This window comes from Terriglobales bacterium (genome assembly GCA_035573675.1).
Classification (GTDB): domain Bacteria; phylum Acidobacteriota; class Terriglobia; order Terriglobales; family Acidobacteriaceae; genus DATMAB01.
Genome location: DATMAB010000018.1, coordinates 172,287 through 229,957, shown reverse-complemented (window position 1 = coordinate 229,957; position 57,671 = coordinate 172,287). Strand labels below are relative to the sequence as shown.

47 protein-coding genes and 1 tRNA gene (1 of these 48 only partly in view) are annotated in these 57,671 nt (G+C 64.9%); 19 read left to right on the top strand and 29 right to left on the bottom strand.

The features are described from left to right. Positions 1 to 48: 48 nt before the first annotated feature. Positions 49 to 465: a cobalamin B12-binding domain-containing protein gene (locus VNK82_08985; GenBank protein ID HXE91082.1), complete on the bottom strand. Its 417-nt coding sequence runs from the start codon at positions 463 to 465 to the stop codon at positions 49 to 51. A gap of 272 nt (positions 466 to 737) precedes the next feature. On the opposite strand from VNK82_08985, the gene VNK82_08980 reads away from it, so the two are divergent. Then, on the top strand, positions 738 to 1,235 hold the full coding sequence (locus VNK82_08980; protein HXE91081.1) for a VOC family protein: 498 nt from the start codon (positions 738 to 740) through the stop codon (positions 1,233 to 1,235). A 403-nt stretch (positions 1,236 to 1,638) separates the two neighbouring features. On the opposite strand, the gene VNK82_08975 is transcribed toward VNK82_08980, so the two are convergent. The 11 genes from VNK82_08975 to VNK82_08925 form a co-directional block, all read right to left on the bottom strand. Then, positions 1,639 to 2,583 carry an SDR family oxidoreductase gene (locus VNK82_08975; GenBank protein ID HXE91080.1) on the bottom strand — a complete coding sequence of 315 codons (945 nt, stop codon included), beginning with the start codon at positions 2,581 to 2,583 and terminating at the stop codon, positions 1,639 to 1,641. Positions 2,584 to 2,784: 201 nt separating this feature from the next. Beyond that, positions 2,785 to 3,201, bottom strand: a complete 417-nt coding sequence (locus VNK82_08970; protein ID HXE91079.1) for a MaoC family dehydratase — start codon at positions 3,199 to 3,201, stop codon at positions 2,785 to 2,787. Between the two features lie 226 nt (positions 3,202 to 3,427). Continuing rightward, positions 3,428 to 4,132, bottom strand: coding sequence for a phosphate signaling complex protein PhoU (gene phoU, locus VNK82_08965; GenBank protein ID HXE91078.1), 705 nt, complete (start codon positions 4,130 to 4,132; stop codon positions 3,428 to 3,430). After that, complete coding sequence (gene pstB / locus VNK82_08960) at positions 4,132 to 4,974, bottom strand: phosphate ABC transporter ATP-binding protein PstB (protein ID HXE91077.1); 843 nt, start codon at positions 4,972 to 4,974, stop codon at positions 4,132 to 4,134. Before pstB ends, phoU begins: the two co-directional genes overlap by 1 nt. A 5-nt stretch (positions 4,975 to 4,979) precedes the next feature. Then, complete coding sequence (gene pstA, locus VNK82_08955) at positions 4,980 to 5,900, bottom strand: phosphate ABC transporter permease PstA (GenBank protein ID HXE91076.1); 921 nt, start codon at positions 5,898 to 5,900, stop codon at positions 4,980 to 4,982. Continuing rightward, positions 5,897 to 6,820: a phosphate ABC transporter permease subunit PstC gene (gene pstC / locus VNK82_08950; protein HXE91075.1), complete on the bottom strand. Its 924-nt coding sequence runs from the start codon at positions 6,818 to 6,820 to the stop codon at positions 5,897 to 5,899. The genes pstA and pstC overlap by 4 nt, the downstream gene beginning before the upstream one ends. 2 nt (positions 6,821 to 6,822) lie before the next feature. Beyond that, positions 6,823 to 7,815, bottom strand: a complete 993-nt coding sequence (locus VNK82_08945) for a PstS family phosphate ABC transporter substrate-binding protein (protein ID HXE91074.1) — start codon at positions 7,813 to 7,815, stop codon at positions 6,823 to 6,825. A 43-nt stretch (positions 7,816 to 7,858) separates the two neighbouring features. Next, positions 7,859 to 9,433 (bottom strand): putative porin, encoded by a 1,575-nt coding sequence (locus tag VNK82_08940; GenBank protein HXE91073.1) that lies wholly within the window; start codon positions 9,431 to 9,433, stop codon positions 7,859 to 7,861. Between the two features lie 275 nt (positions 9,434 to 9,708). Next, positions 9,709 to 10,224 (bottom strand): group I intron-associated PD-(D/E)XK endonuclease, encoded by a 516-nt coding sequence (locus VNK82_08935; protein ID HXE91072.1) that lies wholly within the window; start codon positions 10,222 to 10,224, stop codon positions 9,709 to 9,711. A gap of 849 nt (positions 10,225 to 11,073) precedes the next feature. Further along, positions 11,074 to 12,819, bottom strand: a complete 1,746-nt coding sequence (locus VNK82_08930) for an ATP-binding protein (GenBank protein HXE91071.1) — start codon at positions 12,817 to 12,819, stop codon at positions 11,074 to 11,076. Beyond that, positions 12,816 to 13,508: a response regulator transcription factor gene (locus VNK82_08925; GenBank protein ID HXE91070.1), complete on the bottom strand. Its 693-nt coding sequence runs from the start codon at positions 13,506 to 13,508 to the stop codon at positions 12,816 to 12,818. The genes VNK82_08930 and VNK82_08925 overlap by 4 nt, the downstream gene beginning before the upstream one ends. A gap of 229 nt (positions 13,509 to 13,737) precedes the next feature. Here VNK82_08925 and VNK82_08920 point away from each other — a divergent pair. The 6 genes from VNK82_08920 to VNK82_08895 all read left to right on the top strand — a co-directional run bounded on the left by VNK82_08920 (position 13,738) and on the right by VNK82_08895 (position 19,137). After that, positions 13,738 to 13,813, top strand: a tRNA-Phe gene (locus VNK82_08920). 311 nt (positions 13,814 to 14,124) lie between these two features. Further along, positions 14,125 to 14,382 (top strand): hypothetical protein, encoded by a 258-nt coding sequence (locus VNK82_08915; protein ID HXE91069.1) that lies wholly within the window; start codon positions 14,125 to 14,127, stop codon positions 14,380 to 14,382. Positions 14,383 to 14,416: 34 nt separating this feature from the next. Next, positions 14,417 to 14,950 (top strand): NAD(P)H-dependent oxidoreductase subunit E, encoded by a 534-nt coding sequence (locus VNK82_08910; GenBank protein ID HXE91068.1) that lies wholly within the window; start codon positions 14,417 to 14,419, stop codon positions 14,948 to 14,950. Continuing rightward, on the top strand, positions 14,928 to 16,802 hold the full coding sequence (nuoF, locus tag VNK82_08905) for an NADH-quinone oxidoreductase subunit NuoF (protein HXE91067.1): 1,875 nt from the start codon (positions 14,928 to 14,930) through the stop codon (positions 16,800 to 16,802). Before VNK82_08910 ends, nuoF begins: the two co-directional genes overlap by 23 nt. Continuing rightward, positions 16,799 to 17,521, top strand: a complete 723-nt coding sequence (locus tag VNK82_08900) for a 2Fe-2S iron-sulfur cluster-binding protein (GenBank protein ID HXE91066.1) — start codon at positions 16,799 to 16,801, stop codon at positions 17,519 to 17,521. Before nuoF ends, VNK82_08900 begins: the two co-directional genes overlap by 4 nt. Next, entirely contained in the window at positions 17,518 to 19,137 is a 1,620-nt protein-coding gene (locus VNK82_08895) for an FMN-binding glutamate synthase family protein (protein ID HXE91065.1), read from the top strand. The genes VNK82_08900 and VNK82_08895 overlap by 4 nt, the downstream gene beginning before the upstream one ends. 101 nt (positions 19,138 to 19,238) lie before the next feature. On the opposite strand, the gene ftsH is transcribed toward VNK82_08895, so the two are convergent. Then, a complete protein-coding gene (ftsH, locus tag VNK82_08890; protein ID HXE91064.1) occupies positions 19,239 to 21,113 on the bottom strand; it encodes an ATP-dependent zinc metalloprotease FtsH in 1,875 nt (624 codons plus the stop codon). Positions 21,114 to 21,279: 166 nt separating this feature from the next. On the opposite strand from ftsH, the gene VNK82_08885 reads away from it, so the two are divergent. Further along, a complete protein-coding gene (locus VNK82_08885) occupies positions 21,280 to 21,528 on the top strand; it encodes a hypothetical protein (protein HXE91063.1) in 249 nt (82 codons plus the stop codon). Positions 21,529 to 22,011: 483 nt separating this feature from the next. Here the strand turns inward: VNK82_08885 and lhgO are convergent, their stop codons facing one another. The 7 genes from lhgO to VNK82_08850 form a co-directional block, all read right to left on the bottom strand. Next, entirely contained in the window at positions 22,012 to 23,205 is a 1,194-nt protein-coding gene (gene lhgO, locus VNK82_08880; GenBank protein ID HXE91062.1) for an L-2-hydroxyglutarate oxidase, read from the bottom strand. A 241-nt stretch (positions 23,206 to 23,446) separates the two neighbouring features. Then, positions 23,447 to 24,127: a glycine cleavage system protein H gene (locus VNK82_08875; GenBank protein ID HXE91061.1), complete on the bottom strand. Its 681-nt coding sequence runs from the start codon at positions 24,125 to 24,127 to the stop codon at positions 23,447 to 23,449. 293 nt (positions 24,128 to 24,420) lie between these two features. Further along, positions 24,421 to 24,978: an archaemetzincin family Zn-dependent metalloprotease gene (locus VNK82_08870; GenBank protein HXE91060.1), complete on the bottom strand. Its 558-nt coding sequence runs from the start codon at positions 24,976 to 24,978 to the stop codon at positions 24,421 to 24,423. Continuing rightward, a complete protein-coding gene (locus tag VNK82_08865) occupies positions 24,975 to 26,327 on the bottom strand; it encodes a sigma-54 dependent transcriptional regulator (GenBank protein HXE91059.1) in 1,353 nt (450 codons plus the stop codon). Before VNK82_08865 ends, VNK82_08870 begins: the two co-directional genes overlap by 4 nt. Before the next feature lie 4 nt (positions 26,328 to 26,331). Next, the gene (locus VNK82_08860) at positions 26,332 to 27,996 is read right to left on the bottom strand and encodes an ATP-binding protein (protein ID HXE91058.1); all 1,665 of its coding nucleotides are present in this window, start codon (positions 27,994 to 27,996) and stop codon (positions 26,332 to 26,334) included. Next, positions 27,980 to 29,146: a Ni/Fe-hydrogenase cytochrome b subunit gene (gene hybB / locus VNK82_08855; protein HXE91057.1), complete on the bottom strand. Its 1,167-nt coding sequence runs from the start codon at positions 29,144 to 29,146 to the stop codon at positions 27,980 to 27,982. Before hybB ends, VNK82_08860 begins: the two co-directional genes overlap by 17 nt. Next, entirely contained in the window at positions 29,143 to 29,919 is a 777-nt protein-coding gene (locus VNK82_08850) for a 4Fe-4S dicluster domain-containing protein (GenBank protein HXE91056.1), read from the bottom strand. The genes hybB and VNK82_08850 overlap by 4 nt, the downstream gene beginning before the upstream one ends. Positions 29,920 to 30,195: 276 nt before the next feature. Here VNK82_08850 and VNK82_08845 point away from each other — a divergent pair, with 276 nt between their 5' ends. From VNK82_08845 to VNK82_08820, 6 genes are all read left to right on the top strand, one after another. Next, positions 30,196 to 31,305, top strand: coding sequence for an efflux RND transporter periplasmic adaptor subunit (locus VNK82_08845; protein HXE91055.1), 1,110 nt, complete (start codon positions 30,196 to 30,198; stop codon positions 31,303 to 31,305). Positions 31,306 to 32,276: 971 nt separating this feature from the next. Next, positions 32,277 to 35,405 carry a multidrug efflux RND transporter permease subunit gene (locus VNK82_08840; protein HXE91054.1) on the top strand — a complete coding sequence of 1,043 codons (3,129 nt, stop codon included), beginning with the start codon at positions 32,277 to 32,279 and terminating at the stop codon, positions 35,403 to 35,405. A gap of 14 nt (positions 35,406 to 35,419) precedes the next feature. Further along, entirely contained in the window at positions 35,420 to 35,827 is a 408-nt protein-coding gene (locus VNK82_08835; GenBank protein HXE91053.1) for an archease, read from the top strand. A 44-nt stretch (positions 35,828 to 35,871) separates the two neighbouring features. Further along, on the top strand, positions 35,872 to 37,323 hold the full coding sequence (locus VNK82_08830) for an RtcB family protein (GenBank protein ID HXE91052.1): 1,452 nt from the start codon (positions 35,872 to 35,874) through the stop codon (positions 37,321 to 37,323). A gap of 138 nt (positions 37,324 to 37,461) precedes the next feature. Next, positions 37,462 to 40,275 (top strand): tetratricopeptide repeat protein, encoded by a 2,814-nt coding sequence (locus tag VNK82_08825; GenBank protein ID HXE91051.1) that lies wholly within the window; start codon positions 37,462 to 37,464, stop codon positions 40,273 to 40,275. After that, complete coding sequence (locus tag VNK82_08820) at positions 40,275 to 41,987, top strand: CRTAC1 family protein (protein ID HXE91050.1); 1,713 nt, start codon at positions 40,275 to 40,277, stop codon at positions 41,985 to 41,987. Before VNK82_08825 ends, VNK82_08820 begins: the two co-directional genes overlap by 1 nt. On the opposite strand, the gene VNK82_08815 is transcribed toward VNK82_08820, so the two are convergent. From VNK82_08815 to VNK82_08805, 3 genes are all read right to left on the bottom strand, one after another. Then, positions 41,974 to 42,588, bottom strand: coding sequence for an isochorismatase family cysteine hydrolase (locus VNK82_08815; protein HXE91049.1), 615 nt, complete (start codon positions 42,586 to 42,588; stop codon positions 41,974 to 41,976). The two genes, VNK82_08820 and VNK82_08815, sit on opposite strands and share 14 nt — an antisense overlap. Then, positions 42,585 to 43,955, bottom strand: a complete 1,371-nt coding sequence (locus VNK82_08810; GenBank protein ID HXE91048.1) for a nicotinate phosphoribosyltransferase — start codon at positions 43,953 to 43,955, stop codon at positions 42,585 to 42,587. Before VNK82_08810 ends, VNK82_08815 begins: the two co-directional genes overlap by 4 nt. A gap of 69 nt (positions 43,956 to 44,024) precedes the next feature. Next, positions 44,025 to 44,423: a DUF2064 domain-containing protein gene (locus VNK82_08805; protein HXE91047.1), complete on the bottom strand. Its 399-nt coding sequence runs from the start codon at positions 44,421 to 44,423 to the stop codon at positions 44,025 to 44,027. Between VNK82_08805 and VNK82_08800 the strand changes: the two genes are divergently transcribed. The 3 genes from VNK82_08800 to VNK82_08790 all read left to right on the top strand — a co-directional run bounded on the left by VNK82_08800 (position 44,319) and on the right by VNK82_08790 (position 47,941). Next, positions 44,319 to 44,669 carry a hypothetical protein gene (locus VNK82_08800; GenBank protein ID HXE91046.1) on the top strand — a complete coding sequence of 117 codons (351 nt, stop codon included), beginning with the start codon at positions 44,319 to 44,321 and terminating at the stop codon, positions 44,667 to 44,669. The genes VNK82_08805 and VNK82_08800 overlap by 105 nt on opposite strands. A 168-nt stretch (positions 44,670 to 44,837) precedes the next feature. Continuing rightward, complete coding sequence (locus VNK82_08795; GenBank protein HXE91045.1) at positions 44,838 to 46,727, top strand: DUF2339 domain-containing protein; 1,890 nt, start codon at positions 44,838 to 44,840, stop codon at positions 46,725 to 46,727. Then, complete coding sequence (locus VNK82_08790; GenBank protein ID HXE91044.1) at positions 46,724 to 47,941, top strand: DUF3999 family protein; 1,218 nt, start codon at positions 46,724 to 46,726, stop codon at positions 47,939 to 47,941. The genes VNK82_08795 and VNK82_08790 overlap by 4 nt, the downstream gene beginning before the upstream one ends. A 6-nt stretch (positions 47,942 to 47,947) precedes the next feature. Here the strand turns inward: VNK82_08790 and VNK82_08785 are convergent, their stop codons facing one another. From VNK82_08785 to VNK82_08760, 6 genes are all read right to left on the bottom strand, one after another. Continuing rightward, positions 47,948 to 50,359 carry a DNA translocase FtsK gene (locus tag VNK82_08785; protein ID HXE91043.1) on the bottom strand — a complete coding sequence of 804 codons (2,412 nt, stop codon included), beginning with the start codon at positions 50,357 to 50,359 and terminating at the stop codon, positions 47,948 to 47,950. 212 nt (positions 50,360 to 50,571) lie between these two features. Further along, a complete protein-coding gene (locus VNK82_08780) occupies positions 50,572 to 51,171 on the bottom strand; it encodes a DNA-3-methyladenine glycosylase (GenBank protein HXE91042.1) in 600 nt (199 codons plus the stop codon). 22 nt (positions 51,172 to 51,193) lie between these two features. Next, a complete protein-coding gene (locus VNK82_08775) occupies positions 51,194 to 52,996 on the bottom strand; it encodes a methylmalonyl-CoA mutase family protein (protein HXE91041.1) in 1,803 nt (600 codons plus the stop codon). Positions 52,997 to 53,116: 120 nt separating this feature from the next. Continuing rightward, positions 53,117 to 53,989: a glycosyltransferase family 2 protein gene (locus tag VNK82_08770; protein HXE91040.1), complete on the bottom strand. Its 873-nt coding sequence runs from the start codon at positions 53,987 to 53,989 to the stop codon at positions 53,117 to 53,119. 33 nt (positions 53,990 to 54,022) lie between these two features. Continuing rightward, a complete protein-coding gene (locus VNK82_08765) occupies positions 54,023 to 54,481 on the bottom strand; it encodes a Rid family hydrolase (protein ID HXE91039.1) in 459 nt (152 codons plus the stop codon). Positions 54,482 to 54,581: 100 nt separating this feature from the next. Continuing rightward, positions 54,582 to 56,498, bottom strand: a complete 1,917-nt coding sequence (locus tag VNK82_08760) for a TolC family protein (protein HXE91038.1) — start codon at positions 56,496 to 56,498, stop codon at positions 54,582 to 54,584. A 243-nt stretch (positions 56,499 to 56,741) separates the two neighbouring features. On the opposite strand from VNK82_08760, the gene truA reads away from it, so the two are divergent. Continuing rightward, on the top strand, positions 56,742 to 57,494 hold the full coding sequence (gene truA, locus VNK82_08755; GenBank protein HXE91037.1) for a tRNA pseudouridine(38-40) synthase TruA: 753 nt from the start codon (positions 56,742 to 56,744) through the stop codon (positions 57,492 to 57,494). 115 nt (positions 57,495 to 57,609) lie between these two features. Then, positions 57,610 to 57,671, top strand: partial view of an aldehyde dehydrogenase family protein gene (locus tag VNK82_08750; GenBank protein HXE91036.1) — the start only. The gene runs 1,513 nt beyond the window's last position; only the first 62 of its 1,575 coding nucleotides appear in the window; its start codon is at positions 57,610 to 57,612; its stop codon lies beyond the right edge, outside the window.

Sequence of the window (57,671 nt, the reverse complement as noted above, 5' to 3'; positions counted from 1 at the left end):
CGGAACGCCGGCGACGGAGAGCGGAAAGCGGAAGGCAGAGAGCGCATTTCATGCCGGCACGCCCCTGGGCTTCACGTTGGCGCGGATGAACTGCACGATCTCCTGCAGCGACGTTCCCGGCTGGAAGATGCCGGCCACCCCGGCCTGCTTCATGCGGTCGATGTCTTCGTCCGGGATGATGCCGCCGATCACCACCAGCACGTCGTCCATCTTGTTCTGCCGCAGCAGTTCCATCACTCGCGGCACGATGGCGTTGTGCGCCCCGGAGAGGATCGAGAGCCCGATCACGTCCACGTCTTCCTGCAGCGCGGCGCTGGCGATCATCTCCGGCGTCTGCCGCAGCCCGGTGTAGATCACCTCCATGCCCGCGTCGCGCAGCGCCCGCGCGATCACCTTGGCCCCCCGGTCGTGTCCGTCCAGGCCCGGCTTGGCCACCAGCACGCGGATCTTGCGTTCCGTCGCCATCGGCGCGGCACTATTTAACCACAGCCGCACCCAGGCCTGCCGTGATCCCCGTAGAGACGTAGCTTGCTACGTCTCCGCGGTTGCCGCACCCTTGTTCGCTCCCGATTTCGGAGCGACAGGATGGGATGCCGGCAAACGTGGGTAGTTTGTCAGGCCTGAGACACCGCGACCTGAAACCTGTGCCAGGACCAAGTACCGCAGGGACGGCACTAACCCTGAACCAAGCCCGGCTCATTTACAATTCCCGCTCATCCCTGAGCGCGAGGTCCGCCATGCCCAAAAAAGCTCGCCCGAAGAAGGCCGCCAAACCCAAGCCCAAGCCCAGGAAGCGCGCCGCACCCCGCGGCCTCGACCTCAACCACGCCATGGTGTACGTGCGCGACGTCGAGCGCGCCCTGCCCTTCTACACCAAGCTCCTGGGCATGAAGGTGGTGGACGAGTTCCGCCACGAGGGCAAGCCCGTCTACGCCCGGCTCTGCGCGCCCGTCGGCGAAGGCACCATCGCCCTGCATATGGCGGGACCGGGAGCGTCGGTGGCTGCGGAGGGCGTCCGGCTCTACTTCGAGACTCCCGACTTGGACGAGTTCTGCCGCCGCCTGCAGGAGAAAGGCGTGCACTTCATCCAGCTTCCCCGCATGATGCCCTGGGGATGGAAACACGCCTACCTGAACGACCCCGACGGCCACGAGATCAGCCTCTACTGGGCCGCCGGCGGCCGCATGAAAAAGACCGTTATGCGCGCCGCCAAAAAGGTAGCCAGGGCGAAGTAGCAGCCGCTCTGGCTTTTGCTGGCCGTCATCCCGAGCGAGGGAGGGCTCCCGCGCGCTCTCTCCGGCGCGGGAAACCTGAGCGAGGGACCCGGGGTTTCCTTCTCCTGCGTTGCCGGGCTTCGCTCTTGAGAATCCGAATCTCGGCTACTTGGCCTTTCGCTCGCGACCCGGGCCCGCCGCGGCGGGCGAAGGAGCGCGAGCCCCCGAAGGGGGCGGCCGAAAGTAGCCCAGGGCGGCGAGTACGCGGAAGCGAAGCCTCCGCGTCGAGCAAGCCCTGGGTAAGGCGGCGATTAGAGTCGCGCCCGACCGGCGGCGAGCGCATGCGAGCCGGCAACGGGAGGGCGCTGCGACGGCCGAACGGTCCGCTCGGTTGCCTCGCTAACTGGCCACGGGCCACTGACCACTAGCCACTGCCTTTCCGATACCACTCCACCGTCCGCCTCAGCCCTTCTTCCAGATCCACCGTCGGCTCATACCCCAGGTGCTTCTTGGCCAGGCTGATGTCGGCCAGCGAGTGCTTGATGTCTCCCGCGCGTTCGGCTTCATGCTCCGGCTCGCCCTGGAATCCTGTCAGCTTCTGGAGCAGCCGGAAAATCTGGTTGATGGTTACCCGCTGTCCTCCGGCGATGTTGAACACCCGCCCCGCCACGTCGGCTGCAGGGCGCGTGCAGGCCAGCAGATTGGCCGCCACGGCGTTCTCGATGTAGGTGAAGTCCCGGCTCTGCTCTCCGTCGCCATAGATCACCGGCGGCTGGCCGCTCAGCATGCGGGTGATGAAGCGCGCCATCACCGCGGAATACTGTGAATTGGCGTCCTGCCGCGGCCCGAAGATGTTGAAGTAGCGCAGCGACACCGTCTCCAGCCCGTAGCAGCGCCAGAACGACGTCATGTACAGTTCCCCCGCCAGCTTGGCCACGGCGTAGGGCGAGATCGGGTTGGGCGTCATGTCCTCCCGCTTGGGCAGGGTCGGCGTGTCTCCGTAGGCGGAAGAGGACGCCGCATACACCACGCGCTTCACCCCGGCCTTTCGTGCCGCCTCCAGCAGATGCACGGTTGCGTCCACGTTCGCCCGGTTCGAGCCCACCGGGTCGGCCACCGAGCGCGGCACCGAGGGGATGGCCGCCTGGTGCAGCACATAGTCGGCGCCCCGGCACGCGTCAGCCGCCGCGGCCGCATCCAGCAGGTCGGCCTGGCGGAACTCCAGCTGGTTGCGGATGTCGGCGATGTTCTCGAGGCGCCCGGTGGAAAGATTGTCCAGCCCGCGCACCTGTTCGCCGCGCTCCACCAGCGTGTGGGCAATCGCCGACCCAATGAACCCCGCGACTCCAGTAATGAGATAGAGAGGCATTTGGAAGCGTAATGGGTGTTCTACAGGCCGTGCGTCGCAGGGTCAAGCAAGGGCATCGCGCATTGGACTGAGAACCGAGAACTGAGAACTAAACCGGTGGGAGAGCCGGACTTTAGCCCGGCGTTCAGGCCTTCCTGTTTTCGGGCTTCAGCCCTGGGATTCAAGAAACGAGAAGCCAGAAACGAAAAGCGCTTTACACCGTCACGCAATCCGCGACTCGACCATCACTACCGCCTCTCCCTCCATCACCACTTCACCCTTCTGATTCACGCAGCGCGTGGCCAGCGTGAGGATCGGCTTGTCCTCGCGTACCTTCGTCACCTCGACGCTCGCTGTGACCGTGTCTCCCACCCGCACCGGCTTCAGAAAGCGTGCGCTCTGACCCAGGTAGATGGCTCCCGTGCCCGGCAGCTTCATCCCGATCAGGTGCGAGATCAGCCCCAGGCATATGACCCCATGCGCGATCCTCCCACCGAACCGGCTGCGCCCGGCGTAGGTGTCGTCGACGTGCAGCGGGTTGTAGTCGTCGAACAACGCCGCGAACGCGCGGACTTCTTTGTCGCCGATCGGGCGCGTGATCGAGGCCGAATCGCCAATCTTGAAGGACAGGGAAGACATGGCTGGGCTCCAGGAATCTCGCTCAGGATAACTCGCCCGGACGCCCTAACACCCTGTCACGCCGAGCGCAGCCCGCCATCAGCAGACGTAGCGCCCGCGTCCTCGCCGGCGGTCGCGCGGCCGTCCACGGCCGCGCTCCCGCGACCTGCAACATCAGCGGGCGTAGTCGAGGGGCAATGCAGTTGCTGTGGTTGTGGAATTGGAAACTCGAAACTGGAAACTTGCCTCAATGTACTTCCGGCTTCTCCGTCGCGACGACTTCCTTTGTCGGCTCTCCCCCGCCCATGTGCCGCACATCCGCCCCGCTCACCCAGAAGATCACGTCCTCGGCGATGTTGGTGGCGTGATCAGCTACCCGCTCCAGGTTGCGCGCCACCAGCAGGGCATCCAGCGCCTGCCGCGTGACCGACGGATCGGCGTGCATCTTCTCCACCATGCGCACGAAGATCTCGTCGTCCATGCGGTCCACTACGTCGTCCATCTTCAGGACCGCCTCGGCGATATCCGGTTTCCCTTCCACGAAGGACTCCAGGGCTCGCCGCACCATGCCCGCCGCAGTGGCGGCCATCCGCGGCATATCGACCGGCAGCTCGGCCGGCGGCAGCGTCGCCATGTCCATCACCCGCTGCGCGATATTGACCGCCTGGTCGCCCACCCGCTCCAGGTCGGCGTTGATCTTCATCACCGCCATGATGAAACGCAGGTCGCTGGCCATCGGCTGCTGCATGGCCAGCAGGTCGAGCGCCACTTCATCGATCTCCCTCTCCGCCATGTTGATGGCGCGCTCGCCCTCCAGCACCGCCTGGCACAGCTTCAGGTCGCGCTTGCGGTAGGCTTCCGTGGCCCGCTCCACCGCCTGCTCTGCCATCCCCCCCATGCGCAGCAGTTTGACTTTCAACTCGTCGAGTCCTTGCTGGAAACGTGTGCGCATTATCCGAACCTGCCTGTAATGTAGTCTTCGGTCCGCTTGTCCGACGGATTGGTGAAGATCTTCTCCGTGCGGTCGAACTCGATCAGCTTTCCCAGCAGGAAGAAGCCGGTGAACTCGGCCACCCGCGCCGCCTGCTGCATGTTGTGGGTCACGATCACGATGGTGTACTGCTCCTTGAGCGTGAAGATGAGCTCTTCGATCTTGCCGGTCGAGATCGGGTCCAGCGCCGAGCACGGCTCGTCCATGAGCATCACTTCCGGCTCCACCGCCAGGGCGCGCGCGATGCACAGACGCTGCTGCTGACCGCCGGAAAGGCTCGAGCCCGATTTCTTCCGCAGTTCGTCCTTCACTTCGTCCCACAGCGCCGCCATGCGCAGGGAGCGCTCCACCGCTTCATCCATCGCGCCGCGGTCGCGGAAACCGTTCAGGTGCAGCCCGGCCGCCACGTTGTCGTAGATCGTCATGGTGGGGAAGGGGTTCGGTTTCTGGAACACCATGCCGATGCGCTGGCGCACCCGCACGGGATTGACCTTGGGAGCGTAGATGTCCTGCCCGTCCAGGTACACCTCGCCCTCGACGCGCGCCCCCGGCACGACCTCGTGCATCCGGTTCAGGCAGCGCACGAACGTGGACTTTCCGCATCCCGATGGCCCGATGATCGCCGTGACGCGGCGGTCGGGCACGGAAAGCGTGATGCCCTGCAGCGCCTCCAGCCGCCCGAACCACGCGTGCAGCTCGGCGGTGCGCATCTTGATCGGCAGCCCTTCCCCAGCGGGCTTGTCCGGCGGCGCCTGGCGCAGCGCCGCGGTGTCCAGTCGCACGATGGGCCCGCTATCGTTCATCGGTTCTACCAGTAGATCCGCTTCTGCAAGCGGTTGCGCAACCAGATCGCGACCCCGTTCAGCGCCAGCATCAGGCCCAGCAGCACCACGATACCAGCCGCTGCGTTCACGTGGAAATCCGTCTGCGGACGCGACACCCAGTTGAAGATTTGGATGGGCAGCGCGGTGAACGCGCTGTAGATGGAATTGGGCGCGAAGGCCACGTACGTCAGCGCCCCGATTGTGATCAGCGGCGCCGTTTCCCCGATGGCCCGCGCCAGCGACAGGATGATGCCGGTCAGGATGCCCGGCATGCACATGGGCAGCACCACCCGCCGCAATCCCTGCCAGCGGTCCGCTCCCAGGGCATAGCTGGCCTCCCGCAGGGAATGGGGCACGGTCCGCAGCGCTTCTCGCGAAGCCATGATGACCATGGGCAGCAGCAGCAGGGCCAGCGTCGCCGCCCCCGCCAGCAGGCTGCGCCCCAGTTGCATCGCCCGCACGAACAGTTCCAGGCCCAGCAGTCCATAGATGATCGACGGCACCCCCGCCAGGTTGCTGATATTCACCTCGATCAGCGCCGTCAGGCGGCTGGGCCGCGCATACTCCTCCAGATAAATGGCCGCGCCCACCCCCAGCGGGATGGCGATCACCGCCGTCAGCACCATCAGGTAAGCGCTTCCGGCCAGCGCCGCCAGGATCCCCGCCGCCTCCGGCCGCCGCGACGGATAGCTGGTCAGAAAATCCCAGGTCAGTCGCGGCAGGGCGTCGCGAAAAGCGTCTGCGAACAGCACCAGCAGCACCAGCAGCGGCAGGCCCAGGGCCGCCAGGCACACCGCCTGGAAAGCGTGTTCTCCGGTCAGGCGCGGTCCGCCCTGGGTCAGGCTGCGGTTGCCGAAGAACGTCCGCTGGCCCGCCGCGGACGCCGTCTGCGCCGGGCTGCTCATTGCAGCCCTCCCCGCAGGATGTGCTGCCGCAAACGGTGCGACACCAGGTTCAGGCAGAAGGTCATCAGGAACAGCGTCATGCCGACGGCGAAGATCGTGCGGTACTCCAGCGTTCCTGTCGGCGTGTCGCCCAGGCTCACTTGCACGATGTAGGCCGTCATGGTCTCGATGGGCACCCGCGGATCGAGCGTCAGCCTTGGCTGTTGGCCCGCGGCGATGGCCACGATCATGGTCTCGCCGATGGCCCGTGACAGCCCCAGGATCACCGACGCCGCGATCCCGGAAAACGCCGACGGCAAGATCACCCGGAAGATGGTGGCGAGCTTGCCCGCGCCCAGCGCATACGACCCTTCTCGCAGGCTGGCGGGCACCGCGAACACCGCGTCCTCGCTCAGCGAGGCGATTACCGGCACGATCATCACGCCCATCACGATGCCCGGGCTCAGCGCGTTGAATCCCGCCAGGCCGGGAATCAACGCCTGCAGCAGCGGCGTCACGAACGTCAGCGCGAAGTAGCCGTACACCACCGTCGGCACTCCGGCCAGGATTTCCAGCACCGGCTTCAGCAGCCGCCGCACCCGGTCGGCTGCGAACTCGCTCAGGTAGATGGCCGAGAGCAACCCCAGCGGCACCGCTACCACTACCGCCGTGGCCGTGGTCAGCATGGTTCCCGCCATCAGCGGCCAGATCCCGAAGTGCTTTTCCGCGAACAGCGGCGTCCACTGCGTATCGGCCAGGAACTGTTCCAGCGACACCTCCCGAAAGAATCCCCAGGTCTCGGTCAGCAGTACGGCCACGATGCCCGCCGTCGTCACCACAGACACCAGCCCGCACAGCAGCAACACCCAGCCGATGATGCGTTCCTTGAAGGCCCGCGGCTGCTCCAGCTCGGGATGGCTCTTGGCTTTGCTTCCCGGCATCCCTATTTCCCGGCTGCCCCGCTCTCCTTCTCCAGCAGCGTCTCGATGGAGACCCCTACTTGCGATCCCTTGCCGCCGAACAGCGAGCCCGTCACGCCTGCGTCCGCGCGCTGCTGCGCCAGCGTGTAGGCCCGCGCCGGCAGAGGGATGTAACCCACTTCCCGCACCAGCTTCTCGCTATTGGCGAGGTAGAACTTCACGAAGTTCGCCACTTCTTCGCGCCCCAGCGCCTTCTTCGAGATGTAGATGAAGATGGGCCGCGAGAGCGGCTGGTACGTCCCGTTGCGCACCGTCTCCACCGAGGGCGCGATCGGCCCGTCCCCGTTCTCCTTGTTGCCGTCGTCCACCGGCAGCAACTTCAGCTTGTCCTTGTTCTCTTCGAAATAGGCGTAGCCGAAGAACCCCAGGGCGCGCTCGTCGTTGGCCACGCCCTGCACGATCACGTTGTCATCCTCGCTCGAGGTGTAATCGCCGCGGCTGGAGTGCTCTTTGTGCACAATGGCCTCGGTGAAATAGTCGTACGTGCCCGAGTCCACCCCCGCCCCGAACAGCAGCAGTTCCTTGTCCGGCCAGCCCTTGCGCACCTGGCTCCACTTGGTGATTTTTCCCTGCGCTTCCGGCGCCCACATGGTCTTCAACTCGTCGGCGGTGATGAACTCCGCCCAGGTGTTTTTGGGGTTGATCACCACCGCCAGGCCGTCATAGGCCACCGGCAGCTCGATGTACTCGACGCCGTTCTGGCGGCACAGCTCCACTTCGCTCGGCTTGATGGGCCGCGAAGCGTCGGAGATGTCCGTCTCACCCGCGCAGAACTTCTTGAAGCCTCCCCCCGTCCCCGAGATGCCCACCGTCACCTTCACGTTCGGGTTCGCCTTCTGGAACTCCTCGGCCACCGCTTCGGTGATGGGGAACACCGTGCTCGAGCCATCCACTTTCACCAGCATCGCGTGCTTCTGGCAGCCCGCCGCCAGCAGCAGCGTCAGTGAGATTGTCATCGTCGTCAGGGTTCGCATCCGCTCTCTCCTCTTTGGGTTTCCTCTAGAAGCTGTAAATAACGTCAAATTGCATGCGCTTGAGGTACGGTTCCGTGTTGAACGGGGGCGTCGTGTTGCAGGTGAAACCGTTCGCCAGCGCGGCGTTCTGCAGGCGGCAGTCCAGCGTCCGGCCGATGAAGAAGGTATAGTTCGCGGTGACGTTGTTGCGTATCTTCCACAACGCGTACAGCCGGTGCTGCAGGATGTTGGTGGAAGCCCGGTTGTCGCTTTCGTTGAACTGCGAGATCACCGCGTCCTGCTCGATGCGCGAGAACATGTAGCCGAACTGCAGGTCGTTCTTGTTCTTCGTCTGGCCGATGCTGACCTCGCTCCAGAAGGCGGAGTCCTGCTTGCCCGCGGCCAGCGGGTCCTTGTTCTCAGCGTTCAGGTTTTTCAGATATTCGCCCAGGATGCGGACCGGCCAGCGATTCCACCGCGTCTTGATGTTCGCATCCAGGATGAAGTCGCTGTACAGGAACTTGGAAACAAATTCCCGGGTCGGCGATCCGGTCGTCACACGGCAGCCCACCTCGCCTCCGGCGCCGCAGTTGCGCGTGGCGTTGGTCTGCGCGTTGGCGTTGATGATGCGTGTGCCGCCGCCCAACGGGCTCGCGGCCTGCGCGATCACGTCCGCGTTCCGCCAGTTCAGCAGCGAGTACGAAGGTGTGATGGTCAACCGGTTGCCGAACTGCAGGCGCGTGCTCACCGCTCCGCCTACGGCAAAGGCGTCGTTGTCGCCGCCTGCTTCGTTGAACATGATCTGCATGGGATTGACCGTGACGTTGCGTATCACCGAGTTCTTCACCTCGAACGAAACCTTTTCGCTGAAGCCTTCCGGATTCAAGTCGTTGTCGAAGGTGAGCGGCGTGCGGGCCCAGGTATAGGCGAATTTTCCCCCCGTGACCTGCAGCCACTTGTGCGCCGGCGGCTGGTACGTGATCCAGCCGCGATCGAAGCCCACCGTCTTGCGCTCAAAAAAGCTGGTCAGCGTTTCGTTGGTCGACACAGGATCCTGGAGAGAAGGAAATCCATTGGCTACCGCGCCCGAGGCCAGGAACAGCCCGCCGTAGAAATCCTCGCCCAGCTTGCCTTCCACGCCGAAGCGCAGCCGGATGCGCTCCCGGTGCCGGTCTTGCGTCCCGCCCTGGTAGAAATTCTCGTAGCGCACCCGCACGTCGCCCGAGAACCGGAAGCGGCCCAGCGTTCCTTCCAGGGCAGCCACCCGCTTCTGGTCTTCTTGGGTGGTCGCGGCGGAGCTGGCCATCGCGGCCTGCACGCCCTTCACATCCGACTCCAGCTTCCCGAACGACTCCTGCTGCCGGCTCGACGACGCTTCTACGGCTGCCAGGCGCGAGTCGGAGGCCTCTCGCGACGCCGCCCGCGCCTGCTGCTCGGCCCTCATGCGTCCCATCTCCTCGCGCAACTGCCGCAGTTCCTCGCTCTGCGCCTGCAGCATCTCGCGCAGCTCCCGGACCTCTTCGGCGGTTGCAGTTTCCGGCTTGGGTTTCTTCTCCGCGGCGGCTGCTTTCGGGGCCAGCAACATCGCCAGGATCACGGCGCACCCTGCCTTCTGTTTCATGCTCTCTCCTTGGGCTGGTTGGCTTTGTGTTTGAGTCAGTTGTACGCGCACTTTGTTAACGCTTTGTTACGGAGCGTTGAATATCCGTTGAAAGAAGTATCCGGTACCCAGTTCCAGCACCCGGTCCCCGGTACTCAGTGAAATCCTTCCCAGACTCTGCCGTAGAGCTGCTCTCGTGATCTCTGCTCGACTGGCAACTGGGTACTAGGTACTCGGTACTAGCTCTGTTTCTTCAGCCGGTCCAGCAACATCGCCGGCATTACTGCTCAGGCCGCTCACGGCGTTCGTCCAGGCCGCCTCGCCAGCTCGCAGGTCTCCAGCGTCAACTCTCGCTGCGGCGCGCCGAGGACGGTCCAGCGCTCGCGAAATCGCTCCAGCCTCCCGTTGCCCTCCCTGTGCGGCGCCATCCGGATCGTCTTGCGCCCTCCCAGCTTTTCACGCGGAATCAAGTACCACGCCTCCTCCGGCGCTACGTACGCTGCCAGCACATCCACTTGCCTTGGTCCATACTGCCGCTTGTTGCTCGCCCCATGGCCGGCGTTCACGTGGTAGGAATTGCCGTCCACCACGGAGGCCGACTTCACCTGCACGCGCCGCAGCTTGCCGCCGCCCTCGACTACGAAATCGTACGGGGCGGAATCGCCGTAGGGCTTGGAGACGATGAGGCCGAGTTGAGCGGCGCGATGGGCAAAGCAGAGTTCGGCCACTTCGCCGTTGCGCTTCTGATCAGTGGACTTCCGGGCAGATGTGGGGCGGGCCCGGGATCTGGAGAGGCGAGGGGAACGAGGCATGGGGGCTCCTCACATTTCGCGATTTGGTGGCTTGGTGATTGGGTGATTTCAGACGTTCCACCCACGCCCCGAAGGCATCGGGGGCCAAGCAGCAAGGAGCGGAAGGACTCCGCGCCCTTTCCTCACTATCTAATTTCAGAATAGCATATTGAATGGGACCATTGCGCAATTTTGCTCACAACTATATTTGGTTTGCTTGCAGTGAGTTAGCGGGAAAATGACAAATTATGTCTCTTGACAATGATAACCGTTGTGTTTTCAGTTAATTACATAGGTTGGCAAAAAGCTCTTCGACGAACAATCGCGCATCAGGCCCGTGTTCACCCAGAAACGGAATAAACTGCCAGTAGGGAAGGACTGTCCCCAGGATGCAAAGTTGAAGATAGAGAGTCTTTGGTTTCATCGCGGCTCCGAGTTCGGACAGTGTGCCACGAAATCCAGCTTGATAAACCAACGCAATCCATCGCCGTCATCCTGAGCGCAGAGGGCTCCCGCGCGGCTTCTCCGGGTCCCCGCAAGCTTTGCTTGCGGGGCGGAGCGCGGGAAACCGGAGCGAAGACCTTGGGTTGCCCTTCCATCCCCAGGCTCGGAGTTCAGCCGTCTTTCCCGGGACTGCGCTCCGTCTCTGTTGTTCCCCACCGATAAATCGGTGGGCTATTTTCATTCGTCCCTAGCGGGGCTCGGCAAGTTCCTGCTGCCCTCCCGAGCGCGCCCGAGCGAACTGCGTGGAACGAGGGCGCGCGAGGGAGGGCAGCCAGTCAAATCCACCACGCAAGATTCACCACTCACGTCGCGATTGTCCCCACATTCGCGCCCCGCTGTTGGGCGCGTACCTGGGAGACAACCTCGCTACCCGGCACTCGCAGCTACGGATTTTTCCGCCCCCACCAGCGTGAACACGAACGTCGACCCGTGTCCCAGTTCGCTCTCGGCGCGGATGGTGCCGCCGTGGGCCAGCACGATGTGCTTGGCGATGGCCAGGCCCAGGCCGGTGCCGCCGGACTCGCGCGAGCGCGCCTTATCCACGCGGTAGAAGCGCTCGAACAGGCGCGGCAAGTGCTCGGAGGCGACGCCCGGGCCCTGGTCGCGCACAAAGAACTCGATGCGCCCGCCGGGCTCGGCCCCATCCTGGCGCGCGCCCACCACGACCCTCCCGCCCGCGGGCGAATACTTCAGCGCGTTGTCGATCAGGTTGGCGAACACCTGGTGGATGGAATCGCGGTCGGCCAGCACGGACCGCGTGGCCCGGTTCTCGACCACCAGCTCGACGCCGCGCGCGCGTGCCGTCTCCCGGAAGCTCTGCACCGCGTCTTCCAGCAGTTCACCGGCGTCGACGGGACGCAGTTCGAAGGCGCGTTCGCCGGATTCCACCCGCGCCAGCGTCAGCAGGTCTTCGGTCAGGCGGGCCATGCGGGAGGCGTTCTTGCGGATGATCTCCAGGAACTCGCGACCGGCTTCGCCGCCGGCGCCGGACTCGATCAGGGTCTCGGCGTAGCCCTGGATGGAAGTGAGCGGCGTGCGCAGTTCGTGGGAGACATTGGCGATGAAGTCGCGCCGCGTCTGCTCGACGCGCTCGATCTCGGTCAGGTCGTGCAGCACGGCGACGGCGCCGTCCGCGGCCAGCGGTGCGGCCGTCACCTCGAACGTGCGACCCGGGACCACTCCGGAGACGCGAGCGCGGCGCACCTCGCGGCGCGCCGCCGCTTCTTCCACCGCCTTCAGCAGTTCCGGCTGGCGCACGGTCTCGACCAGGGGCGCGCCCAAACGGATGCCCTCCACCAGCTCGCGCATGCGGCCGTTGGCCCACTCCGTGCGCCCGTCGGGACCTACGGCGATCACGGCTTCCTGCATGCCGTTGAGCACGGCTTCCAGTTGGTGCCGGCTGTGGTCGAGGGCGCGGAAGCTCTGCTCGAGCTGGCGCGCGGTCGCATCCAGTGCCGCTGCCACCTGCGCAATCTCGTCCGTGGAGCGCTCGGCGACGCGCGCGCTGAGGTCGCCCGAGGCGATGCGCTGTGCGAACTCGACGATGCGCCGTAGCCGTCCCGCGATGGAGTGCGCCAGCACCGCCGCCAGCAGCGTCGCCATCAGCACCGCCAGCGCCGAGCCGCGCAGCAGGCCGCGGCGGATCTCGGCCGTCGTCTCCGCGATCTCGGTGAGCGGATAGGCCAGCCGCACCGCGCCCCCGGCAATGGGCACGGCCACGTACAGGAACTCGACCCCCACGGTCTGGCTGCGCCGGACGTCGGAGCCCGTGCCGCCGGCCAGCGCGGCACGGAACTCCGGCCGCGTGGCGTGGTTCTCCATGGTCAGCGGGTCGCCTTCGGAATCCGCCAGAACCTTCCCGGAACTCTCAACGACGGTGGCGCGCGCGCCTGCGGCCTGCGCCTCTTCTTTCACCACCGCCGCCAAGGATTCCGTCGATGTGTGGCGGACGCGCGCCGCCAGCAGGCGCGTCTTTTCGGTGAGTGAGCGCTCGATCTCGCCGCGCAGGGAGTTTTCCCACGCCCGCCGCACCACGAAGTCGAGCGTCGCCGTGGCCACCGCGATGACCAGCAGGAAGGCCAGCAGCAGCTTGGTGAAAATGCGGCTTCTCACTTCGCGGCCTCGAAGCGGTATCCCGCCCCGCGCACCGTGCGCAGATGGCGCGGGTCCTCGGGGTCCTTCTCGATCTTCTCGCGCAGGCGGCGCACGTAGACGTCCACCGAGCGCGGAGTGACGAAGTGGGTGTCGCGCCAGACGGCGTCCAGCAACTGGTCGCGGGTAAACACGCGCCCGGGGTGGCGCATCAGATAGTCCAGCAGGCGGAATTCGGTGGCTGTCGTAGGGACGTTCCGCCCGCGCACCTTGAGCACCATGGCGCCGGTGTCCAGCTCGATGTCGCCGGCATGCAGCACCGCCGGGGCAGGAGGGCGCTCGAAGCGCCGCAGGACCGCCTTCACTCGCGCCACCATCTCGCGCGGGCTGAAGGGCTTCACGATGTAGTCGTCGGCGCCCAGCTCCAGGCCCACGATGCGGTCGGCCTCGCCGCTCTTGGCGGTCAGGAAGATGACCGGCGTCATGGCCAGTGAGGCGTGCTGGCGGATGCGGCGGCACAGCTCCAGCCCGTCGCCGCCCGGCACCATGATGTCCAGCAGGAAGGCCGCGGGCGGCGCCTTTTCCGCCGCCGCCAGCACCGAGGTGGTGTTGCCGAACGCGCGCACGGCGTAGCCGGCGCCCTCCAGATGATGGCGCACCAGGCGGGCGATGTCGGCGTCGTCCTCCACCACGAAGATGGTCGGCGTCACGGCAGCTATTGTATCCGCGCGCTTGCTATAATCAGACCTCCGCAGGAACTTCCGGGCGATGCGCCCGCAGCACTCCTCGCGAAGTTGCCGGCGTCTCCGCCGGCAGCACACGCCGCAGCCAGCTTCCGCTGGCAGCGTGGCCGGGCAGGGCCCAGCGCGACCGGGCCGGCAGCCGGCGGTGACGTGGCCAGGCAGCTCGGTGATAGGCTTGCCTCGGTTGGTCGAGCGTGGCCAGGTAGCTCAGATGGTAGAGCGCGGCCCTGAAAAGGCCGGCGTCGGCGGTTCGATTCCGTCCCTGGCCACCATGAATACCCTACATAAATACCTCACATAAATGCCCCACATGAATGCCCCACATAAATGCCCCACATAAAATGCCCCACATGAATGCCCCACATGAAAACCCCACATGAATGCCCCGTAGGAAAGCCCCCGAGGTCCTTCGCTGCGTTCAGGATTTACATCGCCCCATTGGATCCGTCCCCAGGCCCGAGGTCGAGAGGGCGGAGCGCGGGTGTCACTGGCGTTCGTGATAGGGGTCACAGCCGCTTGGGGCACGAGATGCGAGCCTAAGGGAGCAGGAAGCGGCTGCAGCTTGGCGGATGAGGTGCCGACCATGGCCGAGAACCAGAGCAAGATGCCGTGTCCGATGTGCCACGGCGGTGGCGAGCTGGAGCGCGCCGAGGTGATCCGGAAGCTTTCCGACCCCGATCTGGGGCGGAAGATCCGCATCTACCTGGCGGAGATCAGGACCGAATTGCCCCATACCAGCCAGCTCCTGGAGACGGCGGCGGCCGTGAGGGATTGCCGGGAGCCGGTCGGGCGCGGGTCGGGGCCTGCGATGCATCCGCTGCGCCGCAGTCCCAAGGAGTGAAGGGCGGGGAACGGGCGTTCACGGAAGCGGAACCATGGAAGAAGAACCGGTCGAGGAGATCGAGTCGCTGCTGGAGCAGTTCGACAGCCGACGCGCCAACCTGATCGCCATCCTGCAAGAGATCCAGTCCAAATACTTTTACCTGCCGCACCCGGCACTGGAACGGGTGGCCCGCAAACTGAAGGTGCCGCTGACGGACGTCTATCACATCGCCACGTTCTACCGGTGCTTCAGCCTGACGCCGCGGGGCCGTCACCAGATTCAGGTGTGCCTGGGGACGGCGTGCCACGTGCGCGGGGCACCGCGGGTATTGGATCGCATCCTGACGATCCTCAAGTTGGCGGAAGCGGGCACCACCGCGGACCGGGAGTTCACGGTGCTGACGGTGCGCTGCATCGGGTGCTGCGGGCTGGCCCCGGTGGTACGCGTGGACGCCAACACGCATCCGCACCTGACGCAGGCCAAGGTGCGCGGCCTGCTGAACAAGTACCGCAAGCCGGAGCGCGCCCAAGAAGAGACGGCCGCGGAAACCACGGGAGAAGTCGATGCCACGGTTGGCGTCGGTTAACGAACTCGAGGCGTACCGGGCGCACCTGAGCGCAATCCGCGACGCCAAGCGTCCCTGCGTGACGGTGTGCGCGGGCAGCGGCTGCACGGCGGCGGGGGCGGCGGGAGTGCTGAGCGCGCTGGGCAAGGGCGTGGAAAAGGCCGGGTTGAAGGACGCCGTGGACGTGAAGAGCACGGGCTGCCACGGGTTCTGCGAGCGCGGGCCGATCATGATCGTATGGCCGGAGGGCACGTTCTACAACCGGGTGGCGCCGGGCGACGCGCGCGCGATCGTCGCCAGCCTCGGCAACGGCCACGTTCCGGTGGAGAAGCTGCTGTACAAGGACCCGGCCAGCGGCAGAGCCGTGGTGCGCGAGGAGGAAGTTCCTTTCTACGCCCGGCAGCGGCGGGTGTTGTTCGGCAACAACGGCCGCATCGATCCCAAGAACATAGACGACTACCTGACGGTGGGCGGGTACGCGGCGCTGGGCAAAGTTCTTTCGAGCATGAACTGGGAACAGGTGATCGACCAGGTGAAGCGCTCCGGGCTGCGGGGGCGTGGCGGCGCGGGCTTCCCTACGGGAGCGAAATGGGACTTCTGCCGGCAGAATCCGGCGCCGCGCTATCTGATCTGCAATGCGGACGAGGGCGATCCCGGCGCGTTCATGGACCGTTCGCTGCTGGAGGGCAATCCGCACAGCGTGCTGGAAGGGATGATCATCGGGGCCTTCGCCCTGGGCGTGGAGGAAGGCTACGTGTACGTGCGGGCGGAGTATCCGCTGGCGGTGGAGCACCTGCGCATGGCCATCGAGCAGGCGGAGCAATATGGGCTGCTGGGAGACGACATTCTGGGAAGCGGAATGCGATTCCGCGTGCAGGTGGTGAAAGGCGCGGGCGCGTTTGTCTGCGGGGAAGAGACGGCGCTGATGCGCAGTATCGAGGGCAAGGTGGGCGAGCCCCAGCCGCGGCCTCCGTACCCGGTACAACGCGGGCTCTGGAACCGGCCCACGGTGATCAACAACGTGAAAACGTGGGCCAGCGTGCCCGTGATCATGAACCGCGGGGCGGAGTGGTACGCATCCATCGGCACGGCAAAGAGCAAGGGCACCATGGTGTTTTCCCTGGTGGGCAAGATCAACAACACCGGGCTGGTGGAAGTACCGATGGGAATCACGCTGCGGGAAATGATTTACGAGATCGGAGGCGGCATCCCGGGAGGGCGGAAGCTCAAGGCCATTCAGATCGGCGGGCCCTCGGGGGGCTGCATCCCGGCCAGCCTGATCGATTTGACCATCGACTACGAAGAGCTGACCAAGGCGGGCTCGATGATGGGTTCGGGCGGCATGGTGGTGATGGACGACTCCACCTGCATGGTGGACGTGGCCCGCTACTTCATGGAGTTCCTGGAGGATGAGTCCTGCGGACAGTGCTTCCCCTGCCGCAAGGGGACACAGCGCATGCGGGAGATCCTGGCGCGCATCTGCGCCGGCCACGGCAAGGAAGAAGACCTGAAGCTGCTGGAGGACCTGGGCTGGGTGATGCAGCAGACGTCGCTGTGCGCGCTGGGCACGACGGCGGCCAACCCGGTGCTCACCACGCTGCGCTATTTCCGCGACGAGTATCTGGCCCACATCCGCGACCAGCAGTGCCCGGCCAAGGTGTGCAAGCAGCTCATCTACTACGAGATCGACCCGACGCTGTGCGACGGCTGCGGGGCGTGCGTGAAGGTGTGCGCCGGGGAAGCGATTCTGGGCGAGAAGAAGATGCTGCACACCATCGATATGGCGAAGTGCACGCGCTGCGGCGCATGCATGGAGGTGTGCCAGCCCAAGGCGGTGCTGGTTTCGACAGGAGCCGTTCCGTGCCCACAATGAGAATCAACGGCATCGAGGTGGAAGTCGAGCGGGGGATGAGTGTGCTGGATGCCGCGCGGTATCTGGGGCTTCCCATCCCCACGCTCTGCCACGACGACGGGTTGACTCCGGCCGGGGCCTGCCGGCTGTGCGTGGTGGAAGTGGAGCGCAACGGGCCGCGCAAGCTGCAGAGCGCGTGCACGCTTCCCGCGGAAGACAACCTGGTGGTGTGGACGCACTCGGAACGGGTGGAGCGCGCGCGCAAGCTGCTGCTGGAGCTGTACGTGGCCACGTGCCCCTCGTCGAAGCGCATCCAGGACCTCGCGTCGCGGTACGGCGCGAACGTGTGCCGGTACGAGGCGGAACACGAGACCTGCATCCAGTGCGGGCTGTGCGTGCGGATGTGCGAGCAGCAGATGATGGCGGGAGCCATCGGATTCGCGGGACGGGGCGCCGACCGGCGAGTGTCGCGTCCGTTCGACATGACGGACGAGCGCTGCCGGCAGTGCGGCGCCTGCCTCTACATCTGCCCGGTGTGCGAGCTGCGCTGCGCCGGGCCGCAAGCGGACACTACGCTGTGTAGCGGCTGCCTGAACTTCGCCACCGTGTGCCTGGAGAGCTACGACCACGCCATGTGCTTCCTGGATCCGTGCCACGCCTGCGAACTGAGCGGACCGTTCCGAGCGGACGTCCGCCGCAAGAGCGAACTTCTCAAGATCCCGACAGGAGAACTGAAATGAGCTACTCGCGACTGAATGCGTCCGCGGCCACGCTGACCAAGAACCGCACCGAGGACTCGGTGGTGCCGATCAGCGGGATGTGCGCCACCTGCGTAGACGGCTGCATCGGCATGTGCGAGATCGGCAAGTCCGCGTACCGCGGGGCCGAAATCATCTATCCGCAGCCCTTCGGCATCGTGACCACGGCCGGGGTGAAGGACTACCCGGTGGATCTGTCGCACTTCACCATCCTGGGCCGGGCGACCGGGGCCTGGGGTGTGGAGCCGGACTCCAATAAGGCCCTGTTCCCCAACGTGGACCTGGAGGTGAGCATCGGGCGCGACCGGAGCATCCGCTACAAGCTGCCGTTCACGCTGGCCGCCATGGGCTCCACCAACGTGGCCAAAAACAACTGGCCGGGGCTGGCGGCGGGGGCGGCCATCACCGGCACGGGAATCGCCATCGGCGAGAACGTGGTAGGCATGGACATGGAATCCACGTTCGCCGGCGGCAAGGTGGTCTCCAGCGTGGACCTGGCCTGGCGGGTGAAGTGCTTCCGCGACTGGCAGATGGACGGCTACGGCGAGGTCTACGTCCAGGCCAACGTCGAAGACACCCAACTGGGCGTGCAGGAATACGCCATCGAGAAGCTGGGCGTGACGGCGGTGGAGCTGAAGTGGGGCCAGGGGGCGAAGGACATCGGCGGCGAGGTGAAGATCAAGGACCTGGCCAAGGCGCAGGAACTGCAACGTCGCGGCTACGTGGTGTTGCCCGATCCCTCGAGCCCCATGGTCATCGAGGCCTTCAAGAAAGGCAGCTTCCACGAGTTCGAGCGCCACTCGCGGGTGGGCATGGTGACGCAGGAGGGTTTCCTGAAGCGGGTGGAGCAGTTGCGCAAGCTGGGCGCGAAGTACGTGACGCTGAAGACGGGAGCGTACCGTCCGGCGGACCTGGCGCGAGCGGTGAAGTATGCGTCGCTGGCGGAGATCGACCTGCTGACGGTGGACGCGGCGGGCGGCGGCACCGGCATGTCGCCGTGGCGCATGATGAACGAGTGGGGCGTGCCGGGGATCGAGCTGTTCTCGCTGCTGAACGAGTACCTGGCGCGGTTGGAGAAGAAGGGCGAATACGTTCCGCCCATCGCCCTGGCGGGCGGTTTTACCTTCGAGGACCAGATGTTCAAGGGGTTCGCGCTGTGCGCGCCGTACGTGAAGCTGATCGGGATGGCGCGCTCGCCGCTGGCCGCGGCCATGGTGGCCAAGACGATCGGGAAGTCGATCGAGGCGCAGAGCCTGCCCATCTACATCGAGCGGTTCGGGACCACGGTGGACGAGGTCTTTGTGGCGGCGCCGGAGCTGCGGCAGAAGCTGGGCGACCGCTTCAACCAGTTGCCCACGGGCGCCATCGGCATCTACTCGTACTATCAGCGGCTGGCCCAGGGGCTGCGGCAGTTGATGGCGGGTGCGCGCAAGTTCTCCGTGGGGTACATCAGCCGCAGCGACATCGCGGCGCTGACGCCGGAGGCCAGCCGGGTGAGCGGCATCCCCATGGTGAGCGACGTGGATGCGGCCGAGGTGGAGCTGATCCTGGAAGAGGGCGAGGTCAGAAAAAAGAAGGCCATCCCGGCGGCGGATTAGAGGGCCGGCTTACTTCCTGCGTCTTCGACTGTAAAAAAACACTGAACTTAGCGCCGCCAACGAAAAACGAACAATTTCGTCGAAAGGCGGCCAGACAAACGTCATGAGGAAGAAACCTCTTTTCCCGCCGCGACGGGCGCCTCAATAAGTTCCTGAAGTTCAACGCGGTCTAAAGTTTCCTTTCGGATCAGTTCAGTAGCGATCCGCTCCAGATCGTTTCTTCGGCGTTCCAAAATGTTCTTTACGCGGGAGTACGCGGAATCCACCAATGCTCGCACCTCATCGTCAATCTGCTGGGCAGTGCGCTCGCTGTAGTTTCGCGCCGAGTCCGCAAGCGGCCCCGCCAAAAACCTCTGAGTCATTGGCGCGCCGTAGGTGAGATGGCCGAGTTGCTGGCTCATGCCGTATTGCGTCACCATCTGCCGGGCTAACTCCGAGGCCCGTTGCAGGTCATCGGACGCTCCGGTGGACACGACCCCAGCGTAGACAATATCCTCCGCCCCGCGCCCTCCCAACATCACCGCAATCCGGTCTTCCAGTTCCGGTTTCGTCAGCAGATATTTCTCCTGCGTGGGCAGTTGGAGCATATGCCCGAGCGCGCCGATCGACCGCGGAATGATGGAGACGCGATGGACTGGATCAGCGTGCTCGACCGATAAGGCGACCAGCGCGTGCCCTGACTCATGATAAGCAACGCGCTGCTTTTCATCGGGGGACATGCAACGGCTCTTTTTCTCCAACCCCAACATCACCCGGTCGATCGCCTCCTCCAAATCACGTTGCTCCACCTGTTCGGCACCGCGACGGGCGGCCAGCAGCGCCGCCTCGTTGATAATGTTGGCCAGGTCGGCCCCGACCATTCCAGGTGTTCGTGCGGCGATCGTTTTCAGATCGGCAGTCGGCGCAAGCTTTGCCTTACGGGAATGAACGCGGAGAATCTCCTCCCGTCCCTTCAAGTCGGGTCTGTCCACCACGACCTGGCGATCAAACCGGCCAGCGCGCAGCAGGGCCGGATCCAGAACCTCCGGGGTGTTGGTCGCCGCCATGATGACGACGCCCTTGGTGGCATCGAACCCATCCATCTCAACGAGCAATTGGTTCAGAGTTTGCTCGCGCTCGTCGTGTCCAAAGACCATCCCACGGCCCGCTGAGCGTGCCTTCCCAATGGCGTCTATTTCATCGATGAAAACAATGCACGGCGCCTTCTGCTTGGCCTGATCGAACAGATCCCGCACACGAGCGGCGCCCATTCCAACGAAAAGCTCCACAAATTCGCTGCCAGAGATCGAGAAAAAAGGAACGCTCGCCTCTCCTGCGACCGCTCGAGCGAGCAAGGTCTTGCCCGTTCCCGGCGGCCCCACGAGCAAAACTCCTTTCGGAATACGGCCGCCAAGGCGCTGGTACTTTTGTGGATTTCTTAAGAAATCCACGATCTCTATCAATTCTGTCTTGGCTTCCTCCACGCCGGCCACGTCAGCGAACTTTACTTCGTGCTCACCGGACTCGTCGCGGATTTTCGCCCGGGCCTTGCCAAAGCTCAATGGCGATCCGGGGCCTTGCCCCACGCGCCACATCCCGTAACCGTAAAAGAGGAAGAGCAACGCCAATGGAAGAATCCAGGAGAACAGGAAATCGGTCCACCATGACCGGACTTGTATCGTTCCGGTCACCTTGACGCCGTGACTCTCAAGTTCCTTTACCAAGGGCGATTCATCGATCCCGGGCAGCCGGGTCGCGGTAATCAGTCGAACGGCCTTCTGCCTGGCGGCATCCTCTTTCAAAAGGCCGATCAGCTCGGTAGAGGTAATGTTGACTTCGGCAAGTCGGCCCGCACGCACTTCCGCCACGAATTCGCTGTACGATAGACTTTGGGACTGTTGCGGTACGATGAGTATCTGTACAAGATACAGGGCCAAAAGTCCCGTGATCAGATAGATTGCCGAGAACCGAATCTGTCGCCGTTTAAGTCTGTCCATACTCTTACACTCCTTGCCCAACCGTACGGCGCAAACGTTCCACCTCTTGCTGAAGGGACTTGATATGATCGCGCATCTGAAGAATCAGCGCTATGCCGGCTAAATTCACACCGAGATCGCGGCGAACACGCACGATGCAACGGAGCTGGGCGACCGCTTCAACCAGTTGCCCACGGGCGCCATCGGCATCTACTCGTACTATCAGCGGCTGGCCCAGGGGCTGCGGCAGTTGATGGCGGGAGCGCGCAAGTTCTCCGTGGGGTACATCAGCCGCAGCGACATCGCGGCGCTGACGCCGGAGGCCAGCCGGGTGAGCGGCATCCCCATGGTGAGCGACGTGGATGCGGCCGAGGTGGAGCTGATCCTGGAAGAGGGCGAGGTAACGAAAAAGAGGGCCATTCCCGCGGCGGATTAGGAGCCCCGTCAGTCGTCCCATGTCTGCACTGGCGCAGAGATGGTACCAGCATCCTGAGAGTGCCGTCCCTACGGGACTGCGGCCTACCTGGATGGCTTACCCAGCACTTACGTGCTGGGCTTTCGAGTTTCCGTCGCTTCGCGACCTGGCGGGCGCGGCTTTCAAAGGTGTAGTGCAGAGTGCCGTCCCTACGGGACTCCGGCCTCTCTGGATGGCTTACCCAGCGCTTACGCGCTGGGCTTTCGAGTTTCCGTCGCTTCGCGACTGTGCGTTTGCGCCGCCGTCAGTTTGGATGGCCTCTCGGCGATAGCCCGCGGCGGCTAAAGCCGCTGCGCATGCGACGCGAGGCGGCACGGCTGAAGCCGTGCCCTGATACGAACCCGCAGCGGCCGGGGCCGCTGGTGCGCGTGCCCGGGAGGGCAGGCCCCATGCGCGGCTCTCGAAACGACTACGCTTTCGTGTGGCGACTTACGTGTGGCGTGGTCAGGCCATCTCGTCCAGCATCTGCGCGATGACTTTGCCTATGGCTAGCGATGCCGTAGCGGCGGGCGAGGGGACGTTGAGGACGTGGATGATGGTCTGGTCGCGGACGATACGGAAATCGTCCACGAGTTTCCCGTCACGGTCCACGGCCTGGGCGCGCACACCGGTCTTGTCCGGCACGAGATCCGATTCCTGAACCTCGGGCAGCAGCCGCTGCAGCTTGCGGGTAAAGGCGCGCTTGCTCCAGGAGCGATACATCTGGTCGAGGCCGCCGGGCCAATAGCGCGCGCACATCAGCCAGAAGGCTGCGCTGCTGAGGAGTGAGAGGGTGTCGGCCGGATCGATATCGGTCTTGCGATAACCCTCGCGCTTAAGGGCCAGCACAGCGTTGGGTCCAGCGGTGACGCGGCCGTCGAGATGGCTGGTGAGGTGGACTCCGAGAAACGGGTACTTGGGGTCGGGCATGGGATAGATGAGTCCGCGGACCAAGGCACGCTTTTCCGGCACCAGTTGGTAGTACTCGCCGCGGAAGGGCACGATGATGACGCCGGGGTCGGCGCCGGCGAGGCGAGCCACCCGGTCGGAATGCAGGCCGGCGCAGTTGATCAGCCGGTGGGCGGTGAACTCGCCGGCGGTGGTTTCGACGATGGTCCGACCGCTGTGCCGGCGGATGGCATGGACCCGCGCGCCGGTGCGCACTTCGCTGCCAGAGGCTCGGACGAGTTCGGCGTATTTTTCCGTGACGGCTGCATAGTCGGTGATGGCGGCGCCGGGCACGTAGAGCGCTGCCACTCCGGCACAGTGCGGCTCCAGGGCGCGGATGCGCTCAGGACCGACCAGCTCGAGGCCGGGCACGCCGTTTTCGTTGCCGCGGCGAAAGAGGGCGCCGAGCGCGGCGGCTTCTTGGGAATCGGTGGCGACCACGAGCTTGCCGCAGACCCGATGGGGAATGCCGTGCTCGCGGCAGAAGGCGACCATGGCGGCCGCGCCTTCCACACAGAGCCTGGCTTTGAGCGAGCCGGGGCGGTAGTAGATGCCGGAGTGGATGACGCCGCTGTTGCGGCCGCTCTGGTGAGCGGCCAGGCGCGGCTCTTTCTCCAGGACGAGGACGGGCTGCGCGGGTTGGCGGCGGGTGACTTCGAGAGCGGTGGCGAGACCGACGATTCCGCCGCCGATGATCAGAACGTCGTGCACGTGGCGTTCGTGTCTTTCTTTCCTGGGGCTGAAGCCCCCAATCTTCAGAGGCGCTTCGGCACGGCTGAAGCCGTGCCCTGATACGAACCTACAGTACCTGAACGTTCCATGAGAGAGCACGGCGCTTGCATTATCGCAGGCCTGAGATGATGAGCCATGATGGCACGCAGGCCGCGCCGGTCGAGTTTTCGACCGGCGCGGCGGAGGTTGCCCGGTTGCGGCGGCATCGGCCGCGATTCCTTCAGGAGAGGAAGAACTCGCGAGCCAGCCTGGTCCATTGGGCATCGGGCATGTGGGTGGTCAGGTCGGCCAGAGCTACGCCGCCGTCCTGTGCGACAGCACCCAGGGCCTCGGGCACATGCCGCTGCAGGCGCCGGGCCGAATCCTCCATCCAGAAGCGGGCGAGCGAACCGCCCAACAGATTGCGGAAGCTGGTCCTGGCATCGGGCGCCTTCACGGTGAGCAGCCAGCCTTCACCGTAGGGATCGCGCCGCGCCAGATCGGGATCGAGGAGAAGGGCCGGGTTGACGTCGGTGACCTCGCCTTCGATGGGGGAAACCATGTCGACGGCGGCACCGTCGCGGTGCAGGGTCCAGGTTTTCTCGCCCTGGCGGAGCCACTGGCCGCGCTGCGGGAGCGTGAGGCGGTCGAGCTTACCGGTGAGGCGCGCGGCGAAGTCGTCGAGGCCGACGCGCACCAGTTGCGGGCCTTCGCTCAGCGCCCAGGCGTGACCGGGGTGGTAGCGGAGATTCTCCGGCAAAAAGAAACCATTCACCAGCGCCGGCCGCGTACGGGGCACCGCAACTTCCGGCGCGGGCGGAACGGCTGGGCGCGGCTGCAGCGCGAGAACCGGTTGAGGGCTGCGCAGGTAGTCGATGAGCAACAAGATTGCGAACGTGGCGATGACGAGTAGCACAACCATAAGGCACCTCCGGCGGCTGTCGAGCGTCTCGGTGACAGTTGCCACCCTTAGAGAAGCAAGCGAGCGGCCAGGACTGCGACACAAGGCGGGCGGTGCGTTCATCGCGCTCGAAACAAAGGAAATAGAGAATCTTCTCTGCATAAATCGCGCGGGCGGAAGAGGCGATTCTTGACGGCGCGTTGTTGAATAACTCAACGCCGTCAACAAGAGCACGACGGGAGATTGGTACGGCTGGGCAGTAGGTTCAGTCGGTTAGCGACTGCTGCAATTCACAACGGCGGGTGATGAAGAACTCAACGGGCGCTTACCCATTGTTTCTCCGCCTGCTGGCTGAGGATGCGGGCGCGGCAATGCTGGCAGAAGCCCGGGGACCTGAGGTCAATCCACTCGACGGCATGGGCGGCAGCCATGGCGCAGGTGTAGTCGTCGCAATGCTGAAGCTCGAGGGTGTGGCCCAGCTCGTGGATGGCTTCCTTGAGCAGGCGGTCGCGGAGGAGCGCCGGGTCGGGCGGCAGTCCGTAGAACTCCTGGCGCAGGCGATGGGTGGAAACCAGGGCACAGGCGCCGTTGAGCTGGGCCTCGCCGAAAACGAACGTCAGGATGGGGATGCAGAGGTCGGCGGAGGTGACGCCCAAGAGCCGCCAGGTGTCCGGCTGGAGGCGAGCACGCAGGCGGTCAAGAATCTCCGTGGAGTGGTACTGCTGCCGGTTGGGCTGGAAGGCGAAGGCGGGATCCAGGGCGCCGGGGAGCAGCCGGCAGGGCACGCCGAAGGCTTGGGCGAGGGCAGGACGGAGGCCCTCGAGCCAAGCGGCCTCGACGTTGCCCACCGGCAGCAGATGGAGAAAGTTCATTGGTTGACGGCCGCAGGCCGGGTCCAGCCGTACTTCTTGAGCTTGTTGTGCAGAGTGACGCGATCGATGCCCAGCACATCGGCAGCGCGGGTCTGGTTCCAGCCGCACTGTTCGAGCACGCGCAGGATGTGGATGCGCTCGGCGTCCTCCAGCGTGCGGGGCTCATTGAGGCCGGGGGCCGGCTTGAGGAGGAAGTCCTGCACGCGGAGTTCGGGCTCCTGGGCCACGACCATGGCGCGCTCGACGGCGTTTTCCAGCTCGCGGACGTTGCCGGGCCACTCCTGCTGCTCGAGTAGCGCGATGGCTTCGGGAACGACGCGATGGATGCGCTTGTTCATGGAGAGCGAGAACTTGCGAACGAAGTGGTCGACGAGCAGCGGAATATCTTCACGGCGCTCGCGCAGGGGTGGAATCTCGATGCGGAAGACGTTGAGGCGGTAATAGAGGTCGGGGCGGAAGACGCGCTCCTCAATCAACTTTTCCAGCGAGCGGTTGGTGGCCGCGATACAGCGGAAGTCCACCCGGATGGGCTGGGTGCCGCCGACGCGGACAATCTCACGCTCCTGCAGGACGCGCAGGAGGTCGGTCTGGGTCTTGAGCGAGATGTCGCCGATCTCGTCCAAAAAGACAGTGCCGCCTTCCGCCACTTCGAACTTGCCTTTCTTGCGGTACTGGGCTCCGGTGAAGGCGCCCTTCTCGTGGCCGAAAAGCTCGCTCTCCAGCAGGGTTTCCGTCAGTGCGCCGCAGTGGATCACGACCATGGGATGGAAACGGCGCGGACCCATGGCATGAACGGTGCGGGCGACGAGTTCCTTTCCGGTGCCGCTTTCGCCGGTGATGAGCACGGTGGCGTCGGTGGGGGCGACGGTTTCAATGGCGTCGAGGACGCGGCGCATGGCGGCGCTCTGGCCGACCAGGTCGGGCGGGCGGCAGGCTTCGGTGACGGTCGCGCGGAGGTGGCCGACTTCCTGCTGGGCGCGGCGGTGGGAGATAGCGTTGCGGACGAGATGAGCGAGTTCATCGGGATCGAGCGGCTTGGTGACGTAGTCGTAGGCGCCGCTCTTCAGCGCCGCGACGGCGGTCTCCACGGAAGCGTACCCGGTCATGATGATGACCAGCATGTCGGGGTCGATCTCGCGCATGCGGCGCTGCAGCTCGATGCCATCGGTGCCGCTCATCTTGACATCGACCAGCGCCAGGTCCCAGCGGCGCTCGGCCAGGCGGGCCAGGGCCTGGCTGGCGTTCTCGGCGGCGCCGATCTCGTAGCCTTCCTCGCGGAACCATTTGCCCAGCGAGTCGCGCACGCTCAGTTCATCGTCCACGATCAGCAGAGTGCTCCGGTCATTCACGGCTTCACCTCACGATGGCGGCCGCTGCGGAGGCGGCGGCCGGGTTCTCCGCGCCCAGCGGCAGGACGACGGTGAAGGTCGTTCCTTTGCCGGGCTCGGATTCGACGTGGATGCTGCCCTGGTGGCGCTCCACGATGTTGCGGCTGATGGCCAGACCGAGGCCCACGCCGTGCCGCTCTTCCTTAGTGGTGACGAAGGGCTCGAACATGCGCGGCAGCAGTTCGGGCGGAATGCCGAGGCCGTCGTCCGCAACCTGCAATTGGACCTGGCCGGACTCGGGCAGCAAGCGGGTGCGCAAACGGAGGTTGCCGCCGCGGGGCATGGCGTCGATGGCGTTCATCACCAGCGCCAGCAACATCTGCTCGACCTGCGCGGAGTCACAAGGCACACGTGGCAGTTCGGGAGCGAGGTCAGTGTGAAGCTGGATAGAGTTCAGCTCCAACTGGTGCTTCACCAGGCGCAGGCAGCGATCCACGATGGTGTTCAGGTCGGCCCAGACCAGGTTCATGGGACCGGTGCGGGCAAAGCTGAGGAGGTTGCGCACGATGTCGCCGCAGCGGCGGCTTTCGGACTCGATCAGTTCCAGGGAGGCGCGGATCTCCTCCCGCTTGCTTTCGCCGTCCTCGCCGCGTTCGGCCCAGCGGCGCAGCAGCCTGGCGTAGGTGAGGATGCCGGAGAGCGGGTTGTTGATCTCGTGGGCGACCACCGCGGCGAGCTTGCCGAGCGAAGCCAACTTCTCCGCCTGCAACATCTGCTCATGGGCGGCCTTCAGCTCGCTGGTCTTCTGCTGGACGCGTTCTTCCAGGGTGCGGGTCCAGGCGGTGAGTTCGGAGCGCGCTTCGCGCAGGTCGCGGCTCATGCGGTTGAAGGACGACGCCAGTTCACCCAATTCGTCGTGCGAGCGGATATCGATCTGGTAGCCGAGGTCGCCGCGGGCCAGCCGGTCGGTGCCCGCTCGCAGGACCTTGACCGGGCGGTGCACAACCTCCCACACAAACAGGCCGATCAGCACCAGGACGCCCGCCACAGCGAACACGGTATAAAGGAGCATCTGCCGGGTGCCTTCCGCCAGACTGGCATCGGCGCGGGCCAGGGAGAGGTTGGTGTCCAGCACGCCCAGGATCTTCTGCTCCGCAGGATGAGCGTGGCAGGCGGCGTTCGAACAAGCCGGCTGATTCTCGATGGGATTGATAATGCCCAGTACGCGGTGGTCGGCGGCGCGGTAGATGCGGAAGCGATCGGGGCGGTCGAGGCGGGTGAGGGGCTGCGCCTGGGTATGGCAGGCGTAGCAGGCCTCGGCCCGTTTGTCCACATACTGGTTGACTTCGCTCACGTCGGTCGAGAAGCTGATGCGGCCTTCCTTGTTGAAGATGCGAACGCGCTCCATGCCCGGTTCCTGGGCGATGGTCCCGATGATGTGGTACAGGCCTTCGCGGTCGTTGCGCATCATGTAGTAGGAAGTGGAGCGTTTGAGCACGTCGCTGACGCGCTCGGCGGAGAGCAACGTGGCCTGCTCGAGGTGCCGGCGATGCAGCCGGATGTTCAAGTAGCCAAGCACGCCGAAGACAACCAGCATGGCCGCCAGGAGCAGCAGGATGAGCTTGGCGCTCAGGCTGCGGCCCAGGCGCTTCCAGGCGGGAGGCCGCGAGGACTCAGTCAGCAGCGACATGGGTCAGCTCTTGCGGCACCGGCCGCTCCAGCGGCACCCGCTCCTCCGGGAAGATGGCCAAATACCGGGCGGCCAGGGCGAAGATGAAGAAGCCGGCGGCGATGATGGCGCCGGTGACGGCGACTTCCGTCCACTTGGGGAGGTAGCGCACGCCGGCCGCGGCTTCCATCCCGGTGATGCTCACGTTCAGGCGGTTGGTGATGAAGCCCAGCACGACCAGGACGGCTGCCAGATACAGTCCGCCGCGACTCTCCCGCAGGCGCCGGCTCAGCAGCAGGATGAGCGGGACGACGAGCGCCAAGGCCATTTCCAGCAGGAAGAGCCAGGTTTCGTAGCCCGGTTCCAAGACCTTGCGCAATGCGCCGCGGTGATACAGATCCTGCAAACGCAGCACCAGGTAGACGCCCAGAACGACGGTGAGGATGCGCCCCAGTTCCTGCAGCAGCGGCAACTCGAGCTGGCGGCGGAAGTGCTTGGAGCTCAGCGAGGACTCGAAAATGGTCATAGCCAGGCCGACGGCGATGGCGGAAATGAAGAAGAACACCGGCAACAGCGGCGTGTACCAGAACGGATGCAGCTTCTCCGGAACGATGAGGTACAAGCTGCCCAGCGAAGACTGATGCAGGGTGGAGAGGATGACGCCGGCAATCACCAGCGGGATGGAGATGGCGCGCAGGATGCGCATAGGGCGCTCCAGGCGCAGGCGCTCGAAGACCACCGGCGCAAACTCCAGGCTGAGCACGGTGGTATAGAGCATGACGCACCAGGCCACCTCGAACATGACGGAGCGCGGGTTCCACATCACCAGCGGATGCCAGATGCGGTAAGGGCGTCCGAGGTCGAACAACAGCGCCACCACGACCAGGACGTAGCCGAGGAACGCAGTCAGCAGCGTGGGCCGCACGATAGGCTGGAAGCGCTCGACGTTCAAGATGTGCACGGCGGCCATGAGGGTGAAGCCCCCGGCGGCCAGCATGACTCCGCACAGGACGTCGAAGCCGATCCAAATGCCCCAGGGGAACCGGTCGCTCAAGTTGGTGGAAGCTCCCAGGCCTTGCGTGAAGCGGACCCAGGCAGCGTACATTCCAGCCAGCATCACGAAGAGGAAGACACCCCGCCAGAAGGTGAAGCGCGGCAGCTTGCTGGTCATGGATTCTTCTCCTTCTTTCCATCGGACCTGGCGTCGCCGCCTTCAGCGGCCGCGACTTCGGCCCGGCGGTGGGTGATCCACCAGACGCCACCCAGCAACACACTGCCCACGGTCACCAGGTCCGGGATGCGGGAGAGCACGCGGTAAGTGAGCATCGGCAGCGGTTCCTGGATGAAGTCGCTGCGCATGTCGAAGCGCTCGAAGGGGACGCCGGCGAGCATGAGCACGGAGGTCCCGCCTACCTCGCTCAACCCGAAGATGTGATCGACGTACTGGGCGGGATTGTCGGCCAGGCGCTGGCGGGCCTCCGCGATGAGTTGGTCGCGGTCTCCGAACTTGGTGGCGCCGGTGGGACACGCCTCAGTGCAGGCGGTAGGCAGCCCGGCGGCCACGCGGTCGGCGCACATGGTGCACTTGCGCACGCCCGGGAGCACCTTGCTCCACTCGTACTTGGGGACGCTGAAGGGGCAAGCGACCATGCAGTAACGGCAGCCGATACAACGGCTCTCGTCGTAGGTGACGGGGCCGAGTTCCGTCTTGCGCAGGGCGCCGACCGGACACACCGAAGCGCAGGTCGGATCCTGGCAGTGCATGCACATCCGCCGCATGTAGTTCTCGCCGCGGGTCAGGATGGACGTGAACTTGTGCTCCGAGGTGATCTCCTCGGTGGCGATGGCCTCGTTGTAGGGGAGCCGGTTGTGCTCGGCGCAGGCCTGCTCGCAAGCCCGGCACCCGATGCACAGGGTGGCGTCATAGAGGATGGCTTTGCCCATCGTGGGCCTCCATGCTGTGTCCACGCGGGAGGCACGGCCATGCGATGCAACCCTCATCGCCGACCGGGCCTGACTTCACCAAATCCATCTTCCAACAGGGCCCCGAAGGCGGAATGTGACCACGCTCACCAGTATTGGTGACGCGAAACCCCGGCCGGGCTAGGCACGTGCTAAGCAGCAGAGGATTAAAGGGATCTCTTGGAGGCAGTTAAACATCCTGTGGCAGCGAGCGCTCGACGCGCAGGTGGATTCGTGGTGCAATCGTAGGCAACGGGCATGAGGTTTTCCTGGTCCCAGCGGCGGATCGTAGCCAACGCGGCGTGGTGGTGTGTCCTGCTGGCACTGGCGGGCGCAACGGTCGGATGCAGCCGGAAGGCGGAGGGAGGCGGGGAGACCGGCCCGCAGGCGGTGGCGGTGAAGGTGGAGACGGCAACGAGGGAGCGCGTGCCGGATTTCACCGAGTACATCGCGACGCTGAAATCGCGGCGGTCGGCGGTGATCCAGCCGGAGGTCGAGGGGCAGATCACGCGTATCTTCGTGCACTCCGGAAGCCGGGTGGCAGCGGGAGCGCCGCTGCTGGAAATCGATCCGCGGAAGCAGGAAGCGACACTCACGGCGCAGGAGGCAAACCAGCGAGCCCGCCGGGCGGCGCTGGAGTACAACCGGCAGGAACTGGAACGGCGTAAACAGTTGTTCGCCGCCGGAGTGATCAGCCAACAGGAACTGGACCAGGCGCAAACGGCGTATGACGCCTCCAAGGCGGAGGTGGATGCGCTGGAAGCGTCCGTGAGCGAGCAGAAAGTGCAGTTGCGCTACTACACGGTCACGGCGCCGGCGGCGGGCATGATCGGCGACATTCCCGTGCGCGTGGGCGATCGCGTCAACACCGACACGGTGCTGACGACGCTCGACGAGGGCGGCGACCTCGAAGCCTACATCTCGATCCCGGCGGAGAAAGCGTCGGCCGTGAAGCCTGGGACGCCGGTGGAGATCGTAATGCCCGGTGAGCAGGCATCGGTCCGCACCATGACCACGTTCGTCTCCCCGCGGGTGGAAGACGTCACGCAGTTGTTGCTGATCAAGGCGGCTGTGCCCAATCCGCAGGGACGCTTCCGCAATGACGAGGTGGTGCGCGCGCGAGTGGTGTGGAGCGAGGGTGAGCGCGTGTTGCTTCCCATCACCGCGGTGCAGCGCGTGACCGGACAGACATTCGCGTTTGTGGCGGAGAGCGACGGGAAGCAGACCGTGGCCCGGCAGAGGGCGGTGCGGCTGGGAGAGATCTTCGGGAACCGGTACGTGGTGCTGGAGGGGATCCAGCCGGGCGAGAAAGTGATTGTCACCGGGGTGCAGATGCTGGCGGACGGAGTGGCGGTAACGGCGGAGTAGTTCGCGTGTGCGGGGCCCTCGCGCCTTCCTCGTCCGCCGTTGGCGGACTCGTCGGAGCGAGGGCCACGCAATGGTCGTGGGGCACGCTACCCAGGGCTCACACGCATGCGGGAGCAAGCTCCCGCATGCCCTTCGCCCTGGGCTACTTTCGGCCCGCCCCTGACGGGGCTTGCGCTCCCTCGCTGCGCTCGGGTCGCGGACAAACGGCATATCGGGCATTCAGTGGGCGAGTGGAGAGAATTTGGGAATGATGCGAGGAGGACAAGCGGCCACCGGATTATCTGGCAAGGCTGCATGGCTGCTTGGCCCTAGCTTAGCGATCTTAGCGGTGCTCGCCTGTTCGACGAATTCATCTGAACCTCGTTTCCCGGAAAGCACTGCAGCCGGTAGGTCTCCGCGGCGAGACATGAGAGTGGCCTCCCCGTCTCCGTCCCAAGCACCGGCGGCACAGCGAGTAGATCCCGACCTGAAGAAGTTGGAGGAAAAGTTCCTCTTCGTGATTAGGGAGGGTAAGCCTCGAGATTTCCTTGCCTATGTGTCCAAGAGGGGCGTCTACGTTGGTGTCGATTCACCAGCGTCGAGCCGGCGTGAGCTTGCCCAGGAATTTGCGCAGAGACGCGGAACCTTCTGTCTGTTATTCAATTCCGAGTGTCTAAGACACGAGGTAGCACGGGCTGTAGGAGCCGATCATGGACCAAGCAAGGTGTGCTCCTACCGGGAGATCCTCTCGAACCCCAACCAGGTGCTAGTGGAAACGGTGGCCTATGATTACGAGGGTGGCCGGCAGGTCCGGATGACAGCACGAGCGATCAATTCCGACTGTTCAGATGCGGAGACTCTGGAGTTCCATTTTCGACGTGAGGGTTCCGCTTGGAGACTGGTGGCCATCCCGTACGTCTAGGCGGCCGGGGACGCACGCTGGATCTTGTGAGATCAGCGGGCAAAAGGGGATTGATTAGACAAAAACAGGTATGTTCGTCAATTTCTTCATACGGCGGCCGGTGTTTGCGACGGTGTGCTCGCTGCTGATCATTCTGGCGGGCGCGACCGCCATTCCCAGGTTGCCGGTGGCGCAGTATCCGGTGCTGGCGCCGCCGCAGGTGAGTGTGTTTGCAAACTACACGGGGGCAAACGCCCAGGCGGTGGAGACCAGCGTCACCACGCTGCTGGAGCAGGCCATTAACGGCTCCGAGGGCATGCGGTACATGAGCTCGACGAGCGGCAACGACGGCTCGAGCTCGGTGACGGCCACGTTCGCACTCGACCGGAATCTGGATATCGCCGCGGTGGACGTGCAGAACCGCGCCTCCACCGTGCTCGGACGCCTGCCGGCCGAGGTCCAGACGACCGGCATCGGCATCTTCAAGAACTCCGGGTCGTTCGTGCTGGCCGTCGGGGTGTATTCCGAAGACGGGCGCTACGACAGCCAGTTCATCAGCAACTACCTGGACGTGTACGTCCGCGACCCGCTGAAACGCGTGAAGGGCGTGGGCGACGTGATGATCTTCGGGGAGCGCAAGTACGCCATGCGCCTGTGGCTGGACCCGCTGCGGCTGGCCAAGCGCAAACTGACCGCGGGCGACGTGGTGGCGGCGCTGCGGGAACAGAACGTGCAGGTGGCGGCCGGGCAGGTGGGACAGTCGCCGACAATCGCTGGACAGCAGTTCCAGATCAGCGTGCGCGCGGTCGGACGGCTGACCGAGCCGAGCGAGTTCGAAAACATCGTGCTCAAGCGGGGGGAGGACGGCTCGCTGGTGCAGTTGCGCGACGTCGGCCGGGCCGAACTGGGCGCCGAGAGCTACGACTCCAACCTTTTCTACAACGGGTATCCGGCGCTGGGGTTGGGCGTGATGCAGCTCTCCAACGCCAACGCGCTGGAAGTGGCGGCGGGAGTGCGGCAGGAGCTGGACCGCCTGGCTAAGCAGTTCCCACCAGGGCTGAAGTACCAGATCGCGTTCGATACCACGGCCGCGGTGGGACAGTCGATCCGCGAGGTGCTGAAGACGCTGGCGGAAGCCATCGTGATCGTCATCCTGGTCATCTTCCTTTTCCTGCAGACGTGGCGGAGCACCCTGATTCCGGCCGTGACCATCCCGGTGTCGCTGATCGGGACGTTCGCCTTCGCCAAGCTGTTCGGGTTCTCCATCAACACGCTGACGCTGTTCGGCATCACGCTGGCGACGGGGCTGGTGGTGGACGACGCCATCGTGGTGATCGAGAACGTGGAGCGGCACATCCAGGAGGGCATGGCGGATGCCCGGCGCGCCACGCAGGTGGCGATGAGCGAGGTGACGGGAGCGGTGATCGCGACCTCGCTGGTCCTGGTCGCAGTGTTCGTGCCGGTGGGGTTCTTTCCCGGCACCACGGGACGGCTCTACCAGCAGTTTGCGCTGACCATTGCCTTCTCCATCGCGCTCTCGGCGTTCAACGCACTCACGCTTTCGCCGGCGCTGGCGGCGCTGCTGCTGCGTCGCTACCACGGAACTAGGAATCCGCTGCTGAACAGCTTCAACCAGGGGCTGGCGCGAGCCACCGAGGCCTACAGCAATCTAATCCCGGTGCTGGAGCGGAGGCGTCTGCCGGTGGTGGTGGTATTTCTGATCGGGCTGACGGCGGCCTATGGCGTGTACCAGGTGGTGCCGACCAGCTTCGTGCCGGACGAGGACCAGGGCTGGTTCATGGTGCTGGTGCAGGCGCCGGAAGGGGCGTCGCTGGAGTACACGACCGCGGTCGCCAACCAGGCCGGCAAGATCCTGTTGCAAAACCCCGACGTGACGGGCGTGTTCTCGGTGCCGGGCTGGAGCTTCGGCGGAGCGGCGCCCAACCGGGCGATGATCTTCATGAACATGAAGGACATCGAAGAACGCAAGGGCGAAGGACATTCTCTGGCGGAAGTGGTGAACGCGGTGCGCGGGCCGCTGGCCGGGATCCGGGAGGCGAGCGTGGTGCCGTTCCCGCCGCCTGCCATCGAGGGACTGGGCGCCTATGGCGGATTCCAGTTCCAGTTGCAGCAGACTGCGGCGGGCTCCATGGAAGACATGGAGAACGCGCTGCGGGGGCTGATCCGCAAGGCCGGCACACGGCCGGAATTGCAAGGTCTGTTCACTACATTCAGCGCGCGCGACCCGCAGTTCCTGGTGGAGATCGACCGGGAGAAGGCCAAGAGCCTGGGCGTGCCGTTCACGGAGATCACGTCGGCGCTACAGGTCTACATGGGCTCGCGATACGTGAACGACTTCGACTTCAACAACCGGTCGTACCGCGTGTACGTGCAGGCAGACCGGCAATTCCGCTCGCAGCCACGCGACCTGAAGCAGTTCTATGCCCGGGCGGAGACGGGCGAGATGGTGCCGCTCGACAGCCTGGTCCGGGTGAAGGAGACCACGACGGCCAGCATCGTGAGCCATTACAACCTGTTCCGCACGGCGGAGATCAATGGCAGTGCGGCGCCGGGATACAGTTCCGGGCAGGCGATTGCAGCCATGGAGGACGTGGCGCGCGAGTCGCTCCCTGCGGGGTATTCCTACGAGTGGACCGGGCTGGCGCTGGAGGAGATCGAATCCGGAGGGCAGTCGTTGTTGCTGTTCGCGCTGGGACTGCTGGTGGTCTACCTGACGCTTTCGGCGCAATACGAGAGCTTCGTGCTGCCGTTCATCATCCTGCTCTCGGTGCCGATGGCGATCCTGGGAGCGCTGGGCGCGCAGTGGCTGCGCGGATTGCAGAACGATGTCTACTGCCAGGTGGGACTGGTGATGCTGATCGGGTTAGCCAGCAAGAACGCCATCCTGATCGTGGAGTTCGCCGAGCAGTTGCAGGGGCGCGGACTGCCGCTGCTGGAAGCGGCGGCAGCGGCGGCGCGGCTGCGCCTGCGACCCATCCTGATGACGTCGGTGGCGACCATCATGGGAGTGATGCCTCTGGTGTTTGCTTCCGGCGCGGGCTCGGCGGGACGGCATTCGGTGGGAACCACGGTGGCGGGCGGGATGATCGTTTCCACCTTCCTCAACCTCTTTATCATCCCCGTTCTGTACGTCATCGTGAGGGCGCTGTTGCCGTTGCGGCGGGCCCACGCGCACGCGGTGCCTGAGACGGCGGACTAGGCTCCTTCCTAACGATGGAGCATTTCGAGGAAATCGAGCACACCGCGGACTGGGCGTTCCGCATACGGGGCCGGACGCTCGCCGAGTTGTTCCTGAACGCGGCACGCGCAGTGTGCTGGCCGCGAGGGGCGGCGCCGCAGTTCGAGCCGTCCGTCATGCGCGAAGTTTCCGTCGAGGGCGTGGATCGGGAGACGCTGCTGGTCAACTGGCTGAACGAGTTGCTCTACCTGCAGGAGACCAAGGGCGAAGCGTACAATCGCTTTGAGATCACGGAGATTTCCGAAACCAGCTTGCGGGCGCGCGTGGAGGGCCGAACACGGGAAGCGTCCGACGCCAATCCCATCAAGGCGGTGACGTTCCACGATCTGCGGATTACTGAAGAGAAAGACGGATTCGAGGTGACGGTGGTCGTCGATGTGTAGGGACGCAAGGAACCAATAGGCGATAAACAATAAGCGATAAGCAAATGCCGCAGAAGTCTGATTTCGTGCGGGTGGCGCAGAACGTGTGGGAGATCCCGCAGTCGTACCGCGAGGACATGCGCGCGCCCGCCCGTCTGTATGCCGATGAGGCCCTGCTGGAAGACGCGTTGGGCGACAAGTCGACCGAACAACTGGTGAACACGGCCACGCTGCCCGGGGTGGTGAAGTATGCCATCGCCATGCCGGACATCCACCAGGGCTACGGGTTTCCTATCGGCGGCGTGGTGGCGACACGGCTGCCGGACGGAGTGATTTCGCCGGGCGGAGTGGGCTACGACATCAACTGCGGCGTGCGCATGCTGGCTTCGGCTGCGAAGGTGGAGGAAATACAGCCGTTTCTCGCCGACCTGGCCACGGCGCTCTACCGCAATTGTCCGAGCGGGGTAGGTGCGACGGGCCACATCCGGCTGAAGGATGCCGAGCTGGACCAGGTGCTGGTGGAGGGCAGCCGCTGGGCGCTCAAGCAGGGCTGCGCCCGGCCGGAGGACCTGGAGCGCACGGAGGAATTCGGCACCATGGCGGGCGCTGATCCGGCGCTGGTCTCGCACAAGGCGAAGGAGCGCGGGCGGCACCAGATCGGGACGCTGGGAGCAGGGAACCACTTCATCGAGGTGGACCGCGTGGCGCGTGTCTACGACGAGGAGGCGGCGCGGCGCCTGGGCCTCGATCCCGACCAGGTTGTGGTGCAGATCCACTGCGGCTCGCGCGGGCTCGGCCACCAGGTGTGCGAGGACTACGTGGCGCGCTTCCAGAGGACAGTGCGGGAGTATGGCATCACGCTGCCGGACCGCGAACTGGTGTGCGCGCCCTTCAGTTCGGGCGAGGGTCAGGATTATTTCCGCGCCATGGCGTGCGCGGCCAATTTTGCCTTCGCGAACCGCCAGGTGCTGGCGCATTACATCCGGCGATCGTTCGAGGAAGTCCTGGCGGGCAAGGTGAAGAACTTCGACCTGCACCAGATCTATGACATCGCGCACAACATGGCGAAGGTCGAGGAACACAGAATCGGCGGCGTGAGCATGCGGGTGTGTGTGCACCGCAAGGGCGCCACGCGGGCGTTCGGTCCGGGGTCGCCGGTGCTGCCCAACGACTTGCGCGACCTGGGACAGCCGGTGCTGATTCCCGGATCGATGGGGACGGCGTCGTACATCCTGATCGGGACGCCGGGGTCGATGGAGCAGACCTTCGGCTCCACCTGCCACGGCGCGGGACGGGTGATGAGCCGTGCCAAAGCCAAGCGAACCGTGCGCGGCGCGGAACTTCGCCAGGAGCTGGAGACGCGCGGCATCGTGGTGCGGGCGGGATCGATGGCGGGGCTGGCCGAGGAAGCTCCGGTGGCCTACAAGGACGTGGCCCGCGTGGTGGAGGTCGTCGATCGCGCGGGCATCGGAAAGATGGTGGCGCGGCTGGAGCCGGTGGCGGTGATTAAGGGATAGGCTTTGCCTTCACCCGGCCGGGGACGGCCGGCGCGGCAGATGTGAGACGCGAGCAGCCATGGTGAAGCGCTCGTCCCTGCAACCGCGGCGGCGAGTCTTGCGGACTCGCGCGCGACACGGTAACTTTTTGCGGTGGGCGTGAAGTTCCCCAACCGGCTCGTTCTTCTGTTGACTCTTTCGGGGCTGTATCTATACGGCCTTCCGGATACGAGCGTCTTTTATCTGGCGATCGTGGTGCTGCATCTCGCGGCCGGCGTGTTGCTGGCGCTGCTGCTGCCCGGAGTATTCCGCAGAGCCTTTGCCGGCCTGACCTGGAGTGCGCGCCTGGGCTGGGTGGCGATGACGCTGGGCGCCTTGCTCGGGCTTTTCCTGTTTTCTATCGGCACCACGCGGCCGAACCTGCCCTGGCTCTACGCGCATATTGCGTTGACCACGACGGGTGTGGCGCTGCTGCTGGCGGCGTGGATGGAGAAGCGCGGATGGATGGGGTCAGCGGTGGCGCGGCTCGCTTCCGCAGCGGTGTTCCTGGCAGCGCTTTCCATGGCGGCGGATTACTCCCGGGACAACCTGTGGCAGCGGGCGTTCGTGATCCGCAACCCGAGCACCGCGCCGGCGACGCCGGAAGGCGAAGGCGACGGCCCGCAGGGTCCGTTCTTCCCCAGTTCGGCGCAGGTGAAGGACGGGAAGCTGATCCCGTCGGAGTTCTTCATGAAGTCGGACGCCTGCCAGCGCTGCCACCAGGACATCTACCAGCAGTGGTTCAGCTCGGCGCACCACTTCTCGTCGTTCAACAACCAGTGGTACCGGAAAAGCATCGAGTACATGCAAGAGGTGGCGGGGACGAAGCCTTCGAAGTGGTGCGGCGGCTGCCACGATCCGGCCATTTTGCTGGCGGGCAAGATGGACCAGCCCATCGTCGAGCAAATGGACCGGCCGGAAGCGCACGCCGGCATGGGCTGCATGATGTGCCACTCCATCGTGCAGGTGAAGAGCACCATGGGGCAGGGCGATTTCGTGCTGGAGTATCCGCGTCTGCATGAGCTGGCGGCGAGCGAGAATCCGGTGCTGCGCGGGGTGCACGACATCCTGACCTACCTGAACCCGGAGCCGCACCGGCGGGCGTTCCTGAAGCCGTTCATGCGCCGGCAGACGGCGGAGTTCTGCTCCACCTGCCACAAGGTCCATCTGGACGTGCCGATCAACGCGTATCGCTGGATCCGCGGGTTCAATGAGTACGACAACTGGCAGGCGTCCGGCGTCTCGGGGCAGGGAGCGCGGTCGTTCTACTATCCACCCAAGCCGCAGAAGTGCGCCGACTGCCACATGCCGCTGGTGGAGAGCAAGGACCAGGGCAACATCGCCGGCAAAGTGCACTCGCATCGCTTCCCGGGCGCGAATACCGCGCTGCCGGTGGCGAACCAGGATGAAGTGCAGCTCGAAGTGACGAAGAAGTTCCTGCAGGACAACATCGTCAGCGTGGACATCTTCGCGCTGTCGGAAGCTGCGCCGCAGACAGCGGCGGGCACCGCCGTGCCGGGTGAACTGGCGACCACGTTCGCGGTGGGCGAAGAGGCGGAGATGGCCGCGCCGGGCGGCGGCATCAGGCAGCCGGCCGCGCCGGTGACCGCGCCGATCGATCGCGTGCAGCCGGTGGTGCGACGCGGCGACACGGTGCGCGTGGACGTGGTGGTGCGCACCCGCAAGGTTGGGCATTTCTTTCCCGGCGGCACGGTAGACGCCTTCGACGTGTGGCTGGAACTGAAGGCCACGGATGACCACGGACGCGTCGTGTTCTGGAGCGGTTCGGTCGAAAACGACGGCAAGGGGCCGGTAGAGAAAGGCGCCCACTTCTACCGGTCGCTGCTGGTGGACGCGCACGGCAATCCCATCAACAAGCGCAACGCCTGGGCGGCGCGCTCGGTGGTGTACGTGCGACTGATCCCGCCGGGCGCCGCCGATACTGTCCACTACCGCATGAAGATTCCGGAGGACGCGGGCGGGAAGATCAAGCTGGAGGCGCGACTGCACTATCGCAAATTCGCCTGGTGGAATACCCAGTTCTCGTTCGCAGGCGTACGTGATCCGGCCCAACCCGGTCCATACACGCCGGACTATGACAATGGCCGCTTCGTGTTCACCGGGGATACGTCGAAGGTCTCGGGCAAGCTGAAAGAGATCCCGGACCTGCCCATCGTAACGCTCGCTTCAGACGAGGTGACGCTGAAGGTGGCGCCGCGCTCGGCCAAGCCGCAGGAACCGCGCGTTCGGCTGGACGCCAAAGACTGGGAGCGGTGGAACGACTACGGCATCGGGCTGCTGCTGCAGGGCGACCTGAAGGGCGCGCAGGCGGCGTTCCAGAAAGTGACGGAGATCGATCCGGCAAATCCGGATGGGTGGGTGAACATCGGACGGGCGCGGGTGCAGGAAGGCGACAACGACGGCGCCCGCGAAGTGCTGCAGAAGGCGCTGCAGCTCAAGCCGGATCTCGCACGCGCGCATTATTTCTATGCGCGAGTGCTCAAGGCGGAAGGCCGCTACGACGATGCCATCGGGCACCTGCGGCAGACGCTGGCGCAGTATCCGCGCGACCGGGTGGTGCGCAACGAGCTGGGACGCATTCTGTTCCTCAAGCGGCAGTATCGTGAGGCGGTCCGTGAGTTTGAAAACGTTCTCGAAGTCGATCCCGAGGACCTGCAGGCGCACTACAACCTGATGCTCTGCTACAACGGGCTGGGCGACGAAGCCCGCGCCGCCGAACACCAGAAGCGCTACCTGCGTTTCAAGGCGGATGAAGCCGCGCAAGCCATCACCGGTCCCTATCGGCAGGCCAATCCGGAGGACAACAACGAGCGGCAAGCGATCCACGAGCACGTCTCGGCCCCGCTGGGAAAAGCGGCGGCGGCCCGGCGCACGGCGGCGGTTTCCACTCTTCGTTCGGGGAACTCGGATTGATGCGCCGGCGAGCGGGTTCTTTCCTTTTCCTGGCCTGGCTGGTCGCGATTCCTGCGGTGGCGCAGGATTCCAAGATCAGATTCCGCGATGTGACGCAGGCGGCGGGCATCCGCTTCACGCACAACAACGGCGCCTTTGGCAAGAAGTACCTGCCGGAGACCATGGGCTCGGGCGCGGCCTTTCTCGACTATGACGGCGACGGCTGGCAGGACATCCTGCTGGTGAACGGCAAGGACTGGCCAGGGCGTCCGCAGCGACCTTCGACGCCGAAGCTTTACCGCAACAACCGCAACGGCACCTTCACGGACGTGACGGCGCGGGCCGGGTTGGCGGTGAGCCTCTACGGCATGGGCGTGGCCGTCGGCGACTACGACAACGACGGTCACGAAGACGTCTTTCTGACCACGCTGGGGCAGAGCCGTCTGTTCCGCAACAACGGCAACGGCACGTTCACCGACGCGACCAAGGCCGCGGGTCTTGAGGGTCCGAACGAGTTCTCCACGGCCGCCGCCTTCCTCGACTACGACAAGGACGGACGCCTCGACCTGGTGGTCGGCAACTACGTGCAGTGGTCGATAGAAAAGGATTTGTTCTGCACACTGGACGGACGCTCGAAGTCCTACTGCACGCCGGAGTCATACAAGGGAGCGTCGGCGCGCCTGTGGCGGAACGCGGGGGCGGGGAAGTTCCAGGACGTGACAGCGCAGGCCGGCCTGCTCGATCCGACATCCAAGACCCTGGGCATCACGGTGCTCGACGCCAATCAGGACGGCTGGCCCGACCTGCTGCTGGCGAACGACACTCAGCCCAACAAGCTCTACATCAATACCGGCAAAGGTTCCTTCACGGAGAAAGGCGTGCTTGCCGGCGTGGCCTTCAGCGAAGACGGCGTGGCGCGGGCGGGCATGGGCGTGGACGCGGCAGACTACGATCGCTCCGGGTATCCCAGCGTCCTGATCGCCAATTTCTCCAACCAGATGCTGGCACTGTACCACAATGAGCGCAACGGGCTGTTCGTGGATGAGGCTCCGCGCTCCGAGGTGGGGCGCAAGAGCCTGCTGACCCTGGGCTTCGCGTGCTTCTTTTTCGACTACGACCTGGATGGCTGGCTGGACATCTATGTAGCCAACGGGCACATCGAGAACGAGATCGAGCGCATCCAGAAGCGGGTGGCGTACGCGCAGCCGCCCCATATGTTCCGCAACCTGGGCAGCGGAAAGTTCGTGGAAACCACCGAAACGCTGGGGCCGCAGTTCGCGCACCCGCGGGTGGCGCGCGGCGCCGCGTACGGCGACCTCGATAACGACGGCGACCTCGACCTGGTGGTGACCACCAATGGCGGACCGGCCGTGCTCTTCCGCAATGACGGCGGAACGAATCGCAGCCTGCGCGTGAGGCTGGTCGGTACGCGCTCCAACCGCAACGGACTCGGCGCCGTGGTAACGGTGACAGCGGGCGGAGAGAAGCAAGCGCAAATGCTGCGCAGCGGATCGAGTTACCTTTCGCAGAGTGAGCTGGTGCTGACCTTCGGGCTGGGCGCGCAGGAGCGCGCCGGCCACGTCGAAATCAAGTGGCCGAGCGGCCAGACCGACAGGCTGCAGAACGTCGCCGCGGGGCAAACCATCGTGGTGGAAGAAGGAAAGGGAATCGCAAGCTCCCTGCCGTTCGCGTCCGCTGCTCCGGCTGCGAAGCCACCTGCTAGGCGGCAGTAAGCACGGCCAGTTCGCCAATCACCTGGTCGGTGGTGACCAGGCGTCCTCCGCGGCGCTCGATCTCCTCCAGGGTGGCGCGGCCTTTGGCCTCGTCGAGGTGATGCACGGCGTCGCGCACCAGCCACACGCTGTAGCCGCGGTCGAGCAGCCCACGCGCCGCGATGGCCACGCAGATCTCCGTCACCACCCCGTAGAGCACGATCTGGGCATCCTTGCCGATGCGCTCCAGAAGCGCGTCTGCGTTCGGATTGGTGAAGTTATCAAGGCTGTCTTTCTCCAGTATGATCTGCGCGTAGTCTTCCAGGCGCGCTGGAACCTCAGCGGGGCGATTTGGAATGAGAAACGCGTCCGGCACCTGGGTTTCCGCAACCTTCTTCTGTCCCGCAGTGCCGACCACACAGTGCGGCGGCCAGTGAGCGAATTCGGCGGAATCGGGCGGGTGGGCGTCGGTCGTGGCCACGATAGGGATCTGGTGCTGGACGGCCCATTCGGTGAGACGCCGGAGGTTGGGCAGAATGGCTTCGGCCCCAGGAACGTACAGCTTGCCACCCGGGTGGATGAAATCCACCTGCGTATCTTCGTCCCAGAATACGAACCTCATCGGCCATCCTCCTTGGCAACCGCGGGAAGGATGCGGCTGCGCACTTCTTCCATCAAAGTTTCGAGAGCGGAACTGATCTCTACAGAATAGGATGCGGGATCGCGCAGTGCGCGATGCCGCTGCGGCAGGCGTGCCAGTGTGCGGCGCGCTCGCTGTTGGACTTCTCCGAGCGGCGGCGAAGGAGCCACCGGTTTGCCGCCCTCCATCGCCTTCGAGAGCAGGGGTTCGGCGTCTGGGTATTGCTCGGTGTCGCGCGCAATCAGGTCGTGGTCGTAGGTGCCATCCGGAGCCGAGAAGCGGAAAACCTGCTTGGGGCCCGGATAGGTGGCCTTGGCGGGGCTGAACTTGGCGCACGGCTGGCGTTTGCCTCCCATCTCGATCTCCACCAGCTTGTAGACGCCGCCCAGAGCGGGTTCATCTTTGGAGGTGGCCAGCGCCGTGCCCACCCCGAAGGCGTCCACTTCCGCTCCGGCGCGCAGGGCGTCGCTGATGACGAATTCGTCGAGGTCGCCGGAGGCGAAAATCTGCGTATCGCCAAGGCCGGCCTGGCGCAAGCGGCGCCGCGTTTGGCGGGAAAGCTCGACCAGGTCCCCGCTATCCAGGCGGACGCCTCGCGGCTTCAGCCCCAGGGCGACGATGCGGTCAATGGCCGCCAGAGTGTCATAGGTGTCCACCAAGAGGACGGCGTGCTGAGGAAAGGTTCGGAGAAAATCGCGGAAGCTCTCGTCCTCCTGGGAGTGCGCCATCACGTATGAGTGAGCGAGCGTGCCATAGGTGGGGATGCCGAAGCGGCGGCCGGCTTCGACATTCGACGTGCCGATGCAGCCGCCGATGAAGGCGGCGCGCGCGGCCAGCGTGCCGGCTTCTGGCCCGTGGGCGCGGCGCGTACCGAACTCCACGACGCCACGCCCGTCCGCCGCCTGCACCACGCGGGCTGCCTTGGTGGCGATCATGGTCTGGAAGGTGATGGTAGTGAGCAGGAAGGTCTCCACTACCTGCGCCTCGATGATGGGCGCGGTTACTCGCAGCAGCGGCTCATTCCTAAAGGCGGGAGTGCCTTCGGGGATGGCCCAGACTTCGCCGGTGAAGTGGAACTCGCGCAGGTATTCGTAGAAACGCGAGCTGACGTTGCCGAATGCCGGATGACGCCGCAGGTAGTCGATGTCATCGGCGGTGAAGTGTAGGTCTTCCAGGAACTCCAGAGCCTGCTCCAGTCCGGCGACCAGCAGGAAGCCACGTTCGCGCGGCAGGTCACGCACGAACAGCTCAAACGTGGCACGCGCCTCGAAGCCGCGATCGAAGTACGCCGCGGCCATGGTCAGCTCGTAAAGATCGGTCAGGAGCGCGGAATGGGCTGGCTGCCGCATGGGGTTCCGGCTGCGGGCTAAGCCAATTATAAGAACCCGGGAGAGCGGACGGAGCGGAATCCTCGCGGACTACTGCGTCACGACGGTCTTGCGGATCTCTGCCAGGACACGAGCCGTTTCTGGAGCGTGGAGCCGGCCGGAGCGCAGCAGAGCTTCCAGGCCTTCGAGATCCGGAGCGAGGTGCGCGACGGCCCAGGGCTCCAGCACGCGGGTGGCGATGCCGTGCTCGCGCAGGCGGGCAAGAGTGTGAGCGAAAGTCTCCGGATGGTTCCAGGGGAGTCCAGCCAGCAAGCGTGGGGGACACCGCTTCAAGCCGAGCAGGTAGAAGCTGCCATCCTCGGCGGGACCGAGGACGGCTTCGGCGTGACGCAACTCGAGGCGCGCGTCTTCGAGAAAATGCGCGGAGAGACCAGGATGATGCGCGGGCACGGCCAGCGCAAAGCCGGCCTCGCGGAGCGCCTGTCGCAGGATCCGCTCCAGGCGCTTCCCGAGACCGCCGCCGGAGGCGGATCAAGATCCGCCGCCAGCCGGCCGGAGGTCGCCGCTACCGGCCTCGTCCAGGGCAGGGAGCAGACCATACGCCACGTGTCGCGGAAGAACGCGGCGGCCAGTCCCGCAGCCCGGGTGGCACCCGGACCGGAGAGCAAATCCGCGGCCACGCCACGCGGCAGCGTGGCGAACACACAGACAACTCCGCGTTCGTTCACTCGCTGACTCACCGGCCGCTTCTGGACTGGCAGTCCGGCGGTTGGACGCGCCGGGCGTGGGGTCGGGTATACCGGTTCGTCCCTTCATCCCAGGTGAAATCGTGCAATGTGATACTCCGCCCACTGTCACAAATCCCTTTGCAGCCGTGCCTCCACCAAGGGTAAGGTGTGCGGCATGGCGCACCAGGAAGATGAAGTTCAGGAATTGCAGCGCCGGCTGGCCGGGCTGACAGCCCGGGTCTATCGCCTTGAGCAGAGGCTGGGCCTCGAGCCGGAAGTGCCGGTGGAGCCGCGGCGCGAAGCAGTGGTTCCGGCGGAAGCAGCGGCTACGCCCTTAATGCAACCCATCCCCGTTGCGCCGCCGGGTGAAGGACAGCCGGTCGTTCCGTCGGCCCTTGCACCGGCTGCCGCGGCCGAGAGTCTGGAATCGGTGGTCGGCGGGCGCTGGCTGAACCGGGTGGGCATCTTCGCTGTCTTCATTGGGGCGTTCTACTTCCTCACCTATGCGATTGAGAACAAATGGATCGGCCCTGCCGGGCAAGTCACCATCGGCTTGCTCGCGGGCATGGGAGTGATCGCCTGGAGCGAAAAGTTTCGACAGCGCGGGTACAGGTTCTTCGCGTTGTCGCTCAAGGCGGTAGGAATCGGCGTCCTGTACCTGTCGCTCTGGGCCTCCTTTCAGTACTACCACCTGGTTCCGGCGTCCGTGGCTTTTCTGGGCATGGTCATTGTCACCGCCGCCACCGCGGCCATCTCCATCCGGCAGGATTCCGAGGTGCTGGCGGCGTTTGCGTTGCTGGGCGGATATCTGACGCCGGTACTGGTCTCCACCGGAATGAATCGCGCGGTGGAGCTGTTCTCCTACGTGGCCTTGCTCGACGTGGCCACCGTGGTCCTGACGGTCTTCCGGCCGTGGCGCCGGCTCCTGCTGGGCAGTTTCCTGGGCACGCTGCTGCTGTACGTGGGCTGGTATGACCAGTTCTACGACCAGTCGCAAATGCTGCGGACGTTCGGCTTTGCCACGCTGTTCTTCGCCATCTTTGCGAGCGTTCCGGTGGTGCGCAGCCTCCGCCGCGCCGGCGAAGGAGGCAGGGCCGAGGCTGTATCTCCCGTGCTGATCGGCCTGACGCTGATCAATGCCGCCACATACTTCCTTCAGGCCTATGACCTTCTGCATCACCTGAAGCCCGACCCGATGCCGGGGATCGCGGTATGCCTGGGCGCACTGTATCTCATCCTGGCCTGGCAACTGCGGCGGGACGCCGAAGCCGAGCAGTCGCCGGCCGCGTCGCTCATCCCGCTGCTGCACGTGGCGTTGGCCGTGGGCTTCCTGACCATCGCCATCCCGCTGAAACTGGAGCGGCACTGGATCACGCTGGGCTGGCTGGCGGAGTCGGGCTTGCTGCTCTACGTTTCGTACCGGACGCGCAGCGAGCTGCTGTACCGCATGGGCATCGCGGCGCTGGCCCTGGGCGTGCTGCGCCTGCTGCTCTACGACAACTTCTACGTCGAGACGCTGGTCTTCAACTGGCGCTTCCTCACCTATGGCGCGGCCATCGCCGTGCTGGCGGGCGTGATTCACATGGCCCAGCGGGAAGGGGAGCACGGGCTGGAAATCGCCCTCCCTATCATCGCCATCAACTTGCTGGCGCTGTTCGCGCTGCACTACGAGATTGCGGACTACTTCGCGCGCCGCACAGCGGAGATCACGCAGACGTTCGGGCCGGGTTCCTGGCAGTACACCAGCCAGTGGCGCACGCTCACACTGGCTCGCGACTTCACGTACTCTGCCGTGTGGATGATCTACGGAGCGGGCCTGCTTTCGGTGGGCTTCTGGAAGCGCTCGGCCTTCCTGCGCTGGCAGGCGTTGATTCTGCTGGCGGTGACCATCGTCAAGGTCTTCACCTACGACGTCTCACAACTGGAGAAGGGTTACCGCATCATGAGCCTGATCGCGCTGGGCGTGCTGCTGCTGGGAATCTCGTTCGTGTACCAGCGTGATTGGCTCAAGCTTTCCACGCGCAGCCGCGCGGCGGAGCGAAGCGCTGAGGGAGGAACGCCGTGAGGAAGCTTCTGGCGGTCGTGCTGGCGGCGCTTGTTCATCCGGCGTGGGCGGCGAGCGATGCTTCCATCAGCTACTTCACGCACGTGCGAGACGTTTCCGTGAGCGATCCGGCGCGGCAGAACTACGCGGTCGTGGACGAAGAGATGTTTGGCGTGGCCCGTAACGATCTTGGCGACCTCCGCCTGTACACGCTGGAGGGAGCGGAAGTGCCGTACGCGCTCGCCATCCAGCGGTCCGCCTCGCGCTCCACCGAGGATGATGTCCGCGTGCTGCAGCCGGGAACCATCGGGGGCAGAACGCAGTTCGTGCTCGATGTTTCCGGCGTCGAGGAGTACAACCGCGTCACGCTCGACCTCGCAGCGCGCGACTTCATCGCCCAGGCCACCGTCGAAGGACAGAATGACCTGCGCCAGTCGCGCTGGGTGAATCTGGGAACGCGCACGCTCTACGACTTCACGCGCGAGAAGCTGGGCCGGAACTTCACTCTGCGGCTTCCGGATTCGCGCTTCCGCTATCTGCGCATCACGCTGGCGGGAGGAGTGAAGCCCGGGGAGGTCGGGGGCGCGAAGGTGGCAAGAGTGGAGGAGGTACCCGGCCGCTGGACGGAGATCGGAGTGAGTCCCCGCTTCACGCGCGAAGGACGCACGACGGTGATCACCTGGGATGCGCCGCCCAACGTTCCGCTGGAGCGGTTGTCGTTCGAAGTGGAGGACAGCCAGGAGAACTTCCGCCGCGACTTCCACGTGTTCAACGCCCAGGGTCGCGAACTGGCGTCGGGTACGGTGACCCGTGTGCGGCTGCCCCGCGCCGCCGAGGCGGGCACGGAGAGTCTGGCGCTGGAACTGCCGGGGCTGCAATCGCGCAGCTTCCGCGTGGTCATCGAGAATGGCGATGATCCGCCGCTGCGCCTGGTGGCGGTCCGTGCCTGGTTCGCGGAACGACGTCTGTACTTCGATGCCAGGGGCAAACAACGGCTGCGGCTGTACTACGGCGATCCCGAGCTGACTGCGCCGGTCTACGACTACGCCAAGTTTTTCCGCGCGGAGGAGTCGGCGGCACAGGCGACCTACTCCGCGCCACAGGAAAACAGGGCGTACACCGGCCGTCCCGACCGCCGCCCGTGGAGCGACCGCCACCCGGAGGTGCTGTGGGCCGCACTGCTGCTGGCCGTCGGCGGCCTGGGCGCGCTGGCGCTGCGGAGTCTGCGCGGTTAAGGGCCGCTAGCGCAAGGCTTCTTCAACCTCAGAGAGCCAGTCGGGCTTCTTCAGGACTTCGCGCGGCTTGGGGCCGTCGGCAGCGCCGACGATGCCGTCTTTCTCCATAAGGTCGATGAGGTGGGCGGCACGGCCATAGCCGATGCGCAGACGCCGCTGCAGGAGTGACGTCGAAGCTTTGCCGAACTCCACCACCAGGCGCACGGCGTCTTCAAAGAGTTCGTCGTGTTCCTCGTCGCCCAGTTCGCCGTCCTCGCCGCCTTCGCCACGCGCGCTCTCGTCTCGCGGCGCCTGCAGGAACTTCTCGTCGTACTGGGCTGAAGCTTGCGCCTTCCAGAACTCGACCACGGCAGTGATTTCCTTTTCCGTGACGTAAGGCGCATGCAAACGATGCACGCGCGCCGAGCCCGCCGGCAGATAGAGCAGGTCGCCGCGGCCCAGCAGGGCTTCCGCGCCGTTGGCGTCGAGGATGGTCCGCGAGTCCACCTTGGTGGCTACGCGGAAGGAGATGCGCGCCGGGAAGTTGGCCTTGATGAGTCCGGTGATGACGTCCACCGAAGGCCGCTGCGTGGCCAGCACCAGGTGAATGCCGACGGCCCGCGCCATCTGCGCCAGGCGGGTGATGGATTCCTCGACGTTGGCCCGGTCGAGCATCATCAGGTCAGCCAGCTCGTCGATGACGATAACGATGTAGGGCAGCGGCCGGTTGGTCTCGTCCTGTTTCTCGAACAGGCTGGGCGTGTGCTCGTCGCCGAACAGCTTGTTGTACTGGTCGATGTTGCGCACGCTGTGCTCGGCCAGCAGCTTGAGCCGCCGCTCCATCTCCCGGCAGGCGTTGCGCAGCGCGTACGCCGCGAGTTTCGGCTCGGTGATGATGGGCGTGTACAGATGCGGCAGGCCTTCGTAGATGCCCAGTTCCAGCCGCTTGGGGTCCACCAGGATGAGGCGAACCTGCTCGGGCGTGGCCTTGTAGAGGATGGACATGATCATGGCGTTGATGGCCACGCTCTTGCCCGTTCCGGTGGCCCCGGCAATCAGCAAGTGCGGCATGGGCGCCAGATCGGCCACCACCAGCCGGCCGTTGATGTCCTTGCCCATGGAGAGCGTCAGCTTGGACTTCGAGGCCGCGAACTCCTGCGCCTCGATCACCTCACGCAGCCAGATGGTTTCGCGCTCGCGGTTGGGCACCTGGATGCCGACCGTGGATTTCCCCGCCATGCGCTCGATGAGGATGCTCTCCGCGCGCAGCGCCAGGCAGAGGTCATCGGCAAGATTGGTGATGCGGCTGTACTTGATGCCCGCTTCCGGCTTGTATTCGAACGTAGTCACTACCGGACCCGGATTGATGTGCGTCACCTGGCCATGCACGTCGAACTCAGCGCACTTTTCCATGAGGATCTGCGCCAAGTGGCGGAGCTGCTCCTCGTCCACGGCCGCTTGCTCCTCGGGACGGTGCAGCAGGGAACTCGAGGGCAAACGATAACCGCCGGTGATGCGCGGCATTACCGTCCTGGTCTTGAGCGCGGCATCGGCGCGCGAGCCCAGTTGCGGTTCCTCTGCCGCAGGCTCGGGACGCGATGAAGCGCGGGATGAAGCCGAAGCTGGAGTTGCTGGCGGAGCGGCACCCGGCGAAGTCGTTGCCGCGGCCCGGCGTTCGGCCAGTTTCTCCGCGAGCCGTTCCGCAACCGATTCGGTCGGTGGCCCAGCGGCGGGCACAGGCTTGCGTGCCTGCGCGATCTGGGCCGCAGTTCGTTGGGCGGCGATGCGGCGCTTCTCCAGCTTACGTTGCGCCTGTGCCTTGGCGCGTGCGTTGCGCCAGTCCAGGAAGCGGTCGCGGGCCGCGATGGCGAACGCGAAACGCGTTTCCAGCCACAGCCGCGAGGCAGCGAACGAGAACGCGGTCGAAAGATAGAGCGCCACGGCAATGGCAGTCAGCGCCACCACGTAGGCGCCGGCGACGTTCAGGTAGTGCACCAGGAGATCGCCGGCGATGCGTCCCAGCAGCCCTTCAATCGGTACGGCGCCGAGCCAGCGCGGATGCCAGGGGAGCAGAGCCAACAGAGTGGGCAGGAACAGCAACAGGGCCGCGCATCCCAGCGACTTGGCCACAGGCGAACTCACCGGCCGCGAGCGGAACCAGCTCAGGCCCAGCATGCCCAGCATCGCCGGTAACAGGAAGATTGTGATGCCGCCGACTTGCATCAGCAGGTCGGCGATGACCGCGCCTACCATTCCCACCCAGTTGCGGGCCGGGCGCGAGCCCACAGGCGACGCCGCCGTGTTCAGCGACGGATCGAGCGGCGAATAAGACGCCAGCGCCAGGAGCAACAGCAGCGCTCCGATCAGCACCAGGAAGCCGATCAGCTCGTTCAAACGGCGGTTGTTCGTGGGGGTGAAAAGGCGCGAAAAGTGCTTCATTCCGGCGTAATCGAAGGACGCACAAGAACTCTTCGGCGGCATTGAGCCGCGCCGAATCTGTGCGAATTACGCCAGAGCCGCTAGTGATTATCGTTCAGCGACTCGCTGGTGACAACCAAATTCTGCCCGGGGGGAAGCCTGAAAGCCAGCCGGGTGGGCACCTCAAGGACCGCTTCTAACCGATTGCTGCAAAAGCAGTTCGGCGCGAGAGGCTAGATTTGTGCGGCGCCATCCACCGACTTCCATAAATACCAGGCCGCTATCGAGCAGTAGGGATGCCAGGCCTTGCCGATGCGCTCTACCTGGCGGGGCGTGACCTTGCGCTTGCGGTAGGCGCGCCGGATGGCGTTCTGTACCCCCAGGTCGCCGGTAGGAAGCACATTGGGACGGCGCAAAGCGAACATCAGGAACATCTGCGCGGTCCAAACCCCGATGCCTTTCACGCGCGTGAGCGCCGCAATAACCTCTGCATCTTCCATCTTTTCCAAAGACTCAAGGTCCAGCTCCCCGTTGCGCGCGTGCCGTGCCAGGTCGCGCACGTAGCGCAGTTTCTGTTTGGAAAGCCCGCAGGCACGCAGCTTGTTGGGATGGAGCGCCAGGATGCCTTCCGGATCGAGCTTGCCGCCACAAGCCTCGACCACGCGCCGGACAATGGTGGCCGCCGCCTTGCCGCTCAACTGCTGGTAGATGATGGAACGGACCAGCGTGTCGAAGGTGGGCTCATCGTATTCCATACGGAACTCACCGACGCGCTGAATGATGGCGCCGAGAACGGGATCGGAGCGTTGCAGGTGCTCGAGAGCGTGTTTCATCGGGAGAGTTGGCCAGTTCGGGTTAGGTGACGCTGGTTTCCTGGTAGGTTCCGTAGACCTCGCGCAGGGCGTCGCAGATCTCGCCCACAGTGGCATAAGCGCGGACGCACTCGAGGATGTAGGGCATCGTGTTCGCATGCGAAACCCGGCCGTTGCCCGCGGCCTTTGGCTCTTCGGCCGCAGCGCGCTTCAAAGCATCAAGACGGCGGCGAACTTCTTCGTTGGAGCGGCGCTGCTTGAGCGCGGCCAGCTTCTCTGACTGGTGGCGGGCAACAGACTCGTCGATGTAGAGCGTATCCGGCGGGCGGTCCTCTTCCATCGTGAATTCGTTCACGCCCACGATGATCTTCTCTTTGGCCTCGACCGCACGCTGGTATTGGTAGGCGGACTCGGCGATCTCCTTCTGCGGGTAGCCGCGCTCGATGGCCTGTACCATGCCGCCCATGGCGTCGAGCTTCTTGAAGTACTCGCGCGCTCCTTCCTCCATCTCCAACGTGAGTTTTTCGACAAAGTAGCTGCCGCCCAACGGGTCTATGGTGTTGGGCACGCCCGACTCGTAGGCCAGGATCTGTTGCGTGCGCAGGGCGATGCGGGCGGCATCGGCGGTGGGCAGGGCCAGGGCTTCATCGAAGGCGTCGCAATGCAGGGATTGCGTTCCGCCCAGCACCGCGGCCAGGGCCTGGATGGCCACGCGTGCGATATTGTTCATGGCCTGCTGCGCGGTGAGCGAGACGCCTGCGGTCTGGGTGTGGAAGCGCAGCAGCCAGGTGCGCTCGTTCTTGGCCCCGAAGCGGTCCTTCATCACCGTGTACCAGAGCTTGCGTGCGGCGCGGTACTTGGCGATTTCCTCGAAGAAATCGTTGTGCGCGTTGAAGAAGAAACTCAGGCGGGGGCCGAACTCGTCCACATCCAGGCCGCGCCGCCGCGCCCATTCCACATACTCGATGCCGTCATAGAGCGTGAAGGCCAGTTCCTGGAGCGCGGTCGAACCGGCTTCGCGAATGTGGTAGCCGCTGATGGAAATAGTGTTGAAGCGGGGCGTGAAGGCGGAGCCGAACTCGAACGTATCCACCACCAGTCGCATGGAGGGCGCCGGCGGATAGATGTATTCCTTCTGCGCGATGTACTCCTTGAGGATGTCGTTCTGGATGGTGCCGGAAATCTTCTTCCAGTCCGCGCCCTGCTTTTCCGCCACCGCCAGGTACATGGCCCACAGCACCGAGGCGGGCGAGTTGATGGTCATGGAGACCGTGGTGTGCTCCAGGTCGATGCCGTTGAAAAGGATCTCCATGTCCTCGAGCGAATCGATGGCCACGCCGCACTTGCCGACCTCGCCCTCGCTGGCGGGATGATCGCTGTCATAGCCCATCAGCGTGGGCAGGTCGAAGGCAACCGAGAGTCCGCCGCCGCCGTGCTCCAGCAGGTACTTGTACCGCTCGTTGGTCTCCTCCGGGGAAGCGAAGCCGGAGAACTGCCGCATGGTCCATAACTTGCCGCGGTAGCCGGAAGCGTGGATGCCGCGCGTGTAAGGCGGCTGGCCGGGATAGTTCAGGTACTTTTCGTAGCTCCAGTCTTCCGGCAGGTCGGCTTGCGTGTAGAGGCGCCGGATGGGGACGTTCGAAATCGTGCTGAAGCGCGCGTTCCCATGCTCGTCCTGGTTTACGCCGGTGGGAGCGCCGATGGGCTTCTCCGGATGGCGCTCGAGCGTGGGCGCGAGCGTCCGCTCTGCCCATGCTCTCTCAGACTGGGACGGATGGCGGCCCTCGAAAACGTCCTGAATGGGGCTTTCGGCGAGTTTTTCCGCAGGCTTTCGTTCCGGCGCCATGGGGCAATGATAGAAGATGAACCATGGGGTAGCAACGATGCTGGAAATGGGTACGTGGCCAATCTGCGAGTGGCTTCCTGAATCCGGCACCCGGGCAACGCTGAGGGCAGTGCTTCGTGCCTAGCGCGAGTCGAAAGGCTTTCGACTCGCCGCACTCGCCGCAGCACTGTCGGCAGCGTTTCCCGGGTGCCGGGGAGGAGGGTCGCCCTTGGCTCCCGCTTGTTGCGCCCTGGATCTTTCGAGCGCTCTGCCGTACTTCCAGGCCACGTAGCGAGCGTGGTTGCGGTGCAACAAGAGGCCTTCGCGTCCATCAAGGAAACCGAAGCGCAGGAAGTAGTTGTAGAGAAACGTAAGCGGAGGGTTGAACCAGCGGTTGAGCCAAAGCCACCAGCGCGGCTTGTCGCGGATCATCTCGGCACCGAGGTCGGCATAGCCTCGCATGTGGTCGAGGTAGTCTTCCATCGTGGGATAGGAGTGATGGACGATGGCGTGGTACAGCCGGCCCGTCGCGCCAGCTACTTCCACGGTTTCGTGCACCAAGCGGTCTTGGACGCGTCCAGACCCACGACGGAAGAGGCGCAGCTTGGGATCCGGCCAGAAGCCGCCGTGGCGAATCCAGCGGCCGAGGAAGTGGTTCTTGCGGGGGATCCAGAAGCCTTGAACTTCTGTGCCGCTGGAGAGCGTGGCGCGTATCTCTTCGGCCAGGCCCGGTTCCACGCTCTCATCGGCATCGAGCAATAGCACCCAATCGCCAGTGGCCTTGTCGATGGCCGAGTTCTTCTGCGCAGCGTAGCCTTTCCATGGTTCGACGAAGACTTTGGCGCCTTGGGACTCGGCGATTTCACGGGTGCGGTCGGTGGAGCCCGAGTCGACGACGATAGTCTCGCCGGCGCCGTCAGCCACCAGTTGCCGCACACTCTCCAGCGTCCGGCCGATATTGGCCTCCTCGTTGAAAGTGATGAGGACGACGGAGAGCTTCACGCGCCCAAGCATACCCGGAGCATCCGGCCTGGCAAAGCGCCCCTGCTAGCGCCGCACGGCGATGCCCTGCACCTCGAAGCGAGCCCCATAGAGCAGCGGTCCGGAGCCGATGAAGGCGCGGGCGGGAAAGTCCCTGCCAACGTGGGCGCGATATACGTTGTTGAACCGTCCCCAGAGGGAGACGTCGGAGCAGAACACCTGCACGTAGACCAGGTCTTCCATGGACATGCCTGCTCGAGCGAGCGTGGCCTTGAATTCCTCCAGCACCAGACGAGCTTCTTCTTCGGGAGAAGCCGGCGGCTTCTGCGTTTTGGGATCGAGACCGATGTGGCCAGCGAGATAGAGCGTATCGCCGACCAGGACGCCGTTGCTGAAAGGGAAATCGCCTTCCGGCTTCAGATAGCGCCGTTCGGCCTTTTGTCCGGTATCGGAGAACGCCATCAACGAGAAGAGAGAGAGGGCGAGCAGCCAGACGAGGGGAGCGTTTGCGTACAACAGTCTCATGACAAGCCTCCTGTAAGGAGGCATCAGCTTACACTGCATTCGCGGCATGGAAAACGAAGGCCCGGCATGCTCCGGAATGGGGCCATGCCGGGCAGTGAGGCTACGGTGCCTGAGGTTTCTGCTCTTCAGTGCGCGGCGCGACACCGGGCACGGCGGGCAGCGTGCGAACTGTTCCACTCTCGGCGTCATCCAGTTCGATGCGATTGCGGACGAGCGTGGCAGCGGTCACGCGGTCCAGTTCGACGCGTGTCTTCTCATAAGCCGCGTTGGCGGCCACCAGATTCGACTCCGCCTGGGCCAGGTCGCGCTGGGCCTGGAGCACCTGGAAATTGGTGGAAGCGCCGAGAGCGTACTTTTTCTGCTCGGCATCCAGCGATTCCTGGGCCAGTTGCACGCCTTTGCGCGCGGCTTCCACACGGGCGCGGTTCTGCTGCACGGAGAACTGAGCGTTGCGGACTTCGATGGCCACCTGGTTCTCGAGTTGCTGCAGCCGGAGCTGGGCCTGCCGGTACTCCAGCTCCGAGCGCACCTGGTCGGCTTGGGCGCCGCGATTGCGGATAGGGATGGTGATGTTCAGGCCAATCGCGTAATCGGGGTTATCGGCATCGATCAGGCTGTGAAAAGCACTGTAAAAGCCGGTGGTAGGGATGGTGCCCGGCGGAATAAGCGCATTGTTGGGATTCTGAACTCCGGCCAGCGCCGAAGTGCCATACCAGGCCACGAAGTCCACTGTGGGAAGAAGGGCGTTGCGCGCCGACTTGATGCTGATTTCGCGGTTGGTCAGGTCAATACGCGCCTGGACCAGTTCCGGACGTCCCTGCTTGGCCTCACGAACGAGGTCCTCGATGGGCTGCACGGGCTCTTGTTCCGGCACCACCATGGTATCGGTGGGGATGACGGGTGCGGCGGCGATGCGCGCCTCGCCCAGGTTGCGGGTGATGGCGTTCTTCATCAGGAGTTGCTGTAACTGCAGGTTGGTCTGGGCGACGATCAACTCCTGGTTGCGCGTCGCCACTTCACTTTCAGCGCGCACGATCTCGATGGGCGCGAGTGTGCCGATCTCGACCTGCTTGCGATTGTCTGACAGCGTCTTGTTGGCCAGAGCCAGCGAGCGCTCTTTTACCTTGACGTCCTCATAGGCGTTCACCAGGTCCCAGTAGATGTTCTGGATCTGTGACACGGTGTTAATCACCTGGTTACGGAAAGCGACGTCGGAGATCTCCCGGTTGTTCTTGGCGATGCGGATGAAGCGGGTATTGGGCCCGAGGCCAAAGCCGGCCAGCAGATGTTGGCGAATGCTCAGACGGAAGGAGGTGTTCACCTGCGGCACCAGAGTGGAGAACAAACTGTTGTTCGTCTGCCGGGTGTTATCGAAAGTCACCTGCATGGCGGTTCCGGTGTGGAATCCCTGCGTATAGGTGAAGTTCGCGGTCCCGGTATTCTGCTGGAAATTTGGGACGCCCGTGGTCACGGTGTTGGACAGCGGGAAAGTGGCGTGATTGATGTTGAGGGTGGCGCTCAAGGCAGGGTCGAAGGAGTCGACGGCGGTTCCCGCGCCCACCGTACTGGTCACCAAGCCGCCGGCCCCGGTCCCTGCGCCGCCGGCGCCGCCCGTGGTGCCGCCGGCCCCCGCCCCGGCCGCGCCGGTACCGAAGCCACCGACGCCGCCGCCGGGCGTACCCTGCACCAGGCCGGTCGCGACCCCGCGGATGCCCTGGCCGGCCTTACTGCGCAGGATGTCGGTGTCCGCAATCTGCAGGTTGTAGCGGGCGATAGCGAGATCCAAGTTGTTCTCCAGAGCGAGCGCGATAGCGTCGGCCAGCGAGAGCCGGATCTCACCGCCCACCATGAGCTGGTCGATGCGCTCGGTGTTGGTGGTCCGCGGCTCGGGCACCTTGCGGGCAATGTACGGCCCTACGAAGCTGGGTATGTGGGAGCGCGGCTGGGAATAATCGGCCACCTTCTCCTGTGCCGACGCCGCGACCGGCGCCAGCAGGACCGCCGCCAGGACGGTCAAGAGTCCCCTCGAAACAAAAAAAGAAGCACGCATGCGCTTTTTCTCCCTACCTTCTCGTAATCCGGGCTTCCACGTAGAGACTGCCGAAGTTTGAAATCGTCAACGGTTTATACGCAAATTGCCGCGCCCGGGTTTCCGCTTTCTTGCGGGGCGGCATTCCGCAGGCAGGCGTCTCCAAGACGGAAGTCCGATAGTATAGCGCGTGCGGGACGGTTGCAGACGGGATGAGGCACACGGCAACGGATGCGTAACTTCAAGCTGACTCTGGCCTATGACGGGGCGGAGTTCCACGGCTGGCAGGTCCAGCCCAACCTGGCCACGGTGCAGGGCACCCTGGCCGCAGCCCTGGAGCGGATCACGGGCGAACGCACGTTGCCGCAGGGGTCTGGTCGCACGGACGCCGGAGTGCACGCGCTGGCGCAAGTGGCCACAGTCGCGCTGGCATCGCCCATTCCAGCCGCCAATCTGCAGAAAGCCCTGAACGACCTGCTGCCACCTTCGATCCGCGTACTGGCAGTGGAAGAAGCGCCGCCGGACTTCCACGCCCGCCACTCGGCGTTGGCCAAGACCTATCGCTATCGCATTTATCGTGGCGCCATCTGCCCGCCGTTTCTCGCCCGCTATGTCTATCACCATCCTTTCCCGCTGGACGAAGAGGCCATGCAACGGGCCGCTCCCATGGTAGAGGGCGAGCATGACTTCACTTCCTTTGCCGCGGTGGACCCGGAGCGGGGCCGCGAAGAGCAGGAAACCTCCAACATCCGCAACATATATTGTTCCCGATTCGAACGGGAAGGCGATGAATTCGTGTACACGGTACGGGGGAATGGGTTTCTGCATCACATGGTGCGCAACCTGGTAGGGACATTCCTGATGATCGGCAAGGGGTCGTTGGACGAGGCTGGCCTGAGGAGGATCCTGGAACTCCGTGACCGTACAGTCGCGGGAAGCACGGCCCCGGCCGGGGGCCTGTACCTGGCGGGCGTGGAGTACTGAAACAGTTCCGGCTTTTCTTGTACGGGCCGGGCGGTTTTGTGATAACAGTAGAGTCCTGACCAGTCCCCCCGAACTGGTGTGGTAGGCCCGACCCCAGGTCATCATCAGGTTTTTCATGGCATCGGAGGCGCAAATCTCGCAGCGGGAGATTGTGTCGCGCAACCCTGCGACCGGGGA

What these genes read in the sequence shown, in the direction of transcription:
- truA (HXE91037.1), top strand. Translation starts at nt 56,742, where the DNA reads ATGCGTAACTTCAAGCTGACTCTGGCCTATGACGGGGCGGAGTTCCAC.
- VNK82_08915 (HXE91069.1), top strand. Translation starts at nt 14,125, where the DNA reads ATGGCCGAGAACCAGAGCAAGATGCCGTGTCCGATGTGCCACGGCGGT.
- VNK82_08895 (HXE91065.1), top strand. Translation starts at nt 17,518, where the DNA reads ATGAGCTACTCGCGACTGAATGCGTCCGCGGCCACGCTGACCAAGAAC.
- VNK82_08900 (HXE91066.1), top strand. Translation starts at nt 16,799, where the DNA reads ATGAGAATCAACGGCATCGAGGTGGAAGTCGAGCGGGGGATGAGTGTG.
- VNK82_08830 (HXE91052.1), top strand. Translation starts at nt 35,872, where the DNA reads ATGCCGCAGAAGTCTGATTTCGTGCGGGTGGCGCAGAACGTGTGGGAG.
- VNK82_08845 (HXE91055.1), top strand. Translation starts at nt 30,196, where the DNA reads ATGAGGTTTTCCTGGTCCCAGCGGCGGATCGTAGCCAACGCGGCGTGG.
- VNK82_08780 (HXE91042.1), bottom strand. Translation starts at nt 51,171, where the DNA reads ATGAAACACGCTCTCGAGCACCTGCAACGCTCCGATCCCGTTCTCGGC.
- VNK82_08980 (HXE91081.1), top strand. Translation starts at nt 738, where the DNA reads ATGCCCAAAAAAGCTCGCCCGAAGAAGGCCGCCAAACCCAAGCCCAAG.
- nuoF (HXE91067.1), top strand. Translation starts at nt 14,928, where the DNA reads ATGCCACGGTTGGCGTCGGTTAACGAACTCGAGGCGTACCGGGCGCAC.
- VNK82_08940 (HXE91073.1), bottom strand. Translation starts at nt 9,433, where the DNA reads ATGAAACAGAAGGCAGGGTGCGCCGTGATCCTGGCGATGTTGCTGGCC.
- VNK82_08765 (HXE91039.1), bottom strand. Translation starts at nt 54,481, where the DNA reads ATGAGACTGTTGTACGCAAACGCTCCCCTCGTCTGGCTGCTCGCCCTC.
- pstC (HXE91075.1), bottom strand. Translation starts at nt 6,820, where the DNA reads ATGCCGGGAAGCAAAGCCAAGAGCCATCCCGAGCTGGAGCAGCCGCGG.
- pstB (HXE91077.1), bottom strand. Translation starts at nt 4,974, where the DNA reads ATGAACGATAGCGGGCCCATCGTGCGACTGGACACCGCGGCGCTGCGC.
- phoU (HXE91078.1), bottom strand. Translation starts at nt 4,132, where the DNA reads ATGCGCACACGTTTCCAGCAAGGACTCGACGAGTTGAAAGTCAAACTG.
- ftsH (HXE91064.1), bottom strand. Translation starts at nt 21,113, where the DNA reads ATGGACAGACTTAAACGGCGACAGATTCGGTTCTCGGCAATCTATCTG.
- VNK82_08970 (HXE91079.1), bottom strand. Translation starts at nt 3,201, where the DNA reads ATGTCTTCCCTGTCCTTCAAGATTGGCGATTCGGCCTCGATCACGCGC.
- VNK82_08815 (HXE91049.1), bottom strand. Translation starts at nt 42,588, where the DNA reads ATGAGGTTCGTATTCTGGGACGAAGATACGCAGGTGGATTTCATCCAC.
- VNK82_08935 (HXE91072.1), bottom strand. Translation starts at nt 10,224, where the DNA reads ATGCCTCGTTCCCCTCGCCTCTCCAGATCCCGGGCCCGCCCCACATCT.
- VNK82_08870 (HXE91060.1), bottom strand. Translation starts at nt 24,978, where the DNA reads ATGAACTTTCTCCATCTGCTGCCGGTGGGCAACGTCGAGGCCGCTTGG.
- VNK82_08835 (HXE91053.1), top strand. Translation starts at nt 35,420, where the DNA reads ATGGAGCATTTCGAGGAAATCGAGCACACCGCGGACTGGGCGTTCCGC.
- VNK82_08985 (HXE91082.1), bottom strand. Translation starts at nt 465, where the DNA reads ATGGCGACGGAACGCAAGATCCGCGTGCTGGTGGCCAAGCCGGGCCTG.
- VNK82_08775 (HXE91041.1), bottom strand. Translation starts at nt 52,996, where the DNA reads ATGGCGCCGGAACGAAAGCCTGCGGAAAAACTCGCCGAAAGCCCCATT.
- VNK82_08945 (HXE91074.1), bottom strand. Translation starts at nt 7,815, where the DNA reads ATGACAATCTCACTGACGCTGCTGCTGGCGGCGGGCTGCCAGAAGCAC.
- VNK82_08785 (HXE91043.1), bottom strand. Translation starts at nt 50,359, where the DNA reads ATGAAGCACTTTTCGCGCCTTTTCACCCCCACGAACAACCGCCGTTTG.
- VNK82_08910 (HXE91068.1), top strand. Translation starts at nt 14,417, where the DNA reads ATGGAAGAAGAACCGGTCGAGGAGATCGAGTCGCTGCTGGAGCAGTTC.
- pstA (HXE91076.1), bottom strand. Translation starts at nt 5,900, where the DNA reads ATGAGCAGCCCGGCGCAGACGGCGTCCGCGGCGGGCCAGCGGACGTTC.
- VNK82_08810 (HXE91048.1), bottom strand. Translation starts at nt 43,955, where the DNA reads ATGCGGCAGCCAGCCCATTCCGCGCTCCTGACCGATCTTTACGAGCTG.
- VNK82_08795 (HXE91045.1), top strand. Translation starts at nt 44,838, where the DNA reads ATGGCGCACCAGGAAGATGAAGTTCAGGAATTGCAGCGCCGGCTGGCC.
- VNK82_08875 (HXE91061.1), bottom strand. Translation starts at nt 24,127, where the DNA reads ATGGTTGTGCTACTCGTCATCGCCACGTTCGCAATCTTGTTGCTCATC.
- VNK82_08770 (HXE91040.1), bottom strand. Translation starts at nt 53,989, where the DNA reads ATGCTTGGGCGCGTGAAGCTCTCCGTCGTCCTCATCACTTTCAACGAG.
- VNK82_08820 (HXE91050.1), top strand. Translation starts at nt 40,275, where the DNA reads ATGCGCCGGCGAGCGGGTTCTTTCCTTTTCCTGGCCTGGCTGGTCGCG.
- VNK82_08840 (HXE91054.1), top strand. Translation starts at nt 32,277, where the DNA reads ATGTTCGTCAATTTCTTCATACGGCGGCCGGTGTTTGCGACGGTGTGC.
- VNK82_08850 (HXE91056.1), bottom strand. Translation starts at nt 29,919, where the DNA reads ATGGGCAAAGCCATCCTCTATGACGCCACCCTGTGCATCGGGTGCCGG.
- VNK82_08860 (HXE91058.1), bottom strand. Translation starts at nt 27,996, where the DNA reads ATGTCGCTGCTGACTGAGTCCTCGCGGCCTCCCGCCTGGAAGCGCCTG.
- hybB (HXE91057.1), bottom strand. Translation starts at nt 29,146, where the DNA reads ATGACCAGCAAGCTGCCGCGCTTCACCTTCTGGCGGGGTGTCTTCCTC.
- VNK82_08975 (HXE91080.1), bottom strand. Translation starts at nt 2,583, where the DNA reads ATGCCTCTCTATCTCATTACTGGAGTCGCGGGGTTCATTGGGTCGGCG.